Raw genomic sequence first — 54,513 nt, forward strand, 5'->3', positions numbered from 1 at the left:
CCGCCGCCCCAGGACGCCTTGAGCATCAGCGGATAGCCGACCTCACGCGCCTCCTTGCGGATCGCCTTCATATCCTCGCCCAGCACCTCGGTCGCGGGAATGACTGGCACCCCCGCCTCGACGGCCACGCGCCGCGCGCTCGCCTTGTCGCCAAGCGCGCGCATGGTCTCCGCCTTGGGACCGATGAAGGTGATGCCAGCCGCGTCGCAGGCATCGACGAAATCGGGGTTCTCGGACAGCAGGCCGTAACCGGGATGGATCGCGTCGGCCCCGCATTCACGGGCCACGCGGATGATCTCCTCGATCGAGAGATAGGCCGCGACCGGCCCCATCCCCTCGCCGATGCGATACGCCTCGTCGGCTTTGAACCGGTGCAGGCTCAGCTTGTCCTCGTCGGCAAAGACCGCGACGGTGCGTTTGCCCAGCTCATTGGCGGCGCGCATTATGCGGATGGCGATCTCGCCCCGGTTGGCGATCAGGATTTTCTTGAAGTCGGCCATGGCCTTTACCCCCGGTTGGTCACGTCTTGGGCCACCCGCGGCGATGCCGCGCTGCGGCGCTATGACCTTGTAAGATTTGTGAAAGCTTTGCGCAATCCGCCATTCTCGGTATTCGCCGGGTGGGGGAATTTCCTGTCCCAAAGGGTGGGCGCCCCTACCCGGCAGGGCTAGGGGCGCAGGCGGTCACTTGCCGGATTTCTTCTTTTTCTTCGCCTTGCCCTTGGCCTCCTTGCCGGATTTTTTCTTGGACTTGCCAGAGGACTTGTCGTCCTTCTTGCTTTTTTTCTTGTCGTCCTTCTTCTTGGACGTCTTCTTCGCGTCGGCCTTCTTGTCTTTGGCCTTCGCGTCGGCCTTTTTCGACGTCTTCTTCTTGGCAGCCTTCTTCTTCGCGGCTTTCTTGCCGCTTGCCTCGGGCTTGGCCTCGGCGTTGGTGGCTGCCGCCGGGGCCTTGTCAAGTGCGGCGGCGGCGTCGATGAACCCCTGCGCGCGGGCCGGCGAGATGCCGCGCACCTGCGTCAGCGCCGACGGGTCGGCGCGCGCCAGCAGTTCGGGGCTGGTGATGCCAAGAGCTTCGATCGCCTTGGCAAGGGCGGGCCCGATCCCGCGAATATCTGTCAGTGAGGACACAGCAGTCTCCTGTCTCTGAGGAAAATGAGAAATAGCGGGTGCACCGAAGGCGCCCGCCGCGTGATGGCACGGTCAGGCCGCTTTCTTGAGCGCCTTGCGCGCCGACTTCAGCTTGGATTTCTGCCGCGACACCTTGGCTTCGCGCTGCTTCACTTCTTTTTTGAGCTCTTTGATTTTCGCTTTTTTGGCCATGGCTTTGGCTCCTTTTCAGTGATGTCCTGTGCCGCACCGCTCTCGTCGGGGGCACCTTGATGCGACAGGGTGAAATCCCGGATGAAACGCCGGATCTCGCGCGCGGCACTGGTATCGAGCGTCTCGCACAGATCGACAAAGGCATCGCGATCCGCCTTGCTGATGCGAATGATCAACTGGCTGTCCTTGCGATCCGGTTTCTTGCGTCCGTCTGCGGGCATCCGTCTGTCTCCTGTCGGCTGACATGATGACACAATGCATATACTTTGTATATACATTGTAATACATCTACATAACCCGTTTAATTAGAGCATTAAATACCCGCTCAGGATGACCCGATCAGGCGAGAGGGCGCGTCTGCAACCCGGTGCAACCCCAGCTGCCCCATATTGGCCTTCAGATCATCGCGCAGGATATCGGCCAGATGCGCCGGGCCTCCGACCCCGAGCGCCCCAAGCGCCATGTGCCACGCCCGCCCCATCATCACGAAATCCGCCCCGAGCGCCATCGCCCGCAGGATATCAAGCCCCCCCTCGATCCCGCCATCCATGATCACCGGCAGCGTGGTCGCCGCGCGCACCTCGGGCAACGCCTCGATCGTGGCTGGGGCGGCGTCGAACTGTCTCCCTGCGTGGTTCGACACCCAGATCGCATCGGCCCCGGCTTTCTCCAGCGCCGCCGCATCGTCGCCGCGCAGCACGCCCTTGACCACCAGCGGCCCGTCCCACGCGTCGCGCAGCCAGCGCAGATACTCCCAGTCCGGCGAGGTGCGCAGCAGGTAGCCCGCGTGCTTGTTCGACGGCAGCCCCTTGGTCTGCCCGGCATAATCGTCGATCAGCCGCATCCGCGGCATGCCCATCCGAGCCATGCCGCTCGCCCAGGCCGGGCAACGCGCCACCTGCGCCATCAACCGGGGCGTCAGGCGCGGCGGCTGCGTCAGGCCCGACCGCACCTGCCGTTCGCGCCGCGACCCCACCGGCACATCCACCGTCAGCACCAGCACCCCGAACCCGGCGTTGCGCGCGCGCGCCAGCATGTCGCGGCGAATCTCCGGATCGCGCGGCGGATAAAGCTGAAACCAGCCGCGCCCCTCCAGATGCGGGCCGACAGCCTCGGGCGTCTGGCTTGCTACGGTCGACAGCGTATAGGGCACCCCCTCCGCCGTCGCCGCCCGCGCCAGATGCCGCTCCGCATCCGGCCAGATCAGCCCCGACATGCCCACCGGCGCAATCCCCACCGGCAGGGCATAGTCCTCGCCCAGCAGGCGCGTGCTCAGGTCCGGCGCGATCTCGCCATGCAGGATCGACGGGCTCAATCGCACCTGATCCAGCATCGCCCGGTTGCGCGCCTTGGTGGCCTCCACCCCGGTGCCGCTGTCGAGATACTCCCACACGAAACGCGGGATACGAGTGCGCGCACGGGCGCGCAGGTCACTCAGGGCGGGGTATTGTGCGTGCAGGTCCATGCCCCGCATTTGCGCGGGTTTTCAGGGGCTTGTCCAGTGCCACGACAGGCGCGGAACAATCCCCGAACATCTCTTTATCTCCGACACGCCCCGCGCTATTGTCTCGGCTATGAGCACATTCGACGAATCCGACGCCTTTGAAGGCGCCAGCCTCGCCGCCCGCGCCATGGCCGCGCGGCCCGCGCCCTATCTCGATGATCTGAACCCCGAGCAACGTCGCGCCGCCGAGACGCTCGACGGCCCCGTCCTGATGCTCGCAGGCGCGGGCACCGGCAAGACCAAGGCGCTGACCACGCGCATCGTGCACCTTCTGAATACCGGCCGCGCGCACCCCAACGAAATCCTCGCCGTGACCTTCACCAACAAGGCCGCGCGCGAGATGAAAGAACGCGTCGGCCGCCTGATGGGCGAGCGGGTCGAGGGCATGCCATGGCTCGGCACCTTTCACTCGATCTGCGTCAAGCTCCTGCGGCGTCACGCCGAACTCGTTGATCTCAAATCGAATTTCACCATACTCGATACCGATGACCAACTGCGCCTGCTGAAACAACTGGTGCGGGCCGCAGACATAGACGACAAACGCTGGCCCGCCCGGATGCTCGCCGGGATCATCGACCAGTGGAAGAACCGCGCCTGGACCCCCGACAACCTGCCCGCCGGCGAGGCCTCGGCCTATGACGGCAAGGGCCCCGCGCTCTACCGCCACTACCAGACCCGGCTCAGGGAGCTGAACGCCGTCGATTTCGGCGACCTGCTGCTGCATGTGGTGACGATTTTCCAGAAACACGACGACGTGCTCGCTCAATATCAGCGCTGGTTCAAATACATCCTCGTGGACGAATATCAGGATACCAACGTCGCGCAATATCTCTGGCTGCGCCTGCTCGCGGGCGGCCATCGCAACATCTGCTGCGTCGGTGACGATGACCAGTCGATCTATGGCTGGCGCGGCGCCGAGGTGGGCAATATCCTTCGGTTCGAAAAGGATTTTCCCGGCGCGGCGGTGATCCGGCTGGAACAGAATTACCGCTCAACGCCGCATATCCTCGCCGCCGCTGGTGGCGTGATCGCGGGCAATCGCGACCGGCTGGGCAAGGAATTGTGGACGCAAGCCGAGGCGGGCGAAAAGGTCCGCCTGATCGGCCATTGGGACGGCGAGGAAGAGGCGCGATGGATCGGCGAAGAGGTCGAGTCGATGCACCGCGGCACACGCGGCATGCGCGCCTTCGGTCTCGATGACATGGCCATCCTCGTGCGCGCCTCACACCAGATGCGCGCCTTCGAGGACCGGTTCCTCACCATCGGCCTGCCCTACCGCGTCATCGGCGGCCCGCGCTTTTACGAGCGGATGGAGATCCGCGACGCGATGGCCTATTTCCGCCTCGTCACCTCGCCCGCCGATGATCTCGCGTTCGAGCGGATCGTCAACACCCCCAAACGCGGCCTCGGGGACAAGGCGCAGCAGACCATTCAGCGCATCGCCCGCGACAATGGCGTCTCGCTGGTCGATGGTGCGGCGCTGGCGCTCGAGCAGGGCGCGATCAAGGGCAAGGGCGCGGCGGCCCTGCGCGACCTGATCGTGGGCCTCGCCCGCTGGGGCCGCATGACCGGCGATGACGACCTTACCCATATGGAACTGGCCGAGATCATCCTCGATGAGAGCGGCTACACCACCATGTGGCAGAACGACAAGACGCCCGAGGCGCCGGGGCGGCTGGAAAACCTCAAGGAACTCGTCAAGGCGCTGGAAGGCTTCGAGAACCTGCAAGGCTTTCTCGAACATGTCAGCCTGATCATGGACAATGAAACCGAAGAGGCGGGCGAGAAGATCACCCTGATGACGCTTCACGCCGCCAAGGGGCTGGAGTTTCCCGTCATCTTCCTGCCGGGCTGGGAGGACGGGCTATTTCCCTCGCAACGCTCGATGGACGAAAGCGGCACGCGTGGCCTCGAGGAAGAACGGCGGCTGGCCTATGTCGGCATCACCCGCGCCGAGGAGGTCTGCACCATCTCCTTTGCCGGAAACCGGCGGGTATATGGCCAGTGGCAATCGCAGATGCCTTCGCGCTTCATTGATGAGCTGCCCGAGGCGCATGTCGAGGTGCTCACCCCCCCCGGCCTCTACGGCGGCAATTACGGCGCGGCGGCGAGCGGGATCGAGACCCGCGCGGCGCAGGCCAATGTCTACAACTCTCCCGGCTGGCGCCGCCTGCAATCGCGCAGCGGCGCGCGTCCCATGAGTCAGCCGACCGAGGCCCGCTCCCCGGTGATCGACGCACAGGCGCTCAGCTCACATACCGTGGGCGAGCGTGTCTTTCATCAGAAATTCGGCTACGGGGCCATTCTCGGCATCGAAGGCGACAAGCTGGAAATCGAGTTCGAGAAGGCAGGCATCAAGAAGGTGGTCGCCCGCTTCATCACAGGGGCCGACGACGTGCCGTTCTGAGTGGTCCAAACGTTCGGACCATGGATATTTTTGGCAAGATGAAGCCGTATAAACCCTTCATCTTGCCTTAAATATCCCCACCGGAGGTGTCCTGTCAGCCCAGCTCGGCGAGCCGGTCGAGGGCCGCGCGCAGTTTGGCCTCTTCCTCTTCGCGCAGGGCAAGGTTCTCGCGGGTTTCCGCGACCACCGCCTCCGGTGCGCTTTCGACGAATTTCGGGTTTTTCAGCCGCCCGCGCAGCCCGCCCAGCTCTTTCTCCAGCTTGGCCAGCGTCTTTTCCAGCCGCGCCTTTTCCTCGCCCACGTCGATGATATCGGCCAAGGGCAAGCCAAAGCTGCCGCCCTCCACCGTCACCGTCACGCAGCCCTTGGGGAAGGCATCCACATCGGTCAGGCTCTCAATCCGCGCCAGACGCTGGATCATCACCTCGTTGCGCGCCCAGGCGACACGGCCCGCCTCGTTCAACTCTGTCACCAATAGCGGCACATGCAACCCGGCGGGCACATGCATCTGCGCCCGCGCCGAGCGAATCTGCTCGATCAGCGAAATCACCCAGTTCATCTCGCGATCTGCCGCGCTGTCCACCATGTCCGCGCCGTAGGTGGGCCAATCGGCATGCACCAGCATCTTGGCGCGCTGCCCCAGCGTGCCCCAAAGCTCTTCGGTGACGAAGGGCATGATCGGATGCAGCAGGATCAGGCATTGGTCGATCACCCAGGCCATCGTCGCCTGTGTCTCGGCCTTTGTCGCATCGTCACCATCCATCAGTAGCGGCTTGGAAAACTCCACATACCAGTCGCAGACCGTGCCCCAGACAAAAGCGTAGAGCGTGTTCGCCGCATCGTTGAAGCGGAAGTTTTCCAGCGCCTCATCGACCAAGGCGCGGGTCTTGGCCGTCTCACCGATGATCCATTTGTTCACCGTGGCCGTCGGCGTTGGCACCATGCCGGTTGAGCCAACCGCGCCATTCATTTCGGCAAAGCGCGCGGCATTCCACAGCTTGGTGGTAAAGTTGCGGTAGCCGGCGATGCGCTCTTTGCTCAGTTTCAGGTCGCGCCCCATGGCGGCCATCGACGTCAAGGTGAACCGCACGGCATCGGTACCGTAGTCCTCGATCAGATCGAGGGGATCGAGGACATTGCCCAAGGATTTGGACATCTTCTTGCCCTTCTCATCACGCACAAGGGCATGAACATAGACATGGGCAAACGGCTTTTGTCCGACCACGGCATATTGCATCATCATCATCCGGGCGACCCAGAAAAAGATGATGTCAAAGCCGGTGATCAGCACCGAGGTGGGGAAATACTTCTGCAATTCCGGCGTGTCCTCGGGCCAGCCCAGCGTGCCAATGGGCCAGAGCCCGGAGGAAAACCAGGTGTCGAGGACATCCGGATCGCGCCAGATGGGATAGACCAGATGCGTCGGGTCTTGCGTCGCCGTATACTCGGCCAGCGACGAGGCCAGCCGGTGCAGGGCGTCCTCCCGGCTCGCAACCTCGACCACCTGCATCGCGGCGAGCGGCACGGGCAGCCCTGCCAGCGTGTCGTGCCAGGCGTCGGGCACCGTGTCGAAATCCGCGCCGCATTGCATGAGGTGACCGGTATGCCCCTCGTTCAGCCCGCGCAGCATCTCCACAAGGTCAAGCGCACCATCGCCCTCGTCATCGCGGAAATCCGGTGAACTGAGGTCAAACCCGTACCAGACCGGGATCTGATGCCCCCACCACAACTGCCGGGAAATGCACCACGGCTCGATATTCTCCAGCCAGTGGAAATAGACCTTGCGGTCGGCCTCGGGCAGGATCGTCACCTCGCCCGAGCGCACGGCGTCGAGCGCGGGCTGCACGATCTTGGCGGTATCGACGAACCACTGATCGGTCAGCATCGGCTCAATCACCACCTTGGAGCGGTCGCCGAAGGGCTGCATGATCGGTTTGGATTCGACCAGCGGCACCCATTCGGCATCGCGCGTCTCTTCGCCCTCTTCCGGGGTGGCGGGTTTCTGCGCCGCCTTGCCAAGACGCGGATCGTCTGCGCGTGTCATAACCGCAAGACCCTCGGCGGTGATCTCCTCTACAACCTTTTCACGCGCCGCAAACCGTTCCAGCCCACGCAGGTGATCGGGCACGAGGTTGAGCGTGTCCACCTCTTCGATAGTGAACGCCGCACCTGTCGCGATCTCCTGCGCGCGAGCGGCGGCCTCGGCATAGGGAGCACCATCGTCGCGCATCTGTGCGCGGGTATCCATCAGGCGGTACATCGGGATGCCGCCGCGCTGCGCGACGCCGTAATCGTTGAAATCATGCGCGCCGGTGATCTTGACGGCACCGCTGCCGAAATTCGGGTCGGGATAGTCGTCGGTGATGATCGGAATGAGGCGGCGATGCTCTTTCGGCCCCACAGGAATCTCGCACAGCTTGCCGACGATGGGGGCGTAGCGCGTGTCCGAGGGATGCACCGTCACCGCACCGTCGCCCAACATCGTCTCGGGCCGCGTCGTGGCGATGGAGATGTAATCGCGCTCCTCCTCGAAGAGCACAGCCCCATCCTCGTCACGCTCGGTGTAGGTATAGGTCTCGCCCCCCGCCAGCGGGTACTTGAAGTGCCACATATGGCCCGGCACCTCCGCGTTCTCGACCTCCAGATCGGAAATTGCGGTCTCGAAATGCGGGTCCCAGTTCACCAGCCGCTTGCCGCGATAGATCAGGCCCTTGTCGTACATGTCGACAAAGACCTTGATCACCGCATCGTGGAAATTGCCGTCCTCGCCCTCGGGTGCTGCGGGCGCTCCAGACATGGTGAACGCGTTGCGCGACCAGTCGCAGGAGGCGCCGAGGCGCTTCAACTGATTGATGATCGTGCCGCCCGATTGCGTTTTCCAGTCCCAGACCTTGGCCAGAAACTCCTCGCGGGTGAAATCGGTGCGGCGCTGCCCTTGCTCCCCCAGCTGCCGCTCCACCACCATCTGCGTCGCGATGCCCGCATGATCCTGCCCCGGCTGCCAGAGCGTGTCATGCCCGCGCATCCGGTGCCAGCGAATGAGAATATCCTGCAACGTGTTGTTGAACGCATGGCCCATATGCAGGCTGCCGGTCACATTCGGCGGCGGGATCATGATCGAGAAGGTTTCGGCCCCCTCTCTCGCATTGGCCCCGGCGGCAAAGGCCCCAGCCTTCTCCCAGGCCTCGTATAGCCGCGCTTCGGCTTCGGCTGCGTTGAATGTCTTGTCCATCGCCATGACGTGTCGGTCCTGCCAGTTATGGGTTTTGCGATGCTCTAACGAATGCGCGCCACAAGGGGAAGGCGGGCGACGCATTTTCTTCTGTCTGCGGCGGCGTGACAGGGGCCGCGATATGGCCCATGGTCGGGCTGGCGCAGGTGGCAGGAGACGGGCAAATGGACGGTGTGACAGTATGGCGAATCGCCCCGGACGGAGTGGGCACGGTCGCAGAGACCGATGCGACCGCCCCTGCGGATTGGTCGGCGGAGGGCGCGCTGACATGGGTGCATGTGGATTGCGCCCGGCCCGGTGCGCGCGACTGGCTCGACGCCGTGCCGCTCGACCCGCTGGTCAAGCGCGCGCTTCTGGCCCCCGAGACGCGCCCGCGCTGCACCACCCATGGCGACGGCGTGCTGATCAACCTGCGCGGCGTCAATCTCAACCCCGGCGACGAGGTCGAGGACATGGTGTCGTTGCGCATGTGGGTTACGGCGGGCGTGGTCGTCACCGTGCAGCTGCGCCGCCTGATGGCGGTGCGCGACGTGATGGACGGCGTGGCGCGCGGGCAGGGTCCGGATGGCGCGGCGGAACTGGTGGCACGGCTCGCCCTGCGGCTCGCTGATCGCGCCGAACCGGTGATTGCGGGTCTCAACGAAAAGCTCGACACGCTGGAGGATCAGGTGATTGAGGGGCTGAGCGTGCTCGACCGGCGCGGGCTGGCGGATATCCGGCGGGTGGCGATCCTGCTGCGGCGGCACATGGCCCCGCAGCGCGACGCGCTCAGCACCTTCGGGATCGAGGATATGCCGTGGATTCGGCCCCACGACCGCGCGCGCCTGCGCGAGGCCACCGAACGCATGACCCGGCTCGCCGAGGAACTCGACGCGATCCGCGACCGTGCGCAGGTGGTGCATGACCAGATCATGGATGCGCGCGCCGAACTGATGAACCGGCAGATGCTGATCCTGTCGGTGGTGGCGGCGATCTTCCTGCCGCTCGGGCTTCTGACCGGGCTTCTGGGGATCAACGTGGGTGGCATGCCGGGGGCAGAGGATCCGCGCGCCTTCTGGATCGTGAGCGGGGGCTTGGTGCTCATCGGCCTCGCGCTCGTGCTGTGGTTCCGCCATGCCGGATTGCTTGGCCGTCGCTGACCTCCCCGGTTTCTTTATGGCGAAAATACTCGAATCGCACCGCGTGTCTCACGCACCCCGATCAAGTTTCGTGCTCAGGTGAATCAGGCTCTCCGACCCCTTCACCCCCTTGGCCTCACCGATCCGGTCGAGCGTCTCGTCGAGCGCTTCGGTGGTCTCGGCCTCGATGGTCACGATCAGGTCGAACCGCCCCGAGGTGGTATGCACCCGGCGCACCTGCGGCAGGGATTTCAGCCGCGCCAGCACCGCCGGGCCGGTGCGTGGCTCGATGCTCAGCAAGGCCGTGGCGCGCAGCGCAGCCCGCGCGGCCTGCCCGAGCCGCAGCGCGTACCCCGCGATCACGCCTGAACTTTCCAGCCGGTCCAGCCGTGCCTGCACCGTGGTGCGCGCCAGCCCCAGACGGCGCGCGAGCGTGGCCACCGGCAGGCGGGCATTATCCTGCAGAAGGGCGATCAGGTTACGGTCGGTCTCGTCGATCTGCTGTGTCATGCTGTCGTTTCGTCTGACTCTGCCGCAAGATTAGACGAAATAACGCGATGAATCGATGCAAATTCGGGTGACACTGTGAAAAAGAGCAGGCCAAGAGGGAAAATACCCATGGAAAACACCCCCCCGATCCCCGATCCGCACACGCATCTGCTGCGCCATGCCCCCGACGCGCCGGTGCTCTATTTCAACCCCGAGCGGCTTCAGGCCACGGCACGGGCGTTCCGGCACGGCTTCCCCGGCCTCGTGACCTATGCGGTCAAGGCCAACCCGGGTGAGGAGGTGCTGGCCAATCTCGCCCGCGCCGGCATCACCGCATTCGACGTGGCAAGCCCCGCCGAGATGCGCGCCGTGCGCGCCGTCGCCCCCGATGCCGCGCTGCATTACAACAACCCCGTGCGCTCCCCCGCCGAGGTGGCGGTCGCCGCTGAAATGGGCGTGCGCTCCTTCTCGGTCGATTGCCTGCACGAGTTGGACAAGCTGACCGGCCATGTCGTCGATGGGTCCGAGATCAGTGTGCGCCTTGCCCTGCCTGTGGTGGGCGCGGCCTATGATTTCGGCGAGAAATTCGGCGTCGGCCCCGACCGCGCGGCGGAATTGCTGCGCGCCGTGGTGGCGCGCGGTTTCACCCCGTCGATGACCTTTCACCCCGGCACCCAATGCGCCGACCCCAAAGCCTGGGGCAGCTATATCGCCGCCGCGGCCGATGTGGCACGCAGCGCGGGCGTGCGGCTGCACCGGCTCAATGTCGGCGGCGGCTTTGCCTCGCACCGCACGGGGCCCGCGCCGGACCTGAGCGTGATTTTTACCCATATCGGCAGCCGGGTGGCGCAGCACTTCGGCGCGGACACGCCACAGCTTGTCTGCGAGCCGGGCCGCGCCATGGTGGCCGAGGCGTTCAGCATGGCGGTCCGCGTCAAGGCGCTGCGCGACAGCGGTGCCATTTTCGTCAATGACGGCGTCTATGGCGGCCTGACCGAGATCCGCGACATCGGCGCGCCCGACCGGATCGAAGTGATCGCCCCCGATGGCACCGCCCGGCGCGGTGCCCCGCAGCCGCGCGTCGTCTTCGGGCCCACCTGCGACAGCATCGACCGGCTGCCCGCCCCCTTGCCCCTGCCGGATGATCTGGCCGAGGGCGACTACCTGCTGATCCACGGCATGGGCGCCTACACCCGAAGCCTCAGCACCGATTTCAACGGCTACGGCTTGCGCGATGTGGTCACGGTGGCGCGGCTCTGACGCAACGCTCACGCGAATTTTCATGAAATGTCAGTTATTTCGGCGCAGACTGGGCTTATATTGATCGCGTGAGGGCCGCCGCCTGCGGCCCGTCGAAACAGGTGTCGCATGTCATGGCGTGACTGGACCAAGAGCGTATACGACTGGCTGCGTCCCGGCTCGCGGGCCGAGCATACCGCCTTTGCCCATCGACGCGGCCCGGTTACGCATGTTCTCATCCTCGATGGCACGATGTCGAGCCTCGCCGAAGGCTATGAAACCAATGCCGGGCTCACCTTCAAGCTTTTGCGCGAAATGGCGGGGCAGGACCTGTCGCTCTATTACGAGGCGGGGATTCAATGGCGCGACTGGCGCGCGACCGGCGACATCATCCTGGGGCGCGGCATCAACCGGCAGATCCGCCGCGCCTATGGCTATCTCGCCAGCCGCTACCGCCCCGGCGACCGGATTTTCCTGATCGGCTATTCGCGTGGTGCCTATGCGGTGCGCTCGCTGGCCGGGGTGATCGACCGGGTCGGCCTGGTGCGGACCGAGGCCGCGACCGAGCGCAACGTGCGCCTCGCCTTTCGGCATTACCGCTGCACGCCGCATTCCAAGGTGGCAGAGGCCTTCGCCCGCGCCCATTGCCACGCCAGCTGCCATGTCGAAATGGTCGGCGTCTGGGACACGGTCAAGGCGCTTGGCCTGCGCATTCCAATCCTGTGGCGCTTTCGCGTCGATCAGCACGGGTTTCACAGTCACCATCTGGGGCACACCACGCGGCACGGCTTTCACGCCTTGGCATTGGACGAGACGCGCAACGCCTATTGGCCGGTCCTGTGGGAAACGCTGCCGGATTTCGACGGCCATCTGGAGCAGGTCTGGTTCAGGGGCTGTCATTCGGATGTCGGGGGCCAGTTATGCGGCGTGCACGCGGCGCGCCCATTGGCCAATATCCCGCTGGTGTGGATGCTGGAACGGGCCGAGGGCTGCGCGTTGCCTCTGCCCGAGGGCTGGCGCGCCCGGTTTCCGCAGGATGCCGACGCGCCGTCGGTCGGCACATGGATCGGCTGGGGCAAGATATTGCTGATGCGCCGCCCCCGCTTGGTCGGGCGCGATCCGTCCGAACGCCTGCACGACAGCGTGAACGGCGCGCTGCGGCGCGGCTGGGGCGGTCCACGCCTTACGGGCCCCTTGAAAGAACATGCGGGGTCGTGAATGCGGCACATGTGCTGGATCGGGTTTGGCGTTGTGCGAACATAAGCGCCTCCCGCGCGATACGCACCGAAGGTGCCGCGCGATCGTCATGCCAGAGGCATGCCTCCGGCATGACGCCGTCCCGCGGCCTGGCGATATGATAGGGCGCGCAACGTGTTGAGTTCAGGATGACTTGGCTGGCATAAAGCGCCCGCCACGACGGTCGCATCGCCAGTCCCCGGCCCTGCGATCACGCGGCACCTTCTGGCGGGGTGCTATGCCCCCTTCAGACCAAGCCCCCCGCTCAGCCGCCCCATGTCGGATGAAACCGCCCCGCAGGCGACAGCGTGAAAATCTCCGCCCCCTCTGTCGTCACCCCCACCGAATGCTCGAACTGCGCCGAGAGCGACTTGTCGCGCGTCACCGCCGTCCAGTCATCGGCCAGCACCTTGGTCTCGGGCCGCCCGAGGTTCACCATCGGCTCGATAGTAAAAAACATGCCCTCTTCCAGCACCGCCCCCGCACCCGCGCGCCCGTAATGCAGCACGTTGGGCGGCGCGTGAAACACCCGGCCCAGACCGTGGCCGCAGAAATCGCGCACCACCGACATGCGCTGCGCCTCGACATAGGCCTGGATCGCATGGCCGATATCGCCGAAGGTATTGCCCGGCCGCACCGCCTCGATCCCCTTCATCAGCGCGTCATGCGTCACCTGAATGAGCCGCTCGGCCTTGCGCCCCAGCTTGCCCGCCACATACATCCGGCTGGTATCGCCGAACCAGCCATCGACGATCACGGTGACGTCGACATTCAGGATATCGCCATCCTTGAGCACCTTGTCGCCCGGAATGCCGTGGCAGACCACGTGATTGACGCTGATGCAGCTGGCGTGCTGATAACCCTTGTAGCCGATGGTCGCCGACTTGGCCCCGGCGGCGGTCACCTTTTCCTCGATCAGCGCATCAATCGCCCCGGTGGTCTGGCCCACGAACACATGGTCGGCGATCTCGTCGAGGATCGTCGCCGCCAGCCGCCCTGCTTCATGCATGCCCGCGAAATCCGCCGCCTCGTGGATGCGGATGCCTTCGCGCGTGGTACGTCCCCGGTGTTTGTTCACATCTGGCCTCATGTCGTGGTCTGTTTTGTCTTTAATTAGGCCCATTTGCCCCAAAGGACCAGAGGCGCGTACCTAGTCGTGATGCAAGCCGGGGCCGAGCGTGATCTGATCGGGGCTGATATCGGCGCGGTATGACAGCACCGTGACCCCCGCCGCGCGCGCCGCCGTGAGCGCGCGTGCATAGCCGGGGTCGATATCGCCCGCCACTCGCACCGTTTGCGCATCGGTGTGCTGCACGAGGTAGAACAGCACCGCCCGGTGCCCCGCCTGCGCCACTCTCGCCAATTCGCCGAGATGTTTCGCGCCGCGCGCGGTGACGCTGTCGGGAAACTCGGCCACGCCTGCCTGCCGCGAGAGTGTCACCGATTTCACCTCGACATAGGCGTCGGGCAGGCCCGCGCCCGACAGCAGAAAGTCGATCCGGCTGTTTTCGCCGTATTTCTGTTCCGGCCGCACGGTCGCATATTCCGCCAGTTCCGCGATCTCGCCCGCCTCCAATGCGGCGCGCAGCGCGCGATTGGGCAGGCCGGTATCGACGCCGGTGAAATGCCCGTTCTCGTGATCGACCAGCCGCCAGCCGTATTTCAGCTTCTTGCGGGGGTCGTCATTGGGCTCCACCCAGATCCGCGTGCCCGGTTCCGCGAGCCCCATCATCGAGCCGGGATTGGCACAATGCGCCACCGCCTCGGCACCATCGTCCAGCCGGATATCGGCCAGGAACCGCTTGTAGCGACGGATCAGCCGCGCGGGCACGAGAGGGGTTTGAAAGCGCATGCGCTGCGCCTATACCCTAGGCATCCGCAGATCAAGGAGGCCCCCATGCCCAACCCGAGTGCCGCCATGCTTGTCATCGGGGATGAAATCCTCTCCGGCCGGACGCGCGATGCCAACATGCACTATCTGGCAGGTGAGCTGACCCGCGCAGGCATCGACCTGCGCGAGGTCCGGGTGATCAGTGACGACCCCGATGCCATCGTCGCGGGGGTGCAGGCGCTGAGTGCGGCCCATGACGTGGTCTTCACCTCGGGCGGGATCGGCCCCACCCATGACGACATCACCGCCGAGAACGTGGCCCGCGCCTTTGATCGGCCCATCGCGGTGCGCGACGATGCCCGCTGCATTCTCGTCGCGCATTACGCCGCGCGCGAGCAGGAGTTGAACGAGGCCCGTCTGCGCATGGCGCGTGTTCCCGATGGGGCCACGCTGATCGACAACCCGATCAGCGCCGCGCCGGGCTTTACCATCGAGAACGTGCATGTCATGGCCGGGGTGCCGTCGATCTTTCAGGCGATGCTGGCCTCGGTCCTGCCGACGATCACCGGCGGCGCGCCGCTTTTGTCGCAGACGCTCGAGGTGCGGCGCGGCGAGGGCGATATCGCCGGGCCGCTCACCGATCTTGCGGCGCGCTATCCGGATCTCACCTTCGGCTCCTACCCGTTCATCCGCGACGGCTGTCACGGGGCCAATGTCGTGGTGCGTGGACAGGACGGGGCACAGGTCGACGCGGCGATGGCCAAACTCTCCGAGATGTTCGCCGGATGAGGCCCGATGCGCAGACGCTCTATGCCGTGACCGAGGCGACATGGCCCCCGGCGCGGATCGAGACGCGGGGCCCGGTCACCCTCCGCGACGGCGCGGGCGGCGGCAAGCGGGTCTCGGCGGCGACGGCGACGCGCGCGCTGACGCCCGATGAACTGACCGACGCCGAGGCCGCGATGCGCGGGCTGGGGCAGGGGGCATTGTTCCAGATCCGCGCAGGCGACGACGCGCTCGATGCCATGCTGGCCGATAATGGCTACCGCGTGGTCGATCCGGTCAATCTCTACGTCGCCCCGGTCGCGGCACTGACGGTCGAGACACCGCCGCGTGTCACCACCTTCTCGGTCTGGGAACCGCTCGAGATCATGCGCGAGATCTGGGCCGAGGGCGGCATCGGCCCTGCCCGCATCGCGGTGATAGAGCGCGCGGCCTGCGCCAAGACCGGCCTTTTCGGGCGGCATGATAACCGCCCCGCCGCCGTGGGCTATGCCGGGCTGCATGACGGCATCGCCATGGTCCACGCGCTCGAGGTGCGCGCGGCGCACCGGCGGGCAGGCATGGGCCGCTGGATGATGATCGAGGCCGCGCATTGGGCGGCCCGTCACGGCGCTGCACATATCGCTGTGCTCTGCACCAAGCAGAACGCTGCTGCCAACGGCCTCTATGCTTCCATGGGCTTTGCACCTGTGGGAGAGTATCACTATCGCCAGAAGGACTGAGCCATGACCAAGACCTCACCGCCCACAGCCCTCGACCTGCCGATGGTCGACCCGCTGCCAGACGAGACCCGCAAATATTTCGATATCTGCGAGGACAAGCTGGGCATGATCCCAAACGTGCTGCAAGCCTACGCGTTCGATATCGACAAGCTCAACGCCTTCACCGCGCTTTACAATGACCTGATGCTCGCCCCCTCGGGGCTGAGCAAGCTGGAGCGCGAGATGATCGCCGTGGTGGTCAGTTCGATCAATCGCTGCTGGTATTGCCAGGTGGCGCATGGCGCGGCGGTGCGGCAATTGTCGGGCGATCCGGCGCTGGGTGAGGCGATGGTGATGAACTGGCGCGCCGCCACCCTCGATGCCCGCCAGACCGCGATGCTGGGCTTTGCCGAGAAGATCACCAAGGCGTCGTCCGAGATCACCGAGGCGGATCGCGCGGCTTTGCGCGAGGCGGGCTTCGCCGATCGCGATATCTGGGACATCGCCAATGTCGCGGGGTTCTTCAACATGACCAACCGGGTCGCCTCGGCCACGGCCATGCAGCCCAATCCCGACTACCACGCGCAGGCCCGGTAAGGCCGGTGCGCGTCGTTCTCGCAACCCTGCTGATCGGGCTGGCACTTCCTGTTCACGCGCTCGACCTGCCGCTGCCGGAGACCTCCGAGCAGACCGCAGATACCCTGCGCGAGGCCGATACGATCCGTCTGCCCTCGGGGCCCTACGCGGACGGCGCACTGCCGCGGCTGCGGCTCGATGGCACGATCCAAAGCCGCGCCTGGCGCCTGCCGGATCGCGGGTTGACCACGTTGCAAGTGCTCACCCCGCTGCGCGAGGCGCTGGAAAAGGCCGGATGGGAGGTGCTCTTCGACTGCGCCGCCGAGGAATGCGGTGGCTTCGATTTCCGCTTCAACACCCCGGTTCTGCCCGCGCCCGCGATCTTCGTCGATCTTTTCGATTACCGCTACCTGCTGGCCCGGCGCGGGATGGGGGCGGCAATGGAACACGCGATGCTGATGGTCAGCGGCGCGGGTGGGCGGGGCTATGTGCAGGCGACCCATGTGCGCCCGGAAGATCTGTCGACCATGTCGGCGCCGGTCGCGCCGACAGGCGACGGCGGCGCAGAGGTCAACGGCCGCGCACCGCTGGCCGAGACCCTGCGCAGCCAGGTTCATGCCGTGCTTGGTGGCCTCGATTTCGGCTCCGGGGCCGCGACATTGGGGCCGGGTCCGCATGACAGCCTCGCCGCATTGGCCGAGCTGCTGTTATCTCGGCCCGAGATGCGTATCGCGCTGGTCGGACATACCGACGCGGTCGGTGCGCTCGAGACGAATATTGACCTGTCGCGCGCCCGCGCGCAGGCGGTGCGCAGCCTGCTGATCGAGACCTACGGCGTCGAGGGCGGACGCATCGAGGCGCATGGCATCGGCTTTCTGTCGCCGCGCGCGCCCAACGACAGCGACAGCGGTCGCGATCTGAACCGCCGGGTCGAGGCGGTGGTGATTTCCGGGTTCTAGCGTGGAGGGTTGGGGGCGGGTTTGGCCTTGAGCGGACCTTTGCGCGGCAGAGCCGGCGCGGCTCACGGCAACGCCATTTCCAGGCCAACATGTGACACGCATAATCCTTTCCAACCCCACCTGCGGGCTTGCCCCGCGTCGCCACTCGCGCGACACTTGGCTCGTGACAGCCGGAGGGTGACATATGGCCGATCTTGAACAGCGCATTGCGCAAGGCCGGGGCGACGTGCCCGCCGATCTGGTGCTGCGCGGGGGCGAGGTGTTCGATCTCATCACCGGCGCGATGATCACGGGCGATGTGGCGATCTGCGGTGATACCATCGTCGGCATTGGCGCCCAGTATGAGGGGAAAATGGTGATCGATGTCACCGGCCTCATCCTCGTGCCGGGGCTCATCGACACGCATCTGCATATCGAAAGTTCGCTCGTCACGCCATTTGAATTTGACCGCTGTGTCGCCCCGCGTGGGGTGACCACCGCGATCTGCGATCCGCACGAGATTGCCAATGTGATGGGTCTGGACGGCATTCGTTATTTTCAAGCCGCCTCAGAGCACACGGTGATGGATATCCGGGTGCAGCTGTCCTCCTGCGTGCCCTCGACGGATATGGAGACGGCGGGGGCCGAGATCGGCGCTGACGATTTGCGACAGGTGATGAGCCACCCCTCGGGCATCGGGCTGGCAGAGGTGATGAATTACCCCGGCGTGATCCATCGCGATCCCGGCATGATGGCCAAGTTGCGGCTCTTCAAGGGGGGCCATATCGACGGCCATTGTCCGCAGCTTTCGGGCCGCGATCTCAACGCCTATTGCGCGGCGGGCATCCGCACCGAACATGAAGCGACGACGGCAGAGGAGGCGCGCGAGAAGTTGCAAAAGGGGATGCGCGTGCTGATCCGAGAAGGCTCTGTCAGCAAGGATCTCGATGCGCTTGCGCCGCTGCTCAGCGATATCACCGCGCCTTACATGTGCCTGTGCACCGATGACCGCAATCCGCTGGATATCGCCGAGGAGGGGCATCTCGATCACATGATCCGCATGCTGATTGCACATGGTGCCTCGCCGCTTGCCGCCTATCGCGCGGCGTCGCTCTCGGGGGCCGAGGCGTTCGGGCTGCGCGACAGGGGGTTGATCGCGCCGGGGCGGCGGGCGGATATCGTGGCCGTCGGATCGCTGGAGGCGTGCGACGCGCGGCTGGTGCTGTGTGGCGGCGTGGTGGCGGATGATGCGGCGTTTGACGCGCGCGGGAGCGTCGAGCCGGTGGGCCGCCATTCGGTCAAGGCGCGGGCGGTGACGCCGCAGGATTTCCGCCACACCGGCAACCGCGCTGAGACCGACGTGATCGGCATTCTCGAGGGCAAGATCCTGACCGAGCACCTGCACGAGGAGATCGCACCGCAGGATGGCGACAAGCGCCCCGTTTCCGCCCGCGATCTGGTGCGCATCGCGGTGGTCGAGCGGCATGGGCGAAATGGCAATATCGCCACGGGTTTCGTGCGTGGTTTCGGGCTTCAGGCCGGGGCCATCGCTTCGACCGTCTGTCACGATCACCACAATATCGCCTGCGTCGGGGTGGACTATGACGACATGGCCCTTGCCGTGAACCGGATGTCGGAGATCGAGGGCGGCTTTGTCGTGGCGCATCGGGGGCGAGTGCTGGCCGAACTGCCGCTTCCGGTGGCGGGGCTGATGAGCCTTGAGCCTTTTGAGGCGGTGCGCGACCGGCTGGAGGCACTGCGCGCGGCGGCGAAATCGCTTGGCGTCACGTTGCAGGAGCCGTTTCTGCAACTGGCGTTTCTGGCGCTGCCGGTGATTCCGGCGCTCAAGATCACCGACCGGGGGCTGGTGGATGTGACGCGGTTCGAACTGATCGGCTAGGTTCGGCGGCTCAGAGCCCGTCATAGGCGCAGAGCGTGTGCACCTCCATGCCCATCTCGGTCAGGCGTGCGTGACCGCCCAGATCGGGCAGATCGACGATGAAGGCGCAGCCGGTGATTTCACCGCCCAGACGTTCGACGAGCCGGATGCCCGCCGCCGCTGTGCCGCCCGTGGCCAGCAGGTCATCGACCAGGAGCACCCGCTCGCCCGCGCTGATCGCGTCGTCATGCAGTTCAACCACGGCCTCACCATACTCAAGCTGATATTCCTCTGAGATCACCGCGCCGGGCAGTTTGCCCTTCTTGCGGATCGGCACGAAACCGACCGATAGTTGATGCGCGATCGCGCCGCCGAGGATGAAGCCGCGCGCCTCCAGTCCCACCACCTTGTCGATCGGCTGACCGGCATAGGGGTGCAGCATCTGGTCGATGGCGATGCGAAAGCCACGCGGATCGGCGAAGAGCGTGGTCACGTCGCGGAACATGATCCCGTCATGCGGGAAATCGACGATGGTGCGGATGTAATCCTTGACGGTCTTGGGCGGCGGCATGGCGGCTCTCCGGGCGGTTGCGCATCGCTTCTGCCGCAGCGGCGCGGATGGCGCAAGGGGTCAGAGCGCGCCACGATAGGCGGCGATGGCTTCGGTCAGGGCGCTGACGGCGTAGATCGTGAGGCCAAAGACCACGACGCAGAGCAGAAAATTGAGCGCTGATTGGGTCAGGCGACCCATGCGTCCGGAGGGGGTGCCGAGAAACGGGATCTCGGGGCGCAGGAGAAAGCGCGAGGCGATATAGCCGAAGAGCAGGGCCGAGAGCACCCAGTAGGTCAGGCTCAGGATCAGTGCGTCGTGGGTCTTCGCCAGATAGCTGGCTAGCCCCACCACCAGCACCCACCGGATCACCTGGAAAATCTCGTCGGTCATTGCCTCGAACCGGCGGCCCATTCCGTAGCGCCAGTTCTGGTCCGCGAGGGTGTCGATGATCTGTGTCATGCCCTTGTTAATGGGGATGCCGCGCGCGGGCGTCCAGTGATGTGACAGCCCGCGCGCGAAGAGTTGAGCGGCGCGCGATCAGCCGAGCACCCGGCCCGCAACGGCATCGAGTCGGGCCACGAGGGCCGGGTCGCGTTGGTCGGGGGCCGTCAGGATGGCAAACTCGAGCGCGCGGTCGCAGCCATGCGGGCAGGGCGCGCGCTCTGCCCCGAGCAGCGCGGGCAGGCGGCGGACCATGTTGCGGCCCTTGTCGGCATTGCCCGAGAGCGTGGCGATGATGTCGGAGATGTCGACCTCGCCGTGATGCGGATGCCAGCTGTCGTAATCGGTGATCATCGCGACGGAGGCGTAGCAAAGTTCAGCCTCGCGGGCGAGCTTGGCCTCGGGCATGCCGGTCATGCCGATCACGTCGCAGCCGAAGGCCTCGCGGTACAGTTTCGATTCCGCCACGGTCGAGAATTGCGGGCCTTCCATGGCCAGATATGTCCCGCCCATATGCACAGTGATGCCCGCATCGCGCGCGGCGGATTCGCAGGCCTCCGAGAGGCGCGGGCAGGTGGGGTGTGCGACGCTGACGTGACCGACGCAGCCGGGGCCGAAAAAGCTTTTCTCTCGGGCGAAGGTGCGGTCGATATACTGATCCAGGATGACGAAGTCGCCAGGGGCCATCTCTTCGTGGAACGAGCCGCAGGCCGAGACCGAGATCACATCGGTCACGCCGAGGCGTTTGAGCGCGTCGATATTGGCGCGGTAAGGCACCGAAGAGGGGGTGTGCACATGGCCGCGCCCGTGGCGGGGCAGAAAGGCCATCGGCACGGCCCCGAGCGTGCCGGTCAGGATCGCGTCGGAGGGCGGGCCCCACGGGGTCTCGACCGTTTGCCAGGTGGCGTTTTCCAACCCGTCGATCTCGTAAAGCCCCGAGCCGCCGATCACCCCGATCATCGTCTTTGCCATCGCATGCCATCCCTGCCTGTTGGTCGCTGTCCCGCACAGGGTTACGCGGCTTTGGCGCAAAAGAAAATGCCCGGGTGGAGCCCTGCGGTAGCCGGGGGGCAGGTGTCTCTTCAACCTGTGTCGGCCAGCGCGGGGCTTGTTGAATGCTGCGCTTTGGAGGCGGCCTGGAACGAGCCCAACTTGACGGATATGCTGATGTCGCTAAGCGGGCTCAATGATTGGCAGCCCAATCTCCAAAGAGCGTTTCATAATCGCGATCTATGTTCTGTGCTTCGCTATAGGCGCGCTCTCACACGGCAAAGATTTCATCTACTACGGCTGGCGTCCTTACAAGGCCGCCCCGCTTCCAATTGAAGTGTTCTGGAGCAGCCTGATCTGGATCGATATACTGGTGGTCGTCGTTTTGCTGTCCCGAAAGAGGCGTTTGGGTGTCGTTCTAGCTCTGAGCGTCATGCTTGCCGATATTGCGATCAACTCGTATGCGACCATCTTGCTAGGGTTTGCAATTCTCGTCGGTCCGCTTGTTTTGCAATCTGTTTTCTTGGGCTTCATTCTCGGCTCGATCGGCATCGTGTTGAAAACTCCGAGATGGCGCAAACTTGATAAGGTCGGAGAGACGAAAGTCTGATTAGTTCGCCAACCGGACGCTTGGCTCTGACATGCCCCTGTCCAATCCGGAGATCTTTGCCAGCCGCGGCACCTCGACCCGCGTGTTTCAGGCGCGAGGTGATCAGGCGGCGGAGCGGGCGCAGAAGCTGGCCTGATTGCGGCCCTGTGCCTTGGCGAGGTAGAGCGCGCGATCTGCCTCGTTGAGCAGCCCCTCGACGGTGGGTGCGGGCAGGCCGGGCCGATGCCGTCCGATGGTCACGCCGATCGAGATCGTGACGGTGAGAGACGTGCCGCTGCCTGGCAGGGGGATCGGTGTTTCGCGCACGCTGTGGCAGAGGCGTTCGGCGATCTGGAGCGCGCGCATGCGCGGTGTATCGGGCAGGATGAGCAGAAATTCCTCACCGCCGATCCGGGCGAGCGCATCGCCGTCGCGCAACTGGCTGCGCAGGTGCTGCGTGATGGCACAGAGCACCGCATCGCCCGCAGCGTGGCCGTGGCGGTCATTGACCCGTTTGAAGAAATCGAGATCGGCGATCATGACGGCGGTCTGCGTGTCGCTGGCGCGACTTTCGCTGATCTGGCGCTCAAGAAACGGCAGGGCATAGCGGCGGTTATGGGCCCCGGTCAACGGATCGACAATGGCCGCCTGCAAGCCCGAGAGCAAGCGGGCGCGCAATCCCTCGTTGCGCCGTTTGCGGCGCAGATGATTGTCGAGCCGCAAGGCGAGTTCGGTATGGTCGATGGGCGCGGCGATCACGTCGTCGGCCCCAATATCGAGCAAGGTCACGGCGAGGGGGCGGGCATCGCGGTCAAGCAGGGCGATGACCGGACAGCCCCGGGTGCGCTGAGCCGCCTTCAGATCGGCCAGCAGACGCAAACCGTCCTCGGCCTGAGCCATGGAAATGCGGACCATGTAGATATCGGTCAGTCCCGGTGCCGTCGGGGCGTCCAGTGTCAGAGCCGTACAGGCATGCGCGCTATGCGCCGTGACCCGGTCGCGCAGCTGAATCGCCTCTGCCCGGGTCTGCCCGATCACTGCGATGCGACCTGCGGTCATGAAATCGGATCGCTGATCGGAAAAGCCCGGTTCAATCCGTCCGCCCGAGGCCTGTGCGGCGAGTTCGTGGTCGGTGTGATGCTGGCGCAGGAGATTGCGCAGACGCGCAAGCAGCAGCGGTTCGGTCACGGGCTTGGTCAGGATGTCGTCGGCCCCGGCGCGCAAGGCGGCATGCCGTTCGTCACGGCAATCATGCGCTTGCAGTATCAGGATCGGCGTGCCTGTCGCCCCGGTGAGGCGGCGCAGCGCCGCGATGAAGTCGTCCAGTGCCAGACCCGCGACTTGGCTGCTGGACAGGATAAGATCGGGCCGCTCGCGCCTTACGATGTCGAGCGCCTCTTGCGCACTGGCCGCTTGCAGGACGTCATACGGCGTCGCTGAAAGCTTCACCTTCAGGACAATCCTGTTGGTGGCCAGCTCATCGACGATCAGAATTTTCCCTGACATCGGCGGAGCGCCTTTCTGACTTGCCCTTTGCACGTCATCGACTATCCATGGCAGAGGTTAAGAAAACCTTTCCAGAAATTAACCGAGATGAAGATGCAGCAGGAATCCGCCGAAACGATCGCCTTGCAGGCCCTGGGCTGGCTGGCTGGAAATGAAGAGCTCTTGCCGGTGTTTCTGGGGGCGACCGGGGCGTCGGAGGCCGATCTGCGGGCCCGCGCGACCGAGCCGGAATTCCTCGGGTCGGTTCTGGATTTCCTGATGATGGACGATGCCTGGGTTGTCGCGTTCTGCGACGGTCAGGGGCTGAGCTACGAGACGCCGATGATGGCGCGTGTGGCCCTGCCGGGCGGCGCGCAGATGAGCTGGACATGAGCCGCGCCGACGGGGTCCTCTTCGACAAGGACGGCACGCTTTTCGATTTTCACGCGACCTGGAGTGTCTGGGCGCATGAGGTGATCCACGATCTGGCCGAGGGTGAGGCTGAGGTCATGGCGCGGATCGCCGAGGTTGCGCATTACGATCTGGCAGCGCGCTGCTTCCGGCCCACGAGCCCGATCGTCGCGGGCACCAATCGCGAGGCCGCCGAATGTCTGGGCCGCGCGCTGCCGGGGCGTCTGGTCGAGGATATCGAAACCCATCTCATGCTGAGCGCGGCCGGTGCGCCGCTTGCCCCCGCCGTGCCGCTTGCGCCTTTCCTCGAGGGGCTGGCAGCGCGTGGATTGCGACTGGGCGTGATGACCAACGATACCGAATACGGCGCCAAGGCGCATCTGACCTCGGCCGGTGTTCTGGGGCATTTCGATTTCGTCGCGGGTTTCGACTCGGGGCACGGGGCCAAGCCTGCACCGGGACCGCTTCTGGCTTTTGCCCGGGCCATGGGGCTGGAGCCCGCGCGCGTGGTCATGGTGGGTGACAGCGCCCATGACCTGATCGCGGGGCGCGCGGCGGGGATGCAGACGGTGGGCGTGCTGACCGGCACGGCGGTCGAGGCCGATCTTGCGCCACTGGCCGATGTGGTCATGCCTGATATCGGACATCTGCCGGATTGGCTTCTGGCATGACGCGACACCCGTTGTTCGGCCTGTTCCTCGCCACGTTCGGCGCGCTGACGCTCACGCCTGATGCACTCTTCATGCGGTGGTCTGGCATGGGCGGGTATCAGATGGTCGGCTGGCGCGGCCTGTTGATGGGCGCTGTGATGGTGGCGCTTTGGGCGATCACCTCGCATCGGCGGGGCCGCGATGTGGCGCTTTTGGGCACCGGCTTTGGCCTTGCTATCGTGGTCTGTCAGTATTTCAATGCGACGCTTTTCAGCCTCGGGATCGCGCATGCACCGGTCGCGGTGATGCTGCTGGCGGTGGCGACGGTGCCGGTCTTTGCCGCCATCTTCGCCCGGATCATCATCGGAGAGCCGACCCGCCGCGCCACATGGGTGACGATCGGGGTTGTTCTTTTCGGCATCACGCTCGCGGTCTTTGGTGGCAAGGGTGCGGTGACGCTGACCTCCGACGCGCTTTTGGGGGCGCTTGCGGGGCTTGGCGTGGCAATGGTGCTCGCGCTCAACTTCGTGACCTTGCGGGCGCGCCCCGATCTGCCGATTCCGCTGTTGATCGGGCTTGGGGCGGCGCTTGCCGGGGTGACGGGCGTGGTGATCACCGGTCCGGCGCAAATGGCCGAGGGCACCGTCTGGGCGATCGTGGTCTGCGGTCTGGTGATCCTGCCGGTGTCGTTCTTCTCGCTGTCGCTCGCCTCGCGCTACACTCATGCCTCGAATGTCAGCCTTTTGTTGCTGTTGGAGACGGTGCTGGGGCCGCTCTGGGTCTGGATCGGAGTGGGCGAGGAGCCGACGCCGATGATGCTGGTGGGGGGTGTCATCGTGGTCGGCAGCCTTGCCATTTACCTCTGGCATACGGGGCGGCGGCGGATCGCGCTGCAAACGTGAAACCGGCCAAGGCAAAAACGACAAGATAAGTCGCAAAGCGGCATGTAGAGCGCATCTGCGCGGTGTTTCGTTGAAGGAGACGAGCACCGGGAGGGCGTGACATGGCCGAGGATCTCAAGCGCAGGAAACGGACGGGCGGACGTGCGGGCAGTGCCGCGCGGCGTGGCACTGCGGTGATCGAACAGATGCCGTGGAACCCGCCGGTGAATACCGACCGACCCACCGAACCGCTGCGCCCCGAGGGGGTGCAGGCGGTCCATGACGGCGCGATGCGCATTCTCGAAGAGATCGGGATCGAGTTCCTGAACCCCGAGGCGGTGGAGATCCTGCGCGCCTCAGGCGGCTGCGAGATCAATGGCGAGAACGTGCGCATGGGCCGCGATTTCGTGATGGAGATGATCGGCAAGGCCCCCGAGAGCTGGACCATCACGCCGCGCAACCCGGCCCGGCGACTGACCATCGGCGGCAATCATCTCAATTTCGGCAACGTCTCCTCACCGCCGAGCTACTGGGACATGAAGATCGGGCGCAAGGTGACCGGCACCCGCGAGATGTGCCAGAACCTGTTGAAACTGAGCCAGTATTTCAACTGCATCCATTTTGTCGGCGGCTATCCCGTCGAGCCGCAGGACATCCACGCGAGCGTGCGGCATCTCGACGTGCTCTATGACAAGCTGACGCTGACCGACAAGGTGGCGCATGCCTATTGTCTGGGCAAGGAGCGGGTCGAGGATGTGATGGAGATGGTGCGCATCGCGGGCGGGCTGAGCCATGAGGAGTTCGAGGCCTCGCCGCATATGTATACCAACATCAACTCCACCTCGCCGCTCAAGCATGATTACCCGATGCTCGACGGCTGGATGCGGCTGGCGCGGCGGGGGCAAGGGTTGGTGGTGACGCCCTTTACCTTGGCCGGGGCCATGGCGCCGGTGACGATGGCGGGGGCGGTGGCGCAGAGCCTCGCCGAGGCGCTTTGTGCGGTGGTGCTGGCGCAGGTGATCCGGCCCGGTGCGCCTTGTGCGATTGGCACGTTTACCTCGAATGTGGACATGAAATCGGGTGCGCCCGCGTTCGGGACGCCGGAATACATGCGCGCGACGCAGATGACGGGGCAGTTGGCGCGGTTCTACCGCCTGCCGATGCGGGCGAGCGGGGTGTGCGCCGCGAATGTGCCCGACGGGCAGGCGATGTGGGAGACCTCGAACAGCCTGTGGTCGGCGGTGCAGGCGGGGGCCAACATGGTCTATCATGCCGCCGGCTGGCTGGAAGGCGGGCTGATCGCGAGCCCTGAGAAATTCATCATGGATTGCGAAATTTTGCAGCATATTCAGCGGTATATGGACCCGATGCTGACGGCGACCGGGCCTGACGAGATCGCGGTGGACGCGATTCGCGAGGTCGGGGACAAGGGCCATTTCTTTGGCATCCAGCACACGCAGGACCGCTATACCACGGCGTTCTACGCGCCCTTCCTGAGCGACTGGCGCAACTACGAGGCGTGGGAGGCGGCGGGGGGCGTCTGGACACCCGCGCGGGCGCACCAGGTGTTTCAGGACATCATCGCAGGCTTCGAGGCCCCGCAGATGGACGAGACCGTCCGCGAGGAACTGGCGGGTTTCGTGGAACGCCGCAAGGCCGAGGGCGGGGCCCCGACGGATTTCTGAGACGGGGGTGAAGCCGGGGGCTGTATTGCGTCGGTATCGCGTCGGTATTCCGGCGGTGCGCGTGGGGCTGGTCTGGGATTGAGTATTTCGGGCAAGATGAAGAGGGTTGGGGAGGCTTGGGAATAAATTTCTGAGCGACAGTTTTGCGGGGTGCCGCTCACGGCGACGTCTGCTTCCGACATAAGAGCCGATATTCACTTTTGCGCGGCACAAGCTATAGCGATGTGGATGAAGGCCGGGACAAGGCTGTTCACGATGCAACGACACTGCTTGTGCACCCAACAGATATGCCAACCTATCCGACCGACTGTCCCCGTGCTTGGTTGATATCATGAACCATGGTCGGAGTATGCACAGGGTCCAGTGACAAATCATGGCTGTACAACAATTCGTCCATCAACACCGCAAGGAGCTCTGAACGCGACCCCACCGAGGCTTTGACATAAACGTTGTGCAAGTGGCTTTTGACAGTGCCTTCCTTGGACTTTCGATGAACGGAAATCTCCGCGATACTGACGCCCCGGATGGCCAGAACTGCAATCTCGCGTTCGCTCTTGGTCAGGCTCCAGGCATGAAATTTTGCCATGAGGATCTTGTCGAATCCTGTGCGAATTGCATGCCCAAGGTCGTGCTCGTGTTTTGAAATTTCCCGAAGTCGAAAGTAGGATTGACACGATAGGATCACGGCGAAGATCAGTGCTGCTTCGGCAAACAGTTCCATGACTAAATGGACCGTCGACGAAAAGGACGGGTGTTGCTCTTCACGCATTTCGTGGCCGATCTCTAGAATGATGTCTATTCCAAATACCAGCGCACAGAAGAAGTAGAGCGCGACGATCATAGCGCTTCGCTCTATTCCGGGCTCTTTTCTTGCTCTGAGCAGCAATGCAACTCCTCCAATGTGCCCAAAGTGTTTTGCAGAAGCGCCGGGTCCAGCGTCTAGACCTCGGTTCAGTTTTCTAAACCTCGGTTTAGGTGCGCTTCCATTCCTCAGGGCTCATATGCATTCACTCTTGCCTGTGCGCACACCTGCCCGCAATGATCCCGATCAAATACCGAAGAAAATCAAAGTCCTACTTTCGCACGGATCTCTGATCCGTGTTCTCTGGCTCAGCCTGTTTCGGTGGAATGGGCCGTAGCGATTCATTTTCTGGCACCGAATTGGAGATTACCTCATGAAAACAGTACTGAAAGCCACAACCACAGGACTTCTCCTCACATTTTTCATGGCGCCTTCGGTGATGGCACAAGATCAGGGCTCCATCGCGCGCGGCGGACGGCTTTATGATAAGTGGTATAAAGAGATCAAAGCGGAGGTCCCGACAGAATCCCATAAGCTTTACCCCGCAGCGAACGAAAAATACGCCGACAATCCAGGCGCCAACTGGCGCTGCAAGGAATGTCATGGATGGGATGGAATGGGTGTCGATGGTGCCTATGCCTCGGGTAAGCACGCGACCGGTATCAAGGGCATCAACGGTATGGCGGGCGGTGATCCGGCGGCGGTGACTGCGGTTTTGACAGGCGACGCGCATGGCTATGGCGACAAGCTGTCGGAAGTCGATCTCACGGATATGGCAAACTTTGTCACAGCCGGTCAGATCGACATGGACGTTTACATCGACCGCGCGACCAAAGCCCCCAAGGGCAACGCCGTGCAAGGGGAGCAGGTCTACAATACGGTCTGCGCCAACTGCCACGGGCTCGACGGCAAGCTGCCCAAAGAGATGCCGCCTCTTGGCTCGCTTATGGGTAACCCATGGGAAATCATGCACAAGGCCTTGAACGGTCAGCCGAACGAACGGATGCCCGCCTTGCGCGCAATCGACCATCAGGTCGCGACCGATGTCCTGGCCTACCTGGCAACACTTCCGAAAGAATAACGGCACTCGACAGACACAGGATGAAACTCGCGGCCGGTTCTAGAAACCGCCCCGGCAGTCTGGCGTTAGAGAAGGTAGCTTGTGCCGATGTTCAGATGGATTGGGAAACTGTGGCGTTGGTATGCACGGCCCAGCATACAGATCGGGCAGGGTGTGCTGCTGAGCATCGGGCTTGTCGCCGGGATCATTTTCTGGGGTGGGCTCAACACCGGCATGGAAGCCACAAACAGCCTCGCGTTCTGCGTTTCCTGCCACGAGATGCGTGACACAGTCTATGTCGAATACAAAGAAAGTTCGCACTACCGAAACGCGTCCGGGGTGCGGGCCATCTGCTCGGATTGCCACGTTCCACACGAGTGGGGGCCCAAAGTGGTGCGCAAGATACAGGCCTCGGGCGAATTGTGGGGCAAGCTCACAGGCGTGATTGATACACCGGAGAAGTTCGAGGCCAAGCGGCTCGAACTGGCCACCCATGTCTGGGAGACGATGAAGGCCAATGATTCTCGCGAGTGTCGAAACTGTCACAGCTTTGAGGCGATGGATTTCGAACACCAGTCGTCTCGGGCGCGCGACAAGATGGAACCGGTGGCAACAGGGGAATATCTCGGGGACGGGTCAACCTGCATTGATTGTCACAAAGGCATCGCCCATAAATTGCCGCATGTTCCAAGAGACGACTGAAATGGCGTGAGGCGGATGTGTAAGGCGTTCGACCAGGCGCCCTGTGCCGTCGGCAGAACGGCTGAGACAGCAGCTTATGTCCGCCTCCGGTTGGCGCATAGTACCTCCATTTGGCATGGCTGGACCGTTCATCCTGTCCCACCTCTCCGAGTCACGTGCTGTGCAAACTCGCGTCTTGTGCAGAGCGGCCATCCGGACGAGAAGCAGCGACCATCAAATTTGGCTCGAAGCGGACTTCAGCCGAACGCCGCCTCACCCTGCGCAAATCTTCGCACTCACCCCATCGCCGTGCCATCCAGCCACCTCCGGCAGGCGCGGTCCACCCCCATGTGCAGCAGCAGGGTGAACACCGCCAGCACGATGAGGGCGGCGAACATGAGGTCGATCTTGGCGCGGCCGTTGGCGAGGAGCATGAGGTAGCCCAGCCCCTTGGAGGCCCCCACCCATTCGCCGATGATCGCGCCGATGGGGGCGTAGACCGCCGCCAGCCGCAGCCCCGAGGCGAAGCCGGGCAGGGCGGCGGGGACACGGATATGCCACATCAGGCGCGGGCCGTTGGCCCCCATAATCCGCCCAAGGTCGAGCCAGTGCTGCGGCGTGCGCATCAGCGCGTCGAAAAAGGCTGAGGTCACCGGGAAATAGATGATCAGCAGCGCCATGGCGACCTTGGACCAGAGGCCGTAGCCCAGCCAGAGGGTGAGGATGGGGGCGAGGGCAAAGACCGGGATGGCTTGGGAAAACACCATCATCGGGCGGATCAGGCGGCGGGCCATTGGCGAGGCGGCGAGGCCGATGGCCGAGAGCCCGCCGAGGATAGCGCCCAAGGCCAGCCCGATCAGCACCTCGGCGGCGGTGATGCCCGCGTGTTCGAGAATGAGCGCGCGGCTTGCCCACAGCGTCTCGGCCACGCGGGCAGGACCGGGCAGGATGAAGGGGGGGAGTGCTGCCAGCACCACCAGCGCCTGCCAGAGCGCAAGGGCAAGCGCGGTGGAGGTGGTGATGGTGACAAGGCGGCTCATGTTTCGGGATAACCCGCGAGGGCGGCGTCGAAGAAGGTGCGCTCCAGCCGGGTGGCGTGGGTGAAGGTCGCCTCGACCGCGCGCTGCTCCTCGGGTGACAGGCCGGGCCAGACCGCATCAAGCTGGCCGCGCAGGTAGGCGACCACGCCCTCGAAGCGGTCGCCGCTGTGGAGCGTGATCCATTCGCCGAACCAGAACGGCAGGTCATCCGCCTTGTCGGCATGCGGCGTGGCCCAGTCGAGATAGGACCATTCGGCGACCACCAGCACGGCGAGCATCTGTTCATAGCGGCCCGAGTGCGTCGCCTCGCGCATGACGGTCTGGAACTCTGATGTCACCGGGTGCGCCGGTGCGGGCGGCTCTGCCTGACCGCCCAAGGCCTCGATGGCGCGCAGGAAGTAGGTGTTTTCGGGGCCCGAGATCAGCCCGAGGAACTGCGCAGCCGGAATCGCGTCGGGGAGCGTGGGGGCATGGGCAATGGCCGAGGCCAGAAGCCGCACGAAGCCGTCGATGAAGAGATAATCCTGCCGCAGATAGGCCAGCATGCGGTCCTCGGGCAGGGTGCCCGCCGCCAATTGATCGGTGAAGGCGTGGCGGGTGGCGGCCTGCCAGTCCTCGGCGCAGAGTGATTTGAGGTGATCGGTGGGGCGCATGGGCTGTCCTTTCAGGCGGGGGCGCGCAGGCGCGCGAGCAGTCGGCCCTGCGCGGTGAGGGTTTCGGGATCGTCCACGGGCCGGGGCACGGTGCCGGGGGGCGGTGTCACGTCCTCCAGCCCCGTCTCGGTGAGAATGTCGATGGCGTGGCCCATGCGCGCGGCCTCGGCCGGGTCGTGGGTGACCATGAGCACGGTGCGGCCCTTGAGGTGTTCTGCCGCGAGGTCCTGCATCTGTGTGCGGGTGCGGGCGTCGAGTGCCGAGAACGGCTCGTCGAGCAGGATAATGGGGCGGTCCTCCATCAGGGTGCGGGCGAGGGCGACGCGCTGCTTCTGGCCGCCCGAGAGCGCGCCGGGGCGTTTGTGCGCGTGATCCTCGAGCCCGACACGGGCGAGCATACGCATGGCGCGGGTGCGATCGCGCGCCTCGCCCCGGAGCCGCGCGCCGAGGGTGACATTGCCGAGCACGTCGAGCCATGGCATCAGCAGATCGCCCTGCGCCATCAGCGCCATGCGCCCGGTGAGGGAGCGGTCGTCGGAGGCGGTGATCTGCCCGGTGAAATCGGTCACGTCATCGACGCCCGCGATCAGGCGTAGGAGTGTTGTCTTGCCGACGCCGGAGGGGCCGAGCAGGCAGGTGATGCGCCCGGCGGGCACCCTCAGGTGCAGCGGGCCAAAGACGTGCAACCCGCCGATATGGGCGGTGCCGTCGAGCATGAGCGCGGGCGCGTCGGGGCGCATGGGCGGCCTCTCTTCTCGGCCGGAACGCGGGCATGGGGGAGGGGCGCGGGTGCGCGGTCTCCGTTCCCTACGCCGGTGCGAGCCGGATCAGGTTCGGTGGGTTGGCACGTATGCCTCTCAGCCCCAAGGGGCACCCCAACGGATGCGTCAGATGTAACAACGGGGGCGGCTCTTGGCAAGCGGTGCGCCGGTGCCGGCGATCAGCCGTTCAGCGAATGTTAAGATTTTCTTGCCATGCTGCGCGGTTACGAGGGGAGAGATATCATGCACGGGCTGGTGAACCGCGCCTTGGAAAGATTTACCCGCGACAGCTATGGCGACGAGCTGTGGCAGGAGGTGATGTCGGGGCTCGATCTGGGCTATAGTGCGTTCGAGCCGCTGATGCGCTATGAGCCGGAGGTGACGGAGCGGGTGCTGACGGCGCTGGGTGCCCGGTTGGGGCGCGCGCGGGCTGATCTGCTGGAGGATGTGGGCACCTATCTGGTGTCGCATCCCAAGGTGGAGCCGATCCGACGGCTGTTGCGGTTCAGCGGGGTCGATTTCGCCGATTTCCTGCATTCGCTGGAGGATCTGCCGGAGCGCGCGCGGCTGGCCGTGGCGGACCTCGATCTGCCGCCGATTTGCCTGCATGCCGATGGTGCCGGGCTCTACCGGCTGGAGGTCGGCTTGCACGAGTGCAAGGGGTTGCGGTTTGGCCCGGTGGTGATGGGGGTGCTGCGCGCGATGGCCGACGATTACGGCGCGCTGGTCGTCCTGGAGCATCGCGGTGCGACCGAGGCGGCGGAACTGATCGAGGTGCGGCTGCTGGACGAGGGCTTTGCCAGTGGTCGGGCGTTCGATCTGGCAGCGCGGCAGCAGGCGGGATGAGCCGGGTGTCACATGAGGCATTCTTGGCGGTACTGGACCGGATCTGCCCGATGCACGCGGTGCTGGCCCCGACCGGCCATATCGTGCAGGCCGGGCCGACCCTGGCCAAGGTGATCATGCCGCGTGCGGTGACGGGGACGCGGTTTCTCGACCTGTTCGAGCTTGTGCGCCCGGCGTATGTTCAGGACATGACGGGGTTGCTGGCGCTTGACGCGGCGCGGCTGCGGCTGCGGCTGCGCGCGGGGCCGCGCCATGCGTTCAAGGGGGTTCTGGCCCCGCTCGACATGGCCGGGGCGCGCGGCGCGCTGGTCAACCTGTCCTTCGGCATTTCGGTGATCGAGGCGGTGCGGGATTTTGGCCTTACCGGGGCGGATTTCGCGGCGACCGATCTTGCGACCGAAATGCTCTACATGCTGGAGGCGAAATCGGCGGCGATGGAGGAGTCGCGCAAGCTAAACCTGCGGCTGGAAGGGGCGCGGATCGCAGCGCAGGAACAGGCCTATACCGACACGCTGACCGGGCTCAAGAACCGGCGTGCGCTGGATCACATACTATACCGTATGGTGCAGGGAGGTGAGGATTTCGCGCTGATGCATCTCGATCTCGATTACTTCAAGCGGGTGAACGACACCCATGGCCATGCGGCGGGGGATCATGTGTTGCAAGTGGTCGCACGGCGGATGCTGTCGCTGATCCGCCCGAGCGACGTGATCGCGCGGGTTGGGGGGGATGAGTTCATCCTGCTTTTCGTCGGATCGAACGCGCGCGATTGGCTGGCCGATGTGGCGCAACGTCTGATCCGGCGGTTGGAAGAGCCGGTTGAGCATGACGGCCGGATATGCCGGATCTCGGCCAGTATCGGGGCCACGTTGCGCTGTCTTTACGATCACGCCGATATCGCGCGGATGCTGGCCGATTCCGACCAGGCGCTCTACGCGGCGAAGGAGGCGGGGCGCGGGTGCTACATGATCCACCCGCACGGCCCGGAGACGCGGGCGACGTTGCGGGATGTCGGGTGATCCGAAACTGCGCCTAGGGGCTTGCGATGGTGCCGAGATAGGCCCAGACATCGCGCGCCTTTTCGGAGTCGCGCAGCTTGTAGGCCATTTTTCCTCGCGCGTCGGAATCGTTCAGATAGTCGCGCAGAAAGGCGGTGGCGTCTTTCACGTAGATGACGAAATCGGCCTCGTTCCAGCGCAGGCCGGATTGACCCGCCGCGACCATCGAGGTGGAGTAATGGAAATCCGGGACGCTGCCTGCATGCCGCCCGATCACGCCGAAGAGATTGGGGCCGGTGCGCCCGCCGCGCGCCACCGTTGCGCCGGTCTCGTCGATTACAGAATAACAGGCGAGACAGTCTCGAAAGAGCCGTTCGCCGCGCGCGGCATCTCCCGCCAGCCCTGGCGTGCCGGGCAGGCAGAGTGCTGTTAGAGTCGCCAATAGGTTGTGCCGCATTGCGGCCCTCCCGATAGCAGCCCCTTACCAAGCTGACAGTCGGAGCGTGAAAAGCAATGGCTAGACCGCAGTATTCACGCGCTTGTCACCGGGGTTCAGCCGGATGTGAGCGGCGCGGGCCCCTGATGCGCGGCGGCGAGCGCCTCAACCTTTGCAAGAATATCTGGTCTTGGGTCGCAGCTGCGCCGCGTGTCGAGGCCGACATGGATCATCAGTTGATCGCAGGTGGCGAGCAGCGTGCCATCCGTCTTGCGCCGCATCTCGTGCCAGCAGCGCAGTTTCTTGCCGGTGCCCTGGGTGATCCGGGTCTGCACCTCGACGCGCTCGCCGGCGCGGGTTTCGGCCAGAAAGCGCAGACCGGTCTCGACCGTGAAATAGCTGTGCCCGGCGGCAATGTAATCGGGGCCTGCGCCGATGAGGTCGAGCACGGCATCGGCGGCATCCGAGAAGATCTGCCCGTAGCGTCCTTCGTTCATGTGGCCGTTGCGGTCGGTCCAGTCCACCGGGATCACGCGATCCTGGGTGACAAGCGGGCCGTCCGGTGCGGGGACGGGGCGCGGCAGCTGCGCATTGTGGGTATTGATCAGTCGTCCGGCGGCGTTGCCCTGCTGGCGCAGGGCGCGCATCATCGCGATCAGATTGTTGTCGCGCTTGCGTTCCAACTGACGGATCGAGAGGTGGCCGGATTGTGCGTCGGATTGATCGGCGATGCGCTGGGCGAGGTCATCGGTCATTTCGGGCACGTCCATCAGCTTGGTCCAGGGCCAGGCGAGGGCGGGGCCGAACTGATCGATGAAATGCTTCATCCCCGCCTCGCCACCGGCGATGCGATAGGTCTCGAAGAGGCCCATCTGCGCCCATCTGAGGCCGAAACCCATGCGGATCGCGTCGTCGATTTCGGCGGTGGTGGCGATGCCGTCATGCACCAGCCAGAGCGCCTCGCGCCAGACGGCTTCGAGGAGGCGGTCGGCGATATGGGCGTCGATTTCATGCGTGAGATGGAGCGGGTAGAGGCCGAGTGCGGTCAGCGTGTCCTGCGCGCGGGCGACGAGGCCTAAGTCATTCGCGGGACTGGTGACCAGTTCCACGAGGGGCAGCAGGTAGACCGGGTTGAACGGGTGGGTGACGACGATCTGTTCGGGGCGTGTGGCGCAGCCCTGCAATTCCGACGGTTTGAAGCCGGAGGTCGACGAGCCGATCACCGCGTCCGGGGCGCAATGTTCCTGAATGGTCTGGAAGACCTTGCGCTTGAGCGCGAGGCGTTCGGGCACGCTTTCCTGGATCCACTCGGCCGCTGCCACGGTCTCGGACATGGTGGGATGAAAGGAGAGCCGCCCCTCGTCGGGCAGGGCCACATCGTAGAGCATCGGCAGGGCGTGGCGGGCATTGTCCAGCACTTCGCCGATCTTGCGCGTGGCCTGCGGGTCAGGATCGAACACGCGCACATCCCAGCCGTTGAGCAGGAAGCGCGCGGCCCATCCGCCGCCGATCACACCACCGCCGATGATCGCGGCGACGCGGGTCATTGCGGGGCCTGCTTGGTGAGCTTGAGGCGTGCGCGCACCTCATCCGGGCCGATCACCCGCGCGCCGAGGTTTTCGATGATCCGGGCGGCGCGTTCGACAAGCTGCGCATTGGTGGCGGGCACGCCGCGGTCGAGCATCAGGTTATCCTCAAGGCCCACGCGCACATGGCCGCCCGCGAGGACCGTGGCGGCGACATAGGGCATCTGGTGCCGCCCGAGGCCGAAGGCGGAAAAGGTCCATGTGTCAGGCACGTTGTTGACCATCGCCATGAAGGTGCCCAGGTCGTCGGGCGCGCCCCAGGGCACCCCCATGCACAGCTGCACCAGCGCATCGGGGGCCAGCACGCCATCGGCGACGAGTTGCTTGGCATACCACAGGTGGCCGGTGTCAAACGCCTCGATCTCGGGCTTGACGCCGAGATCGGTCATCATCCGGCCCATGGCCTGCAACATGCCGGGCGTGTTGGTCATCACGTAATCGGATTCGGCGAAGTTCATCGTGCCGCAATCGAGGGTGCAGATCTCGGGCAGGCAGTCGGCGATATGGGCGACGCGCTCGGTGGCGCCGGCCATGTCGGTGCCGGCCTCATGGGGTGGCAGTGGGCGTTCGACGCCTCCGAAGGTGATGTCGCCGCCCATCCCGGCGGTGAGGTTCAGGACCACGTCGGTGGCGCTGTCGCGGATGCGATCGGTCAGTTCACGAAAGAGCGCGGGGTCGCGCGACGGCGCGCCGGTATCGGGGTCGCGCACATGGCAATGCACGATGGCCGCCCCCGCCTGTGCCGCCGCGATGGCGCTGTCGGCGATCTGCTGCGGCGAGCGGGGGACATGCGGGCTGCGGTCCTGGGTGGCACCCGAGCCGGTGACGGCGCAGGTGATGAAAACCTCGCGGTTCATGGTGAGTGGCATTGGTGTCCCCTGCTTGATCGGCCTTTTGTCGGGCCGATCAATGCATGTTTCACCGGGGCGGGCAAGGCGATCAGAGGGCGGGCAGCCGATACATGCCCGCACTGGAAAAGGCGATCGAGGTGCCGTCAGCGATCTCTTCTGCGAAGCGTTCGGCGATCACCCGCAAGGCTGCCTGCCGCCCGCGTGCGACGAGGGCGCGGCGCGAGGGCAAGGCCGGGGTCAGGCCCGGGCTGAGCAGGGTTTGCGACCAGATCAGCGGGTGCAGTTCCTGAAGGTGGTTTTCCAGCAGCCAGTCGAGACAGCCATGGATGCGGGCGCGGGTCGCCTCTTGTGCGGCGGGGAGGCGGGATGTGCCGATTTTCGGCGCCATGATCAGCCCGCAGAACGCTGCCAGCTGATTGATCACGTGCTGATTGTGCCGCCGGGCCACGATGTCGCGCAGACCGTCGATGAAAAAGTCGGCCTCGAGCCGGGCGAGCGCGCCGGGGTCACGGGCGAGCGCGTCGAGATAGACCCAAGTATAGCCGCCGGTCCCCCAGACATCCTGCGTGCGCGACGCGGTGCGCCGGGCCTCCAGATCGAGGCTTTCGTAATCGCCGTAGCGGGTCGGCAAGAGCGCCTCGCCAAGGGCGCGCATGTGGCGCGGCGTGTCGGGGTCCAGATCGATCAGCGTGGCGTAATCATCGGCCACTCGCAGGCGCGGCGTGGGGCGTGCGGCCAGAAGGGCGCATTGCGCGGCCGCGAGCGACGGCGCGTCGAGGTCGGGCCCGTCGAAGGGTGCGAGCAGATCCTCGGCCCGTTTGAAATGCTCCAGAAAGCGTGCTTCATGGCTGGTTGCGGTCAGGTCGGTCGCCGTTGCGCGCCAGGCGAGGCCGATATCCACATGAGCGAGGGCGAGCACGAGCGCCATCGGGTAACTGTCCGGCAGGTCGGCGCGAATCTCTTCCAGCGCGTCGATGCCGTCGCCGTCGGGCTCTGCGCCATCATGCAGCGCATCTTCGGCGGCGCTGACCACGTCGGCGCGTGCGCCGTAGGCCAGAAGCCCGGTTGCCGCCTCGCCGCCGGGCGTGCGCAATCGGGCGGAATCGGCGTATTCGATAATCTCTGCCAGGTCTTCCCACTGTTCCTGACGGGCGAATTTCTGACCTTTGTCCTGATGCGTGGCGCGGGCCATTTCCTCGTCGGTGACGGGGAGCGCGGGCAACAGGATACGCTTGGTCAGACTGTCGATGTCCAGCTCCGGCTTGCACCCGAACAGGCCGGTCAGACCGTCCAGCAGCCGGGCGAGGCCGGTGCGGGCAGGTCGGGCGCTGTCGGAAAGGGATTCCGGTGGGGCGAGCGGGTCGAATGTCATGGTGTCTCCGGCAGCTTTGATCCGGATCAGACTGACGCGGCATTTCGACGAAAAGAGGGCAAGCCTTGGGTGATGGCGGGGAATTGCGCAACGGGACGGACAAGATTGCCAAACCCCGCATCCTGCGGCAAACTCTGCCGATGAAACGCGTTCTGGCCCTTTTTTGTCTGGTGTTCTGGCCTTCCCTTGCCCTGTCGGAGGTGGCGCAGGCCGTGATTTTGCCGCCGCCGCAGGCCGCACGTGACGGCAATATTCCGCGCACCCGGTGGGAGCATCAGCCGCAAGGGGCGCTTTGGACGCGCAGTGCGCTGTCGGCGCTCAAGGCGCATGGGGCGGTGCTGGTCGAGCGGGTGCCGCGCGATATCGCGGAGTGGTGCCCGGCCTATCCGCAGGCGGCAGAGCGGGGGCGGCGCGCCTTTTGGGTCGGCTTCCTGTCGGCGCTTGCCAAGCATGAAAGCACATATAATGCGCGGGCTGTCGGCGGTGGCGGGCGGTGGCATGGGCTGTTGCAGATCCTTCCTGCCACGGCGCGCGGCTATGGATGTCGTGCGGGCGACGGTGCGGGGCTGCGGCATGGCCCCGACAACCTGTCCTGCGCGATCAGGATCATGGCGTTTACCGTACCGCGCGACGGGGTCGTCTCGGAGGGCATGCGCGGGGTCGCCGCCGATTGGGGGCCGCTGCACAGCCGCGCCAAGCGTGAGGACATGAAACGGTGGCTGCGTGGGCAAAGCTATTGCAAGCCGCTGTCGGCGGTGCGCCCGCGGCCACGACCGGGCCAAGTCGCGCGGGTCGCCGAGTAGCGCAGCGCTGGTCAAGGCGCGCGATCCGTTGCATGAGAGGGCATGGACCTCTGGATCATCCTCTCGGTTGCGGCGGCGGCGTTTCAGACGCTGCGGTTCATGCTGCAAAAGCATCTCAGCATGGGGGCGCTGAGCGCCGGGGGCGCGACGCTGGCGCGGTTTTTCTATTCCGCGCCCTTCGTGGTGACGCTGGCGGTCGGGTATCTCTGGGTCTCGGGCGCGGTCTGGCCCGGCTACACGCCGCTGTTCTGGGTTTATGCCGTGGCGGGCGGGCTGTCGCAGATCCTTGCCACATGGTGCGTCGTTGCGCTGTTCTCGGAGCGCAATTTCGCCGTGGGTATCACCTTCAAGAAAACCGAGGTGGTGCAGACCGCGCTCGTGGGGCTTGTGGTGCTTGGCGACCGCATCACCGTCTGGGGGGTGGGGGCGATCATGCTGGGCCTTGTGGGCGTGTTGATCCTGTCGGACACGCCGGTTCTGGAGGGGCGGTGGTGGCGGCGTTTCGCCAATCGCGCGGCGTTTTTGGGGCTGGCGTCGGGGGCGTTCTTTGCGGTCTCGGCGGTGGGTTATCGCGGTGCGACGCTGGAGATCGCGAGCGCCGATCCGCTATTGCGCGCCGGGCTGTCACTGGCGGTGGTCACGATGATGCAGGCGGTGGCGCTGACGCTGTGGCTGATATGGCGCGAGCCGGGACAGGTGGGGCGGGTGATCGCGGCGCGGCGCACAGCCGTCTGGATGGGGCTGACCGGGATGGCCGGAAGCCTGTGCTGGTTCACCGCCTTCACGTTGGAAAACGCGGCGATGGTGTTCGCCGTGGGGCAGGTCGAGGTGATCTTTTCGCTCTTCGCCTCGGTGCTGTTCTTCGGCGAGCGGATCACCCGGCGCGAAGGCTGGGGGATCGCGTTGATCACGCTGTCGGTGATTGCGGTGGTGCTGTGGCGGTGACGCGTGGCGGGTGGCCGGTCACTCGATCTGGCGTCCGGCTTGCACGGTGAACGGCTCCAGCCGGTCGCCATTGACCCAAGCGTACTCGCCCGCTTCGGTGCGGACCATGGCGTAGGGTGTCCAGCCGGTGCTGCGCCACCAGCTTTCGTAGTCATCGGTTTCGGTGTTCAACCGCCATTGACCGTTTTCGACCCGGCCCTCGTCGGAGATATAGACGGTGGTGCCGTCGGTATTGAAATACTGGCGATAGCCGGTGTCCGACCATGTGCCAGTGATCGTGTTGCCTGCCAGAAGTGTCTTGATCTCCGGGGCGGTCAGCCGGACGATGTCGGCGGTGGCAGGCATGGTTGAGACCAGCACCGCCGACATCGCGGCGGCGATCAGGATACGGCGTCTCATAAGAGAACTCCCTTCGAAAGTGGTCCTCACTATTGCAAATTGCCGTTGTGATTGCGACTCTATTCTCGGTCTGTTCTTGTTTTGGCGGGGTGACCTGGCGTCAGGCGGGGGCGATCAGGATGGCGCGAAAATCGTTCACATTGGTCAGGGTCGGGCCGGGAACGACCTGATCGTCAAGCGCCGCAAAGAAGCTGTGCGCGTCGTTGCGGTCAAGGGCGTGCTGCGGGTCGGCGCCGCATTTCGCGGCGCGGGCGAGCGTGCCCGGGTGGATCACGGCACCGGCCACCTCGGCCGCGCCGTCGACGCCGTCGGTATCGCAGGCGATGGCGTGAATGCCCGGTGCGCCATCCAAGGCAAGCGCCAGTGCGAGCGCGTATTCGGCATTGGGACCGCCCACGCCATCGCCGCGCCGGGTCACCGTCAATTCCCCTCCCGAAAGCAGCAGCACGGGGGCCGCACCCGGTTTGAGCGTGGCCTGAACGGCGCGCGCTTCGGCGGCGTGGTCGCGCGCCACCTCGCGGGCTTCGCCTTCCAGCGCGTCGCCGAGGCTGCGGACCTCGATGCCTTCGGCGCGGGCGATTTCGGCGGCGGCCTCGAGCGATTGGGCGGGGGCGGCGTAGATCACGTTCTCGACCTTTGACAGGCGCGCATCACCCGGGGCGATCACGCCGGTTTTCGCGTCCAGCACCGCCTGCGCGGAGGCGGGCAGGTCGATGCCATAGGCCGCCACGATGGCCCGCGCGTCTTCGGGTGTCGAGGCCTCGCCCACGGTGGGGCCGGAGCCGATCATCGCGGGGTCATCGCCGGGCACGTCCGAGATCATCAGCGCCAGCATCCGGGCCGGATAGGCGGCGGCGGCCAGTTGCCCGCCTTTCACGCGGCTGAGATGTTTGCGCAGCAGGTTCATCTTGCCGATGGGTGCGCCCGAGGCGAGCAGGGCGGCGTTGACGGCCTGTTTCTCTGTCAGGGTCATCGTGCCTGCGGGCTGCACCAGCAGCGACGAGGCCCCGCCGGAAATGAGCGCCAGTACCATGTCGGCCTCGCCCAAGCCCGCCACCAGATCGAGCATACGTGCGGTGGCCTGCATGCCTGACGTGTCGGGCACCGGGTGCGCGGCCTCGACGATCTCGATGCCGGTGCAGGGCCGGCCGTAGCCGTAGCGCGTGATCACCAGCCCTTCGCAGGGGCCGTAGACGGCCTCGACCGCCTCGGCCATGCGCGCGCTGGCCTTGCCCGCGCCGATCACCACCAGCCGCCCCTCGGGGCGGGGTGGCAGATGCACGGCGAGACTTTGCATCGGGTCGGCCACGGCCACGGCGCGCTCGAACATCGCGCGCAGGAGGGGCAGGGGATCGGTCATCGGCGTGGTCCTTTGGTGGGATGCGGTCGGGCGCACATTAGGCAGCGGCCCGGTTCCGTGCAACCGGATGTGGGGCGGGTGTCAGCGGCCCGCCGAACGGCGCGGCATCGGCACCGCGTGCAGCATTGGCCCGGTGAGCACCGCGAGCGCCTCGTCGCGCATCAGCCCCCCGGTAAAGGCGGCGTCATCGCTCCAGAGGCCGCCGGTATAGGTGCCGTAGGCGGGCAGAATCACCCGGTCGCTGTCGATCAGGAAGGCCGGGCGGCTGAGGCTGCGGCCGCGCAGGGCAAGCCGCGCCTTGGGGTGGTAATGGCCCGAGATCTCACCCGATTGCCGGGCCCGGGCGATGTGGCGAAAGACCAGCGGGGGACTGGGCAATTCGGCCATATGCGCCCCGCCCAGATCCACCGGTCCGGGATCGTGATTGCCCTCGATCCAGACCCATCGACGTCCGGCCTGCAACTTAGCGATCCACAGCTTTTCGGCGTCGGGCAGGGCGTGGGCCGCGGCGGCATCGTCGAAACTGTCGCCCAGGCAAATCACCGTGGCCGCCCCGGTGCGGCGCAGGTCCTCTTCCAGTCGCGTGAGGGTATCGCGCGTCTCGTAGGGGGGCAGGGGTGGTTCGCCCAGACGCGCGCGGCGCTCGGATTTGCCAAGATGCAGGTCCGACACGCAGAGCAGGTTGCGCGCCTCCCAATAGAGCGCGCCCGAGGGCAGGGCCGTAAGCGCAGCGCCCGCAAGGGTAAAACTGTAACCGTCCATGCTGCATTGGTGGCCTGTGCCGTGACGAATGGCAAGGCCGGTCATTGCGCCGGACCGACCTATGCCAGCCCTGCCGCCTGCATGAGCCGCGCGCTTTCCTCGGCCAGAAGCCGTTCCTGTGCCGCGCCCTCGACCGGGGTGCGACCGGCCTCGAGGAAGAGGGGGGCGGCAAGCGGGCTCACGCGCGTGAGGCGGCGCAGGGTGATGCGGCCGTTGATGCGGTGCAGCATCTCTTCGATGCGACCGAAATCGACCAGCCCGCGCATCGCCTCGGCCTTGGTGATGTCGAGCAGGAGGTGGTCGGGGTCGTATTTGACCAGCGTGTCATAGAGGATATCAGACGACATCGTGGTTTGCCGCCCGTTCTTGCGCGCCTGCGGGCTGTTGCGCTGGATCAGCCCTGCGATGGTGGCCGAGGCGCGGAAGGTGCGTTTCATCACTGCGTTGCCCATCAGCCAGCTTTCAAGCCCGTCGCGCAGGGCGTCGCGCGCGAAGATCGGGGCGGCGTCGGTCAACGGCTCCAGCCCCCAGATCAGCGTGGCGTAATCGGTCGAGACGAAGCCCAGGGGGGCAAGCCCCTCTTCCTCCATCCGCTTGGTGACCAGCAGGCCCAGCGTCTGCATCGCGTTGCGCCCGGCAAAGCCGTAGATGCAGACATGCTCGCGCCCGTCATGCGGAAAGCTCTCGATCAGGAGGCGGCCCGCCTGGGGCATGTCCGACAGGCGGCGCTGCAACTCCAGCCAGGCGCGGATATGGGCGGGCAGGTCGGGCCAGTCGGGTTGATTGAGGATCGCGAGAATGCGTTCGGAGAGTTGCGTTGAGGTGGCGAATTTGGTGCCCATGAAGGTGGCGATTTTCGGCGTGCGCCCGGGATCGCGGCTGACTTCGACGACCATCTCGCGGAGGGATTCGAAGCGCACGATCTGCCCGCCGATCAGGAAAGTGTCGCCGGGGCTGAGGGTGGCGGCAAAGCCTTCCTCGATCTCGCCAAGGGGTTTGCCGCCGCGTGCCCGGCGCATCCGCACCTTGAGCGTGTCGGTGTCCTGGATCGTGCCGATATTCATCCGGATGAGGCGCGGGCTGCGCGGGTCGCGCAACTGCCACAGGCCGTCGGGGCGCTGCTTCAGCCGCTGCCATTGGTCATAGGCCCTGAGCGCATAGCCGCCCGTGGCGCAAAACTCGAGGCAGGCGTCGAATTCATCGCGGGTGAGCGTGGCATAGGCCCCGGCGGAGGCGACCTCGGCATATAGATCATCCGCGTGGAACGGTCCGGCGCAGGCGCGGATGAGGATATGTTGGCAGAGCACGTCACGCGGGCCCGGCCCGCGCGCCTCACCATCCAGATCGCGATCCTTGACGGCCTGTAGCGCGGCCAGACATTCCACCACCTCGAACCGGTTGGCTGGCACCAGAAGCGCCTTGGAGGGGGCGTTATAGCGGTGATTGGCCCGCCCGATTCGCTGCACGAGGCGTTTGACGTTCTTCGGCGCGCCGACCTGAATGACCAGATCGACATCGCCCCAGTCGAGCCCCAGATCGAGGCTGCCGGTGCAGACCACGGCGCGCAACTCGCCGCGCACCATTGCACCCTCGACCCGTTCGCGCTGCGCGCGGTCGAGGCTGCCGTGATGGATGCCGATGGGCAGCGCGTCCTCATTGGCGAGCCAGAGGTTGTGAAAGAAGATCTCGGCCTGGGCGCGGGTGTTGTGGAAAATCAGCGTGGTCTTGTGGCGGCGTACCTGATCGAGCACGGCGGGGATTGCATAGGCGGCCCCGCCGCCGGACCACGGCGGCGCCTCGGCCGTCTCCAGCATGGCGATATCGGGGTCGGGACCGGGATCGGCGTGCCGGATGTCGCAGGGATGGTCGCAATGCGCCATGAAGTGGGCGAGTGCGGGCGGGTCTTCGACCGTCGCCGAGAGGCCGACGCGGCGCATGTCGGGGCAGAGCGCTTGCAGGCGTGAGAGCGCCAGCATTAATTGATCGCCGCGCTTTGATTCGGCCAAGGCGTGCACCTCGTCCACCACGACGCGTTTCAGCCCGGCAAAGATGCGCGGGGCGTCCTCATAGGAGGTCAGGAGCGCAAGGCTTTCGGGGGTGGTGAGCAGGATATGCGGCGGGTCGGCGCGTTGGCGACGCTTGGCATGCGATGAGGTGTCGCCGGTGCGGTCCTCGATGCGGATGGCGAGGCCCATTTCCTCGACCGGGCGCGTGAGATTGCGCCGGATATCCGCCGCCAGCGCCTTTAATGGCGAGATATAGAGCGTGTGCAGCCCGGCGTGATCGCCCTGCGCCAGATCGGCCAGCGTCGGCAGGAAGCCTGCCAGCGTCTTGCCGCCGCCGGTGGGCGCAATGAGCAGCGTTGCGGGGGCCTGCGCCCGCGCCAGCATTTCGGCCTGATGCGGGTGCAACTGCCAGCCGCGGGCGGCGAACCAATGATCGAGGGGGGCGGGCAGGTTGGACATGCCGGGCAATCTAGGCGCGGAGCAGCGCAAAGCAAAGCGGCAGGGCGGGTCGGGCACAAGTTCGCGTCAGACAACAAAAAACGGCGACACCAGGGAGGAGGAGAGGTGCCGCCGTTTCCTGTACGTCCGGCCCCAGGGAGGAGGAGGGGGGCCTTTCGCAAACTTTCGGGATCAGGTGATCCCTATGTCCGGTCCCGAGCTTCAGGGAGGAGGAGAGAAGCCCGTTACCGTAGCAGATGCATCAGGGAGGAGGAGAGATGCATCCGATTCTGTTGTTACGGCCGATGGCCGTAGACCGCATCGTGGGCGACGCGCTTGATTTCGCTGCGATGCATGCCCAGATCGACCAAATCGCGCGCGGTCAGGTCTTGCAGTTCGCGCAGCGTGCGGCGATACATGCGGTAATCGGCAAGCCGCTGCACCGCAGCATAAACTGCAGCACTCAGGTCTTCGCCGAGAATGTGCAGAGCCGAGCGGCGCATGTGGATCGTGGTTGGCATCGTTCGTATCCTTGCGGACGTATTCGTTTGATCAGGCGACCCGGTTCGTTTCGCCTTTGTTGAGTTCAAAATAACTCGTTTCTGCATCTGCACAATACCCCGGTTAAGCAATGCTGCTATGCAGCAAATGCATATGAAAAAGGTGACGTAAGGTTAGGCAATCTCTGGATTTTTTGGTCAATTCGGGGATGAATGGTGCCAGTGGATGAGAGAGTGCTCTCTTTGAGGGCAGGTGCGCTGAAGGAGTGTGCAGAATGAACACGCGCGAAAGTGAAAGACGGCGAATGGTCGGAATGCGCTGTGCCGATGTCGGCAACCCGGTCGAGGCGGTCGCTGCGCCGCTGGTGAGAGAATCAGTATCTGGGAATATCGCATGAGCCCGCATGACATGGTGCTTACGCGCGTCGGTTTGCGGTTTCAGGGGCGGTGCTATCCCTGCACGATCGGGCGTGGCGGTCTTGCCATGGACAAGCGCGAGGGGGACGGGGCGACGCCGCGCGGTGCGCATCGCATCGTCGGGATGCTCTACCGTCCCGACCGCATGGCGCGGCCCGCCGATTGGGCGCTGCCGATCCGCCCGGGCGATCTGTGGTCGGACGACCCCGGTGACGAGGATTACAACCTCATGGTGCGCGCGCCTTATGGGCATAGCCACGAGGCGTTGCGCCGGGGCGATCCGCTCTACGATTTGGTGATTGTGACCGACTGGAACTGGCCAAGGGCCGAGCGTGGGCGCGGATCATGCATCTTTATCCATCGCTGGCGCAGGCCGGGGTATCCGACGGCGGGGTGCATCGGGCTGCGGCCCGATCACCTGCGACGGATCGCGGCGGCGATCCGCTATGAGACACGGCTGATCGTGAGGTGAGTGCGGGGTAGAGGGGTGGCTTGAAGCTGCCGTTGAAGTTCAGCCCCAATGCGCGGAATCAAGGTGCCGCAGGCACCGCCGCGCAGCGCCCGACCGCCCCCTCGGGCGGGCGCTTTTGCAACCTTTCAATCCATTGAAAACGCGGGAGTGTCTGGCGGGCATAAAGTGCGGTCCACCGAGGTTGCTGCGCCCACCCGGCGGTCGGGCACCGCGCGGCTCATCTTTGAAACCGCCAAGGTCAGCTCCCGGCCAGAAAGGTCCCCATGCCCTCGTGCCGATAACGGCGCGCTACCCGTAATCACGTTCTCCGAAGATGGCCGAGCCGACGCGCACATGCGTCGCGCCAAGCGCGATCGCCTGCTCGAAATCGCCGCTCATGCCCATCGACAGCCCCTCGAGCCCGTTGCGCGCTGCCATCTTGGCCAACAGGGCGAAATGCAGGCTTGGCTCTTCGTCGACAGGGGGAATGCACATCAGCCCGCGCAGGGGCAGGTCGAGCGTGCGGCATTCGGCCACGAATGCATCCGTATCGGCAGGCAGGATACCCGCCTTCTGCGGTTCTTCGCCGGTGTTGACCTGAATGAAAAGGTCAGGGCACGCCCCGATCTCCTGTGCCAGACGTGCCAGCGTGTTGGCCAGTTTCGGGCGGTCGACCGTGTGGATCGCTTGAAAGAGGTCCATCGCCTGTCGCGCCTTGTTGGTCTGCAAGGGCCCGATCAGATGCAGGCTGATTCCCTCGAATTGCTCGCGAAAGTCCGGCCATTTGCCCGCCGCCTCCTGCACGCGGTTCTCACCGAAGATCCGATGGCCGTCGCGCAGCACCGCCTCGACCCGTTCATTGGGCTGGACCTTGGAGACGGCGATCAGGTCCACGCTTTCGGGCGCGCGCCCGGCGTCCTCGGCGGCTTTGCGCAGCCGTGCCTCGATCTCTTGCAGCCCCATGATGACCCTCCCGGCGGATGACGTGCGCAGTGCATGCCACAGTGCGCCCCCCGCGCACAAGTGTGCGGATCGGCGCAAACGGCTTGCCCATGCCGCCACGCTTGGATAGTAGGGGTGGAAACAATCTCGGACGGTGCCATGACCCATTCGCGTATCAAACTGGCCGCTGCAGCCGCCGCAGCCCTTGCAATTCTGGGCGGCTGCAGCGCGTTTCAGAACGCCAAGCTAGACCCTGATGCAACGCGCGTGAAAAGTGGCCGCGAGGCCCGGCCCTCCGCCGAGCAAGGCTCGATTCTCGATGCGTTCCGCGGCGCCAAGGACACTACCAAGGTCAACCGCTTCTTGTGGACCGCCTCGCTGCAGGTGCTCGACTTCCTGCCGGTCGAGGCTGCTGATCCCTTTACCGGCGTGATCAGCACGGGCTACGGCACGCCGCCGGGTGGCGGTCAGGCGTATCGCGCGACGATCCTGATCAGCGATCCGGCACTTGATGCGCGGTCGCTCAACGTGGCCCTGCAATCGCGCCGCGGGCCGGTCGATGCCGCGACTGAGCGCGCGGTCGAGGATGCCATTCTCAACCGTGCACGGCAGTTGCGCATTCAGGCAGCCCGGTTCTGATCTCCAAGGGCGGCGTCACGCCGCTCTTGCAAGGATTGCCGGATGATCTGCACCGACGAGTTGACGAAGAGCGCGGCCATCAGCCCGGCCACGATCAGGTCGGGCCAGCCCGAGGCCGTTCCCCAGACCCCGAGGGCGGCCAGCATCACGGCCACGTTGCCGATGGCATCGTTGCGCGAACACAGCCAGACCGAGCGCACATTGGCATCGCCATCCTTGTAGGCCATCAGCAAGAGCACGCTCGCCAGGTTGGCGCCAAGCGCCAGAAACCCGATCAGCCCCATGATCTCGGCCTCGGGCACGCCCGTATAGAGCACGCGGTAGAGCGTGGTGCCCAGAACCCAGAGCCCCATTGCCATCAGGCTCATCCCCTTGACCAGCGCCGCCGTTGCGCGCACCCGAAGCGACATGCCGATCACGGCCAGCGACAGGCCATAGGTCAGCGCATCGCCCAGAAAATCGAGCGCATCGGCCTTGAGTGCCTGGGATTGCGCGGCCTGACCCGCGCTCATCTCGACCGCGAACATCGCCGCGTTGATCGCGATGACCAGCCAGAGCCGCCGCTTATAGGCGTCCGACACGCCGTCGAACCGCGCATCGTGGTCACAACATCCCGCCATTCCGGGCCTCCTTTGCATCTTGCCTGAGGGACATGTAATCTCTCTAGCGACTATAGCTTCAAGAGGAGGCATGATGTTTTTCTCGATTGGCGATCTCGCGCGGCGGACCGGCGTCAAGGTGCCCACCATCCGCTACTACGAGGCGCGCGGGCTGCTTGATGCGCCGTTGCGCAGTGCGGGCAATCAGCGGCGCTATGGGCAGGCGGAGCTGGAGCGGCTGCGCTTCATCCGCCATGCCCGCGATCTGGGATTCTCGCTCGGGGCGATCTCGTCGCTGATCGAGTTGCAGGAGCACCCGGATCGCGGCTGCGAGACCGCGACGCGGATCGCGCAGGATCAGCTCGAGGCCGTCCGTCAGAAGATTGGCCGGTTGCGCGCGCTGGAGGCCGAGCTGGAGCGGATCACGGCGGGCTGCACGGGCACAGGGGTCTCGCGCGAATGCTACGTGCTGGCGTCGCTCGCCGATCACGAGTTGTGCGACCACGATCACGCGCCGATGGATGGGTGAAATGCCACCCTTGCGGGAATGGATTGGTGTGGTGGTAAGGGGGGCAGCGGAACATGAGCGTGGGTGATGGGGCGTGGTTGGCCTGAGGCGGACATAGCACCCCACTAGAAGGTGCCGCGCGATCGCAGGGCCGGGGACTGGCGACTCAACGGTTGGTGCGGCGATCAGTTGAAATCGCCGCCCAAACCTCCCCTCGACCACAGCCCCCGGACGCAGGTGCTGCAAAGGCCGTGACGGGCGACCGCCTTACATGTCGCCTGCCGCCACCTCATGCACCCAGGCCACCTGACGCGGCAGGCAGGTGGTTTGCAGATCATAGCGCGCGCGGATCAGATCGCGGGCCGCCACCCCCAGGCGTCGCCGCGCGGCCGCGTCGTCCAGCAGCGCGCAGACCTCGCCCACCAGTGCCGCGCCGTCGAAGAAATCCACCAGCCGCCCGGTCTCATCCTCGGTGATGACCTCGCGCACCGGCTCGGTATCGCCCGCCACGATGGCCGCGCCGCAGCTCATCGCCTCCATCAGCGACCAGCTGAGCACGAAAGGGTAGGTGAGGTAGACATGCACGCGGCTCAGCTGCAACAGCCGCAGAAAGCGGTCATAGGGGATGCGCCCCAGAAAATGCACGCGCGCCCAGTCGGTGTCGGGTATCTGCCCGCGCACCTCGTCGATGAAGATCTGTTTCCAGGTCTGTCCCTTGGGCGGGCGGGCACCGTAGCTCACCTCGTCGCCGCCGACGATGAGCACGCGGGCGCGGGGCCGCTCGCGCAGGAGGTGCGGCAGCGCGCGCATGAAGATGTGATAGCCGCGATAGGGCTCGAGGTTGCGGTTGACGAAGGTGATCACCTCGTCGTCGCGGCTGAGCGTGCCTGCGCCCTCCACCTCGAGCCGGACATCGGGCAGAGGGCAGGCGGTGAGCGTGTCGATGCCGTCATGGCTGACGGTGATGCGGTCGCGGAAGGGCTGCGGAAAGGTATCGGCCTGAAACCGGGTCGGGCTGATCCCGGCATGGCCCTGATCGAAATGCAGGTGGTTGTTGAGGTTCTTCATACGGATGCGCAGGGCCTCGGTCTCGGGCGTCTTGCTGGCGAATTCCGGGTCGAAGTTCAGATGTGGCCAGCCCGCGAGGTGATAGAGTTCGCAATAGAGCCCCATGCGCGCCTCGGGCCAGACATCGCGCATGAACAGCGATTCGCCCCAGCCGGGATGTGCGAGGATGAGATCGGGCACATAGCCCTTGTCGCGCAGCTGCCGTGCGGCGTGATAACACGCCTCGCCGCGCGTTACCTTGGTGTCGAGATCGACCAGCCAGGGGTGCAGCTTTTGCCCCTCGCGCTTGGGCAGGGTGTAGGGGACCACGCGCACCCCTTGCCAGGTCGTGGCCTCCTTGACCCGCAGCGTCAGCGCCACGCAGTGATGCCCCTGCCGGGCCAGAAGCGGCGCCAGATGCTTGTACTGGCCTGGGAAGTTCTGATGGATGAAAAGGATTTTCACGGATATGCCTGTCTGGTGCCCCTCAAGTGCTTATAGTCGTGCCGGGCCAGCGCCGCAAAGCCCCGCATTTTTGCAGCCGGAGTCTGGACCCGCCCCACACAAGCGCCTATCACCCGTTCCAACAACTGACAGAGCAAGAGAGGCCCGGCCCATGTCGCGCTATGCACCGGCGGAAATCGAAGCGAAATGGCAACAGGCGTGGCAGGATGCGGATATCTTTCGCGCCCGCCGGGATGAGGCCAAGCCGAAATACTACGTGCTGGAGATGTTCCCCTATCCGTCGGGGCGCATCCATATGGGTCATGTGCGCAATTACACGATGGGCGACGTTGTGGCGCGCTATAAGCTGTCGACGGGGCATAACGTGCTGCACCCGATGGGCTGGGACGCGTTCGGCATGCCCGCCGAGAATGCCGCGATGGCAAGCGGGGGCCATCCCAAGGACTGGACCTACGCCAATATCGCCACGATGCGCGACCAGATGCGGCCGCTGGGCCTGAGCATCGACTGGTCCCGTGAATTCGCCACCTGCGATCCTGAATACTATGGCCAGCAACAGGCGCTTTTCCTGGATTTCCTCGAAAAAGGGCTGGTCTACCGCAAGAACGCCGTGGTCAACTGGGACCCGGTGGACATGACCGTTTTGGCCAACGAGCAGGTGATCGACGGCAAGGGCTGGCGCTCGGGCGCCGAGGTGGAGCGGCGTGAATTGACGCAGTGGTTCTTCCGCATCTCGGATTTTTCTGAGGAGTTGCTGGAGGCCTTGGACAGCCTCGACGACTGGCCCGCCAAGGTGTGCACCATGCAGGAGAACTGGATCGGCAAATCGCGTGGTCTGCAATTCGCCTTTGGCCTCAATGACGGCCCTGACGGGCATGACCGGGTGGAGGTCTATACCACCCGGCCCGACACGCTGATGGGGGCGTCCTTCATCGGGATTTCGCCCGATCATCCGCTGGCCCGCCAGTTGGAGCGTGAGCGCGCCGATGTGGCGGCGTTCTGCGCCGAGGCGCGCAAGGGGGGCACCACCGCCGAGGCGATTGAAAAGGCCGAGAAGCTGGGGTTCGATACCGGGCTGACCTGCCGCCATCCGTTCGACACGTCGTGGGAATTGCCGGTCTATATCGCCAATTTCATCCTGATGGATTACGGCACCGGCGCGATTTTCGGTTGCCCCGGCCACGATCAGCGCGACCATGATTTCGCGCGCAAGTATGACCTGCCGATCCTCGACACCTTCCTGCCGCTTGACGCTGAGCACGACATCGAAGCCGCACCCTATGTGCCGCTCAAATCCGAGCGGGTGCGCTACACGCGGCTGGTGGCGGGCGAAGAAGAGCAGACCGGCGAGGCGGGTGTCGAGGCGGCGATTGAGTTCTGCGAGCAGAATGGCGTGGGGCAGGGGGTGACCAAGTTCCGGCTGCGCGATTGGGGCCTCAGCCGTCAACGCTATTGGGGCTGTCCCATTCCGGTGGTGCATTGCGAGACCTGCGGCGTGGTGCCCGAGAAGAAAGAGAACCTGCCGGTGCAGCTGCCGTATGACGAGGGCGGCACGCCGATTGATTTCTCCATCCCCGGCAACCCGCTCGACCGGCATCCCACGTGGCGTGACTGTGCCTGCCCGGCCTGTGGCAAACCCGCCCGGCGCGAGACGGACACGATGGATACTTTCGTGGATTCGAGCTGGTATTACGCCCGCTTCACCGCGCCCCGTGCCGAGACGCCCACGGACATGGCCGAGGCCGAGTACTGGATGAACGTGGATCAGTATATCGGCGGGATCGAGCACGCGATCCTGCATCTCTTGTATTCGCGGTTCTTCGCCCGGGCGATGAAGATCTGCGGGCATCTGCCCGAGAAGGCGATTGAGCCTTTCGATGCTCTGTTCACCCAAGGCATGGTGACGCATGAGATTTACCAGACGCGGGATGCCAAGGGCCGCCCAGTCTATCACCTGCCCGAGGAGGTCGAAAAGGTCACTTTCGAGGATAAGAGCGTATACGTCCTGAAATCCGAGTTGACCGAACGTGGCTGGGAAAATGGTGACAGCAACATTAGAGAAGCAATTGCAAAAAGCTTTGTCTCTTTTCCTCACTATGGCGTTGATGTCATCCCCTCCGCCAAGATGTCAAAATCCAAGAAGAACGTGGTCGATCCCTCGACCATCATTGCGGAATACGGGGCCGATACCGCGCGCTGGTTCGTCCTTTCCGACAGCCCGCCCGAGCGCGACGTGGAATGGACAGCCTCGGGCGCCGAGGCGGCGCATCGGCACCTTGCCCGCGTCTGGCGCATCGCATCCGAGATCGCGCAGACCCCCGGCGAGGCCGATCCGCAAGCCGACGAGGCGCTCTTGCGCGAGATGCACAAGACCATCGACGAGGTGACCAAGGGCGTGGACAGTTTCGGCTTCAATGCCGCCATCGCGCGGCTTTACGCCTTCACCAACTCGCTGGCCAAATCGAAGGCGGGGCAGGCGGCCAAGACCACCGCCGCGCGCACGCTGGCGCAGCTGATGTCGCCGATGACGCCGCATCTGGCCGAAGATGTCTGGGCGATGCTGGGCGGCGCGGGGCTGGTGGCGACCGCCCCTTGGCCCAAGGCGGACCCAGCGATGTTGATCGACGAGACGGTGATCCTGCCGATTCAGATCAACGGCAAACGCCGGGGTGAGCTGTCGCTGCCCGCCGACATGGAGAAATCCGAGGTTGAAAAAGCCGCGCTCGCGCATGAAGCTGTGCAAAAGGCCCTGAATGGGGGGCAACCCAAGAAGGTGATCGTGGTGCCGGGACGGATCGTGAATGTCGTCGTATAGCCGCCGCCTGCTGCTCGGCGCGGGGCTGGCCCTGGTGGCGGGCTGCGGCTTTGCGCCTGCCTATGCGCCGGGGGGCGCCGGGGCTGCGCTGATGGGGCAGGTCGAGGTGAGCGAGCCGGAGACGCGGGCGGGTTACCTGCTGACCCGTGAGCTTGAGGGTCGTCTGGGCCGGGCCCCCTCGGCGCGCTACGAGTTGCGCCCCGCGATCAGCCTTGCGACCGAGGCGATTTCCATTGATCGCAGCAACGTCGCATCAAGGTTCAACATGCTGGGGCGCGTCGAATATGCGCTGGTCGACCGGGAGACGGGCCTGACCGTGACCACCGGGTCGGTTGACAGCTTTACCGCCTTTTCTGCCACCGGCACGCCGGTCGCGACGCAGGCCGCCGAGCGCGATGCCGAGGTGCGGCTGATGACCATCCTCGCCGATCAGCTTGTGACCCGTCTGGTGGCGACTGTGCCCGACGCGGCGCGATGAAGCTGAGTGCGCGCGATGCGGCCCGCTATTTCGCCAAGCCCGAGGCGCATCGCACGGGACTGTTGATCTACGGTGCCGATGCGATGCGCGTGGCGCTCAAGCGGCAGCAGGTGATCGCGGCGCTGCTTGGTCCTGACGCCGAAGAGGAAATGCGCCTTGCCCGGATGGCGGGCGGGGATCTGCGCAAGGATGCCGCGCGGCTGATGGATGCGGTCAAAGCGCAAGGTTTTTTTCCGGGGCCGCGCGCGGCCTTTGTCGAGGATGCCAATGACGCGGCCGCCGACGCGATCCTGGCTGCGTTGAGTGACTGGCAGGAGGGCGATGCGCAGATCATCGTCACCGCAGGTCAGCTCAAGGCGACGTCGAAGATCCGCAAGGCGTTCGAGGCGCATCCCAATGCCTATGCCGTTGGAATTTATGACGAACCGCCCACGCGCGAGGAGATTGAGCGGGTGTTGGGAGAGGCCGGTCTGCGGGATATTCCCGGCCCGGTGATGAATGACCTCACGGCGCTTGCCCGCGATCTCGACCCCGGTGATTTTCGTCAGACGATGGAGAAGCTGGCGCTCTACAAGCTGGGCGAGGATGGCCCTTTGTCTTCGGAGGATATCGTCGCCTGCGCGCCCGCCTCGACCGAGGCCGATCTCGACGACATCCTCAATATCGTGGCCGAGGGACGCTCGGGCGAGATCGGCCCGGTGCTGCGGCGGTTGAAGGCGCAGGGGGTGCAGCCGGTGGGGCTGTGCATCGGGGCGACCCGGCATTTCAGGGCGCTCTACACGGCGGCCTCGGACCCCGGGGGGGCGGCGCAGGGCATCGCCCGGATGCGCCCGCCGGTCTTTGGCCCGCGCCGTGACCGCATGCTGCGGCAGGCGCAGGGCTGGGGAGCGGACAAGCTGCAGCAGGGGCTGACGAT

General features: G+C 65.2%; 55 protein-coding genes and 1 riboswitch (2 of these 56 cut by a window edge). Of the genes, 27 read left to right on the forward strand and 28 right to left on the reverse strand.

Annotated elements, in window-relative coordinates; translation table 11 throughout:
• From BMX04_RS08920 to BMX04_RS08935, 4 genes are all read right to left on the reverse strand, one after another.
• A protein-coding gene (locus tag BMX04_RS08920) for a pyruvate carboxylase (protein WP_074785905.1) crosses the window boundary here: on the reverse strand, window positions 1-500 show its start. 2,938 nt of this gene lie to the left of the window's left edge; only the first 500 of its 3,438 coding nucleotides appear in the window; its start codon is at window positions 498-500; its stop codon lies beyond the left edge, outside the window.
• A 183-nt stretch (window positions 501-683) separates the two neighbouring features.
• Complete coding sequence (locus BMX04_RS08925) at window positions 684-1,127, reverse strand: helix-hairpin-helix domain-containing protein (protein WP_074785906.1); 444 nt, start codon at window positions 1,125-1,127, stop codon at window positions 684-686.
• 149 nt (window positions 1,128-1,276) lie between these two features.
• Window positions 1,277-1,540 carry a hypothetical protein gene (locus tag BMX04_RS08930; protein WP_074785907.1) on the reverse strand — a complete coding sequence of 88 codons (264 nt, stop codon included), beginning with the start codon at window positions 1,538-1,540 and terminating at the stop codon, window positions 1,277-1,279.
• A 104-nt stretch (window positions 1,541-1,644) separates the two neighbouring features.
• Window positions 1,645-2,793: an alpha-hydroxy acid oxidase gene (locus tag BMX04_RS08935; protein WP_074785908.1), complete on the reverse strand. Its 1,149-nt coding sequence runs from the start codon at window positions 2,791-2,793 to the stop codon at window positions 1,645-1,647.
• A gap of 100 nt (window positions 2,794-2,893) precedes the next feature.
• Between BMX04_RS08935 and BMX04_RS08940 the strand changes: the two genes are divergently transcribed.
• Window positions 2,894-5,230 (forward strand): ATP-dependent helicase, encoded by a 2,337-nt coding sequence (locus BMX04_RS08940; protein WP_074785909.1) that lies wholly within the window; start codon window positions 2,894-2,896, stop codon window positions 5,228-5,230.
• Window positions 5,231-5,324: 94 nt separating this feature from the next.
• Here BMX04_RS08940 and BMX04_RS08945 read toward each other — a convergent pair whose 3' ends face one another.
• Entirely contained in the window at window positions 5,325-8,468 is a 3,144-nt protein-coding gene (locus tag BMX04_RS08945) for a valine--tRNA ligase (RefSeq protein ID WP_074785910.1), read from the reverse strand.
• Between the two features lie 158 nt (window positions 8,469-8,626).
• Here BMX04_RS08945 and BMX04_RS08950 point away from each other — a divergent pair, with 158 nt between their 5' ends.
• Entirely contained in the window at window positions 8,627-9,601 is a 975-nt protein-coding gene (locus tag BMX04_RS08950) for a zinc transporter ZntB (RefSeq protein WP_074785977.1), read from the forward strand.
• Between the two features lie 48 nt (window positions 9,602-9,649).
• Here BMX04_RS08950 and BMX04_RS08955 read toward each other — a convergent pair whose 3' ends face one another.
• Window positions 9,650-10,090 carry an Lrp/AsnC family transcriptional regulator gene (locus tag BMX04_RS08955; RefSeq protein ID WP_074785911.1) on the reverse strand — a complete coding sequence of 147 codons (441 nt, stop codon included), beginning with the start codon at window positions 10,088-10,090 and terminating at the stop codon, window positions 9,650-9,652.
• A gap of 108 nt (window positions 10,091-10,198) precedes the next feature.
• Here BMX04_RS08955 and BMX04_RS08960 point away from each other — a divergent pair, with 108 nt between their 5' ends.
• Both BMX04_RS08960 and BMX04_RS08965 read left to right on the forward strand, forming a co-directional pair.
• Window positions 10,199-11,329, forward strand: a complete 1,131-nt coding sequence (locus tag BMX04_RS08960; RefSeq protein ID WP_074785912.1) for a type III PLP-dependent enzyme — start codon at window positions 10,199-10,201, stop codon at window positions 11,327-11,329.
• 108 nt (window positions 11,330-11,437) lie between these two features.
• Window positions 11,438-12,526, forward strand: coding sequence for a DUF2235 domain-containing protein (locus BMX04_RS08965; protein WP_074785913.1), 1,089 nt, complete (start codon window positions 11,438-11,440; stop codon window positions 12,524-12,526).
• A 283-nt stretch (window positions 12,527-12,809) separates the two neighbouring features.
• Here BMX04_RS08965 and map read toward each other — a convergent pair whose 3' ends face one another.
• Both map and sfsA read right to left on the reverse strand, forming a co-directional pair.
• On the reverse strand, window positions 12,810-13,622 hold the full coding sequence (map, locus tag BMX04_RS08970; RefSeq protein ID WP_244888511.1) for a type I methionyl aminopeptidase: 813 nt from the start codon (window positions 13,620-13,622) through the stop codon (window positions 12,810-12,812).
• 72 nt (window positions 13,623-13,694) lie between these two features.
• Window positions 13,695-14,396 (reverse strand): DNA/RNA nuclease SfsA, encoded by a 702-nt coding sequence (gene sfsA / locus BMX04_RS08975; RefSeq protein ID WP_074785915.1) that lies wholly within the window; start codon window positions 14,394-14,396, stop codon window positions 13,695-13,697.
• A gap of 45 nt (window positions 14,397-14,441) precedes the next feature.
• On the opposite strand from sfsA, the gene BMX04_RS08980 reads away from it, so the two are divergent.
• The 5 genes from BMX04_RS08980 to ade all read left to right on the forward strand — a co-directional run bounded on the left by BMX04_RS08980 (window position 14,442) and on the right by ade (window position 19,273).
• Window positions 14,442-15,164 (forward strand): competence/damage-inducible protein A, encoded by a 723-nt coding sequence (locus BMX04_RS08980; protein ID WP_074785916.1) that lies wholly within the window; start codon window positions 14,442-14,444, stop codon window positions 15,162-15,164.
• The gene (locus BMX04_RS08985; protein ID WP_074785917.1) at window positions 15,161-15,880 is read left to right on the forward strand and encodes a GNAT family N-acetyltransferase; all 720 of its coding nucleotides are present in this window, start codon (window positions 15,161-15,163) and stop codon (window positions 15,878-15,880) included. The genes BMX04_RS08980 and BMX04_RS08985 overlap by 4 nt, the downstream gene beginning before the upstream one ends.
• 3 nt (window positions 15,881-15,883) lie before the next feature.
• Complete coding sequence (locus BMX04_RS08990) at window positions 15,884-16,456, forward strand: peroxidase-related enzyme (protein ID WP_074785918.1); 573 nt, start codon at window positions 15,884-15,886, stop codon at window positions 16,454-16,456.
• 5 nt (window positions 16,457-16,461) lie between these two features.
• Window positions 16,462-17,394: an OmpA family protein gene (locus BMX04_RS08995; protein ID WP_074785919.1), complete on the forward strand. Its 933-nt coding sequence runs from the start codon at window positions 16,462-16,464 to the stop codon at window positions 17,392-17,394.
• A gap of 184 nt (window positions 17,395-17,578) precedes the next feature.
• Window positions 17,579-19,273: an adenine deaminase gene (gene ade / locus BMX04_RS09000; protein ID WP_074785920.1), complete on the forward strand. Its 1,695-nt coding sequence runs from the start codon at window positions 17,579-17,581 to the stop codon at window positions 19,271-19,273.
• A 10-nt stretch (window positions 19,274-19,283) separates the two neighbouring features.
• On the opposite strand, the gene BMX04_RS09005 is transcribed toward ade, so the two are convergent.
• The 3 genes from BMX04_RS09005 to BMX04_RS09015 all read right to left on the reverse strand — a co-directional run bounded on the left by BMX04_RS09005 (window position 19,284) and on the right by BMX04_RS09015 (window position 21,218).
• Window positions 19,284-19,823: an adenine phosphoribosyltransferase gene (locus BMX04_RS09005; protein ID WP_074785921.1), complete on the reverse strand. Its 540-nt coding sequence runs from the start codon at window positions 19,821-19,823 to the stop codon at window positions 19,284-19,286.
• Between the two features lie 60 nt (window positions 19,824-19,883).
• On the reverse strand, window positions 19,884-20,264 hold the full coding sequence (locus BMX04_RS09010; protein ID WP_074785922.1) for a hypothetical protein: 381 nt from the start codon (window positions 20,262-20,264) through the stop codon (window positions 19,884-19,886).
• Between the two features lie 78 nt (window positions 20,265-20,342).
• Window positions 20,343-21,218, reverse strand: a complete 876-nt coding sequence (locus tag BMX04_RS09015; RefSeq protein WP_074785923.1) for an S-methyl-5'-thioadenosine phosphorylase — start codon at window positions 21,216-21,218, stop codon at window positions 20,343-20,345.
• Between the two features lie 214 nt (window positions 21,219-21,432).
• On the opposite strand from BMX04_RS09015, the gene BMX04_RS09020 reads away from it, so the two are divergent.
• Window positions 21,433-21,846, forward strand: coding sequence for a hypothetical protein (locus BMX04_RS09020; protein ID WP_074785924.1), 414 nt, complete (start codon window positions 21,433-21,435; stop codon window positions 21,844-21,846).
• Between the two features lie 102 nt (window positions 21,847-21,948).
• On the opposite strand, the gene BMX04_RS09025 is transcribed toward BMX04_RS09020, so the two are convergent.
• Window positions 21,949-23,331 (reverse strand): diguanylate cyclase, encoded by a 1,383-nt coding sequence (locus BMX04_RS09025; RefSeq protein WP_074785925.1) that lies wholly within the window; start codon window positions 23,329-23,331, stop codon window positions 21,949-21,951.
• Window positions 23,332-23,418: 87 nt separating this feature from the next.
• Between BMX04_RS09025 and BMX04_RS09030 the strand changes: the two genes are divergently transcribed.
• The 4 genes from BMX04_RS09030 (at window position 23,419) to BMX04_RS09045 (ending at window position 26,937) form a co-directional block, all read left to right on the forward strand.
• Window positions 23,419-23,703, forward strand: a complete 285-nt coding sequence (locus BMX04_RS09030) for a DUF3572 domain-containing protein (protein WP_050663257.1) — start codon at window positions 23,419-23,421, stop codon at window positions 23,701-23,703.
• Window positions 23,700-24,392, forward strand: coding sequence for an HAD family hydrolase (locus BMX04_RS09035; protein ID WP_074785926.1), 693 nt, complete (start codon window positions 23,700-23,702; stop codon window positions 24,390-24,392). The genes BMX04_RS09030 and BMX04_RS09035 overlap by 4 nt, the downstream gene beginning before the upstream one ends.
• Window positions 24,389-25,273, forward strand: a complete 885-nt coding sequence (locus tag BMX04_RS09040; RefSeq protein ID WP_074785927.1) for a DMT family transporter — start codon at window positions 24,389-24,391, stop codon at window positions 25,271-25,273. The genes BMX04_RS09035 and BMX04_RS09040 overlap by 4 nt, the downstream gene beginning before the upstream one ends.
• Before the next feature lie 101 nt (window positions 25,274-25,374).
• A complete protein-coding gene (locus tag BMX04_RS09045; protein WP_074785928.1) occupies window positions 25,375-26,937 on the forward strand; it encodes a trimethylamine methyltransferase family protein in 1,563 nt (520 codons plus the stop codon).
• Between the two features lie 295 nt (window positions 26,938-27,232).
• On the opposite strand, the gene BMX04_RS09050 is transcribed toward BMX04_RS09045, so the two are convergent.
• Window positions 27,233-27,823 (reverse strand): helix-turn-helix transcriptional regulator, encoded by a 591-nt coding sequence (locus BMX04_RS09050; protein WP_139194525.1) that lies wholly within the window; start codon window positions 27,821-27,823, stop codon window positions 27,233-27,235.
• Between the two features lie 289 nt (window positions 27,824-28,112).
• Here BMX04_RS09050 and BMX04_RS09055 point away from each other — a divergent pair, with 289 nt between their 5' ends.
• The gene (locus BMX04_RS09055; RefSeq protein WP_083398137.1) at window positions 28,113-28,820 is read left to right on the forward strand and encodes a c-type cytochrome; all 708 of its coding nucleotides are present in this window, start codon (window positions 28,113-28,115) and stop codon (window positions 28,818-28,820) included.
• An 87-nt stretch (window positions 28,821-28,907) separates the two neighbouring features.
• Window positions 28,908-29,501, forward strand: coding sequence for a NapC/NirT family cytochrome c (locus tag BMX04_RS09060; RefSeq protein ID WP_074785931.1), 594 nt, complete (start codon window positions 28,908-28,910; stop codon window positions 29,499-29,501).
• A gap of 275 nt (window positions 29,502-29,776) precedes the next feature.
• Here BMX04_RS09060 and BMX04_RS09065 read toward each other — a convergent pair whose 3' ends face one another.
• From BMX04_RS09065 to BMX04_RS09075, 3 genes are read right to left on the reverse strand one after another with little or no spacing between them, the layout of a single operon-like run.
• Entirely contained in the window at window positions 29,777-30,520 is a 744-nt protein-coding gene (locus tag BMX04_RS09065; protein WP_074785932.1) for an ABC transporter permease, read from the reverse strand.
• On the reverse strand, window positions 30,517-31,173 hold the full coding sequence (locus tag BMX04_RS09070) for a TenA family protein (protein ID WP_074785933.1): 657 nt from the start codon (window positions 31,171-31,173) through the stop codon (window positions 30,517-30,519). The genes BMX04_RS09065 and BMX04_RS09070 overlap by 4 nt, the downstream gene beginning before the upstream one ends.
• An 11-nt stretch (window positions 31,174-31,184) precedes the next feature.
• On the reverse strand, window positions 31,185-31,913 hold the full coding sequence (locus BMX04_RS09075; protein ID WP_074785934.1) for an ABC transporter ATP-binding protein: 729 nt from the start codon (window positions 31,911-31,913) through the stop codon (window positions 31,185-31,187).
• A 47-nt stretch (window positions 31,914-31,960) separates the two neighbouring features.
• A riboswitch (TPP riboswitch) is annotated at window positions 31,961-32,061 on the reverse strand.
• Between the two features lie 116 nt (window positions 32,062-32,177).
• On the opposite strand from BMX04_RS09075, the gene BMX04_RS09080 reads away from it, so the two are divergent.
• Together BMX04_RS09080 and BMX04_RS09085 are read left to right on the forward strand one after the other, a co-directional pair.
• Window positions 32,178-32,780, forward strand: a complete 603-nt coding sequence (locus tag BMX04_RS09080) for a heme NO-binding domain-containing protein (RefSeq protein ID WP_074785978.1) — start codon at window positions 32,178-32,180, stop codon at window positions 32,778-32,780.
• Between the two features lie 23 nt (window positions 32,781-32,803).
• Window positions 32,804-33,799, forward strand: coding sequence for a diguanylate cyclase domain-containing protein (locus tag BMX04_RS09085; RefSeq protein WP_244888512.1), 996 nt, complete (start codon window positions 32,804-32,806; stop codon window positions 33,797-33,799).
• 13 nt (window positions 33,800-33,812) lie between these two features.
• Here the strand turns inward: BMX04_RS09085 and BMX04_RS09090 are convergent, their stop codons facing one another.
• The 4 genes from BMX04_RS09090 to BMX04_RS09105 all read right to left on the reverse strand — a co-directional run bounded on the left by BMX04_RS09090 (window position 33,813) and on the right by BMX04_RS09105 (window position 38,023).
• Window positions 33,813-34,235: a c-type cytochrome gene (locus tag BMX04_RS09090; protein ID WP_074785936.1), complete on the reverse strand. Its 423-nt coding sequence runs from the start codon at window positions 34,233-34,235 to the stop codon at window positions 33,813-33,815.
• Between the two features lie 95 nt (window positions 34,236-34,330).
• A complete protein-coding gene (locus BMX04_RS09095; RefSeq protein WP_074785937.1) occupies window positions 34,331-35,761 on the reverse strand; it encodes a carnitine 3-dehydrogenase in 1,431 nt (476 codons plus the stop codon).
• Window positions 35,758-36,669, reverse strand: a complete 912-nt coding sequence (gene bcoG, locus BMX04_RS09100; RefSeq protein WP_074785938.1) for a 3-dehydrocarnitine:acetyl-CoA trimethylamine transferase BcoG — start codon at window positions 36,667-36,669, stop codon at window positions 35,758-35,760. Before bcoG ends, BMX04_RS09095 begins: the two co-directional genes overlap by 4 nt.
• Before the next feature lie 70 nt (window positions 36,670-36,739).
• Entirely contained in the window at window positions 36,740-38,023 is a 1,284-nt protein-coding gene (locus BMX04_RS09105; protein WP_074785939.1) for a hypothetical protein, read from the reverse strand.
• 140 nt (window positions 38,024-38,163) lie between these two features.
• Between BMX04_RS09105 and BMX04_RS09110 the strand changes: the two genes are divergently transcribed.
• Complete coding sequence (locus BMX04_RS09110; RefSeq protein WP_074785979.1) at window positions 38,164-38,826, forward strand: transglycosylase SLT domain-containing protein; 663 nt, start codon at window positions 38,164-38,166, stop codon at window positions 38,824-38,826.
• Window positions 38,827-38,868: 42 nt separating this feature from the next.
• A complete protein-coding gene (locus BMX04_RS09115; RefSeq protein WP_074785940.1) occupies window positions 38,869-39,771 on the forward strand; it encodes a DMT family transporter in 903 nt (300 codons plus the stop codon).
• Window positions 39,772-39,789: 18 nt separating this feature from the next.
• Here the strand turns inward: BMX04_RS09115 and BMX04_RS09120 are convergent, their stop codons facing one another.
• From BMX04_RS09120 to BMX04_RS09140, 5 genes are all read right to left on the reverse strand, one after another.
• Complete coding sequence (locus BMX04_RS09120; protein WP_074785941.1) at window positions 39,790-40,170, reverse strand: hypothetical protein; 381 nt, start codon at window positions 40,168-40,170, stop codon at window positions 39,790-39,792.
• A 100-nt stretch (window positions 40,171-40,270) separates the two neighbouring features.
• A complete protein-coding gene (locus BMX04_RS09125) occupies window positions 40,271-41,530 on the reverse strand; it encodes a glycerate kinase type-2 family protein (RefSeq protein ID WP_074785942.1) in 1,260 nt (419 codons plus the stop codon).
• Window positions 41,531-41,611: 81 nt separating this feature from the next.
• Window positions 41,612-42,292 carry a ligase-associated DNA damage response endonuclease PdeM gene (pdeM, locus tag BMX04_RS09130; RefSeq protein ID WP_074785943.1) on the reverse strand — a complete coding sequence of 227 codons (681 nt, stop codon included), beginning with the start codon at window positions 42,290-42,292 and terminating at the stop codon, window positions 41,612-41,614.
• Window positions 42,293-42,351: 59 nt separating this feature from the next.
• On the reverse strand, window positions 42,352-44,757 hold the full coding sequence (locus BMX04_RS09135) for a ligase-associated DNA damage response DEXH box helicase (RefSeq protein WP_074785944.1): 2,406 nt from the start codon (window positions 44,755-44,757) through the stop codon (window positions 42,352-42,354).
• Window positions 44,758-45,032: 275 nt separating this feature from the next.
• The gene (locus BMX04_RS09140; protein WP_083398138.1) at window positions 45,033-45,257 is read right to left on the reverse strand and encodes a DUF1127 domain-containing protein; all 225 of its coding nucleotides are present in this window, start codon (window positions 45,255-45,257) and stop codon (window positions 45,033-45,035) included.
• A 254-nt stretch (window positions 45,258-45,511) separates the two neighbouring features.
• Here BMX04_RS09140 and BMX04_RS19755 point away from each other — a divergent pair, with 254 nt between their 5' ends.
• Together BMX04_RS19755 and BMX04_RS09145 are read left to right on the forward strand one after the other, a co-directional pair.
• Window positions 45,512-45,634 (forward strand): hypothetical protein, encoded by a 123-nt coding sequence (locus BMX04_RS19755; protein ID WP_276325615.1) that lies wholly within the window; start codon window positions 45,512-45,514, stop codon window positions 45,632-45,634.
• Complete coding sequence (locus BMX04_RS09145) at window positions 45,631-46,125, forward strand: L,D-transpeptidase family protein (protein ID WP_074785945.1); 495 nt, start codon at window positions 45,631-45,633, stop codon at window positions 46,123-46,125. Before BMX04_RS19755 ends, BMX04_RS09145 begins: the two co-directional genes overlap by 4 nt.
• 288 nt (window positions 46,126-46,413) lie before the next feature.
• Here the strand turns inward: BMX04_RS09145 and BMX04_RS09150 are convergent, their stop codons facing one another.
• Entirely contained in the window at window positions 46,414-47,067 is a 654-nt protein-coding gene (locus tag BMX04_RS09150; protein WP_074785946.1) for a YggS family pyridoxal phosphate-dependent enzyme, read from the reverse strand.
• A 138-nt stretch (window positions 47,068-47,205) separates the two neighbouring features.
• Here BMX04_RS09150 and BMX04_RS09155 point away from each other — a divergent pair, with 138 nt between their 5' ends.
• Window positions 47,206-47,685: a DUF3576 domain-containing protein gene (locus BMX04_RS09155; RefSeq protein ID WP_175477343.1), complete on the forward strand. Its 480-nt coding sequence runs from the start codon at window positions 47,206-47,208 to the stop codon at window positions 47,683-47,685.
• On the opposite strand, the gene BMX04_RS09160 is transcribed toward BMX04_RS09155, so the two are convergent.
• On the reverse strand, window positions 47,667-48,305 hold the full coding sequence (locus tag BMX04_RS09160) for a cation efflux transmembrane domain-containing protein (protein ID WP_074785948.1): 639 nt from the start codon (window positions 48,303-48,305) through the stop codon (window positions 47,667-47,669). The genes BMX04_RS09155 and BMX04_RS09160 overlap by 19 nt on opposite strands.
• Window positions 48,306-48,378: 73 nt before the next feature.
• Here BMX04_RS09160 and BMX04_RS09165 point away from each other — a divergent pair, with 73 nt between their 5' ends.
• Complete coding sequence (locus BMX04_RS09165) at window positions 48,379-48,813, forward strand: MerR family transcriptional regulator (RefSeq protein ID WP_074785981.1); 435 nt, start codon at window positions 48,379-48,381, stop codon at window positions 48,811-48,813.
• Window positions 48,814-49,059: 246 nt separating this feature from the next.
• On the opposite strand, the gene BMX04_RS09170 is transcribed toward BMX04_RS09165, so the two are convergent.
• Window positions 49,060-50,304 (reverse strand): glycosyltransferase, encoded by a 1,245-nt coding sequence (locus tag BMX04_RS09170; protein ID WP_074785949.1) that lies wholly within the window; start codon window positions 50,302-50,304, stop codon window positions 49,060-49,062.
• A gap of 151 nt (window positions 50,305-50,455) precedes the next feature.
• On the opposite strand from BMX04_RS09170, the gene leuS reads away from it, so the two are divergent.
• The 3 genes in view from leuS to holA are tightly spaced (each overlapping or abutting the next) and all read left to right on the forward strand, a layout consistent with a single transcriptional unit that may run on beyond the window.
• Window positions 50,456-53,119 carry a leucine--tRNA ligase gene (gene leuS, locus BMX04_RS09175; RefSeq protein ID WP_074785950.1) on the forward strand — a complete coding sequence of 888 codons (2,664 nt, stop codon included), beginning with the start codon at window positions 50,456-50,458 and terminating at the stop codon, window positions 53,117-53,119.
• On the forward strand, window positions 53,106-53,597 hold the full coding sequence (lptE, locus tag BMX04_RS09180; protein ID WP_074785951.1) for an LPS assembly lipoprotein LptE: 492 nt from the start codon (window positions 53,106-53,108) through the stop codon (window positions 53,595-53,597). The genes leuS and lptE overlap by 14 nt, the downstream gene beginning before the upstream one ends.
• Window positions 53,594-54,513: the 5' portion of a DNA polymerase III subunit delta gene (holA, locus tag BMX04_RS09185; RefSeq protein WP_074785952.1), read on the forward strand. The gene runs 106 nt beyond the window's last position; only the first 920 of its 1,026 coding nucleotides appear in the window; the start codon lies at window positions 53,594-53,596; its stop codon lies beyond the right edge, outside the window. Before lptE ends, holA begins: the two co-directional genes overlap by 4 nt.

This window comes from Roseovarius tolerans (genome assembly GCF_900109855.1).
GTDB classification, from domain to species: Bacteria; Pseudomonadota; Alphaproteobacteria; order Rhodobacterales; family Rhodobacteraceae; genus Roseovarius; species Roseovarius tolerans.

Excerpts from the sequence above, each read along its gene's own strand:
- BMX04_RS08945 (WP_074785910.1), bottom strand. The coding sequence starts at position 8,468 with ATGGCGATGGACAAGACATTCAACGCAGCCGAAGCCGAAGCGCGGCTA.
- pdeM (WP_074785943.1), bottom strand. The coding sequence starts at position 42,292 with ATGGACGGTTACAGTTTTACCCTTGCGGGCGCTGCGCTTACGGCCCTG.
- BMX04_RS09020 (WP_074785924.1), top strand. The coding sequence starts at position 21,433 with ATGATTGGCAGCCCAATCTCCAAAGAGCGTTTCATAATCGCGATCTAT.
- BMX04_RS08985 (WP_074785917.1), top strand. The coding sequence starts at position 15,161 with ATGAGGCCCGATGCGCAGACGCTCTATGCCGTGACCGAGGCGACATGG.
- ade (WP_074785920.1), top strand. The coding sequence starts at position 17,579 with ATGGCCGATCTTGAACAGCGCATTGCGCAAGGCCGGGGCGACGTGCCC.
- BMX04_RS09045 (WP_074785928.1), top strand. The coding sequence starts at position 25,375 with ATGGCCGAGGATCTCAAGCGCAGGAAACGGACGGGCGGACGTGCGGGC.
- BMX04_RS09125 (WP_074785942.1), bottom strand. The coding sequence starts at position 41,530 with ATGACCGATCCCCTGCCCCTCCTGCGCGCGATGTTCGAGCGCGCCGTG.
- BMX04_RS09135 (WP_074785944.1), bottom strand. The coding sequence starts at position 44,757 with ATGTCCAACCTGCCCGCCCCCCTCGATCATTGGTTCGCCGCCCGCGGC.
- BMX04_RS09165 (WP_074785981.1), top strand. The coding sequence starts at position 48,379 with ATGTTTTTCTCGATTGGCGATCTCGCGCGGCGGACCGGCGTCAAGGTG.
- BMX04_RS09090 (WP_074785936.1), bottom strand. The coding sequence starts at position 34,235 with ATGCGGCACAACCTATTGGCGACTCTAACAGCACTCTGCCTGCCCGGC.
- BMX04_RS09095 (WP_074785937.1), bottom strand. The coding sequence starts at position 35,761 with ATGACCCGCGTCGCCGCGATCATCGGCGGTGGTGTGATCGGCGGCGGA.
- BMX04_RS09150 (WP_074785946.1), bottom strand. The coding sequence starts at position 47,067 with ATGGGGCTGCAAGAGATCGAGGCACGGCTGCGCAAAGCCGCCGAGGAC.
- BMX04_RS09010 (WP_074785922.1), bottom strand. The coding sequence starts at position 20,264 with ATGACACAGATCATCGACACCCTCGCGGACCAGAACTGGCGCTACGGA.
- BMX04_RS08955 (WP_074785911.1), bottom strand. The coding sequence starts at position 10,090 with ATGACACAGCAGATCGACGAGACCGACCGTAACCTGATCGCCCTTCTG.
- BMX04_RS09160 (WP_074785948.1), bottom strand. The coding sequence starts at position 48,305 with ATGGCGGGATGTTGTGACCACGATGCGCGGTTCGACGGCGTGTCGGAC.
- BMX04_RS09120 (WP_074785941.1), bottom strand. The coding sequence starts at position 40,170 with ATGAGACGCCGTATCCTGATCGCCGCCGCGATGTCGGCGGTGCTGGTC.
- BMX04_RS08980 (WP_074785916.1), top strand. The coding sequence starts at position 14,442 with ATGCCCAACCCGAGTGCCGCCATGCTTGTCATCGGGGATGAAATCCTC.
- BMX04_RS09040 (WP_074785927.1), top strand. The coding sequence starts at position 24,389 with ATGACGCGACACCCGTTGTTCGGCCTGTTCCTCGCCACGTTCGGCGCG.
- BMX04_RS09110 (WP_074785979.1), top strand. The coding sequence starts at position 38,164 with ATGAAACGCGTTCTGGCCCTTTTTTGTCTGGTGTTCTGGCCTTCCCTT.
- BMX04_RS09155 (WP_175477343.1), top strand. The coding sequence starts at position 47,206 with ATGACCCATTCGCGTATCAAACTGGCCGCTGCAGCCGCCGCAGCCCTT.
- BMX04_RS09075 (WP_074785934.1), bottom strand. The coding sequence starts at position 31,913 with ATGCGCCCCGACGCGCCCGCGCTCATGCTCGACGGCACCGCCCATATC.
- bcoG (WP_074785938.1), bottom strand. The coding sequence starts at position 36,669 with ATGCCACTCACCATGAACCGCGAGGTTTTCATCACCTGCGCCGTCACC.
- BMX04_RS09080 (WP_074785978.1), top strand. The coding sequence starts at position 32,178 with ATGCACGGGCTGGTGAACCGCGCCTTGGAAAGATTTACCCGCGACAGC.
- BMX04_RS08935 (WP_074785908.1), bottom strand. The coding sequence starts at position 2,793 with ATGCGGGGCATGGACCTGCACGCACAATACCCCGCCCTGAGTGACCTG.
- BMX04_RS19755 (WP_276325615.1), top strand. The coding sequence starts at position 45,512 with ATGAACACGCGCGAAAGTGAAAGACGGCGAATGGTCGGAATGCGCTGT.
- BMX04_RS08930 (WP_074785907.1), bottom strand. The coding sequence starts at position 1,540 with ATGCCCGCAGACGGACGCAAGAAACCGGATCGCAAGGACAGCCAGTTG.
- BMX04_RS09145 (WP_074785945.1), top strand. The coding sequence starts at position 45,631 with ATGAGCCCGCATGACATGGTGCTTACGCGCGTCGGTTTGCGGTTTCAG.
- BMX04_RS09015 (WP_074785923.1), bottom strand. The coding sequence starts at position 21,218 with ATGGCAAAGACGATGATCGGGGTGATCGGCGGCTCGGGGCTTTACGAG.
- BMX04_RS09035 (WP_074785926.1), top strand. The coding sequence starts at position 23,700 with ATGAGCCGCGCCGACGGGGTCCTCTTCGACAAGGACGGCACGCTTTTC.
- BMX04_RS09065 (WP_074785932.1), bottom strand. The coding sequence starts at position 30,520 with ATGAGCCGCCTTGTCACCATCACCACCTCCACCGCGCTTGCCCTTGCG.
- BMX04_RS09115 (WP_074785940.1), top strand. The coding sequence starts at position 38,869 with ATGGACCTCTGGATCATCCTCTCGGTTGCGGCGGCGGCGTTTCAGACG.
- BMX04_RS09025 (WP_074785925.1), bottom strand. The coding sequence starts at position 23,331 with ATGTCAGGGAAAATTCTGATCGTCGATGAGCTGGCCACCAACAGGATT.
- BMX04_RS09070 (WP_074785933.1), bottom strand. The coding sequence starts at position 31,173 with ATGCGCCCCACCGATCACCTCAAATCACTCTGCGCCGAGGACTGGCAG.
- leuS (WP_074785950.1), top strand. The coding sequence starts at position 50,456 with ATGTCGCGCTATGCACCGGCGGAAATCGAAGCGAAATGGCAACAGGCG.
- BMX04_RS09030 (WP_050663257.1), top strand. The coding sequence starts at position 23,419 with ATGAAGATGCAGCAGGAATCCGCCGAAACGATCGCCTTGCAGGCCCTG.
- BMX04_RS09055 (WP_083398137.1), top strand. The coding sequence starts at position 28,113 with ATGAAAACAGTACTGAAAGCCACAACCACAGGACTTCTCCTCACATTT.
- BMX04_RS08965 (WP_074785913.1), top strand. The coding sequence starts at position 11,438 with ATGTCATGGCGTGACTGGACCAAGAGCGTATACGACTGGCTGCGTCCC.
- BMX04_RS09140 (WP_083398138.1), bottom strand. The coding sequence starts at position 45,257 with ATGCCAACCACGATCCACATGCGCCGCTCGGCTCTGCACATTCTCGGC.
- lptE (WP_074785951.1), top strand. The coding sequence starts at position 53,106 with ATGTCGTCGTATAGCCGCCGCCTGCTGCTCGGCGCGGGGCTGGCCCTG.
- BMX04_RS09060 (WP_074785931.1), top strand. The coding sequence starts at position 28,908 with ATGTTCAGATGGATTGGGAAACTGTGGCGTTGGTATGCACGGCCCAGC.
- BMX04_RS08950 (WP_074785977.1), top strand. The coding sequence starts at position 8,627 with ATGGACGGTGTGACAGTATGGCGAATCGCCCCGGACGGAGTGGGCACG.
- BMX04_RS09005 (WP_074785921.1), bottom strand. The coding sequence starts at position 19,823 with ATGCCGCCGCCCAAGACCGTCAAGGATTACATCCGCACCATCGTCGAT.
- BMX04_RS08940 (WP_074785909.1), top strand. The coding sequence starts at position 2,894 with ATGAGCACATTCGACGAATCCGACGCCTTTGAAGGCGCCAGCCTCGCC.
- BMX04_RS08960 (WP_074785912.1), top strand. The coding sequence starts at position 10,199 with ATGGAAAACACCCCCCCGATCCCCGATCCGCACACGCATCTGCTGCGC.
- BMX04_RS08990 (WP_074785918.1), top strand. The coding sequence starts at position 15,884 with ATGACCAAGACCTCACCGCCCACAGCCCTCGACCTGCCGATGGTCGAC.
- BMX04_RS09105 (WP_074785939.1), bottom strand. The coding sequence starts at position 38,023 with ATGACATTCGACCCGCTCGCCCCACCGGAATCCCTTTCCGACAGCGCC.
- sfsA (WP_074785915.1), bottom strand. The coding sequence starts at position 14,396 with ATGCGCTTTCAAACCCCTCTCGTGCCCGCGCGGCTGATCCGTCGCTAC.